The organism is Leucobacter musarum subsp. musarum, assembly GCF_001273845.1.
Classification (GTDB): Bacteria; Actinomycetota; Actinomycetes; order Actinomycetales; family Microbacteriaceae; genus Leucobacter; species Leucobacter musarum.
The window spans coordinates 1-42298 of record NZ_JHBW01000070.1 but is presented as its reverse complement, the minus strand read 5'-3'; the positions used below and the strand labels follow the sequence as shown (position 1 = coordinate 42298).

The 42298-nt window shown below is 68.0% G+C and carries 34 protein-coding genes and 1 tRNA gene; 25 read left to right on the top strand and 10 right to left on the bottom strand.

All coding sequences use genetic code 11. From position 1 onward, the window contains the following. Positions 1-32: 32 nt before the first annotated feature. Positions 33-1421: an aspartate aminotransferase family protein gene (locus CH42_RS07955; RefSeq protein ID WP_053352686.1), complete on the top strand. Its 1389-nt coding sequence runs from the start codon at positions 33-35 to the stop codon at positions 1419-1421. 80 nt (positions 1422-1501) lie between these two features. Here the strand turns inward: CH42_RS07955 and CH42_RS07950 are convergent, their stop codons facing one another. Beyond that, a complete protein-coding gene (locus CH42_RS07950; RefSeq protein WP_053352685.1) occupies positions 1502-2170 on the bottom strand; it encodes a dihydrofolate reductase family protein in 669 nt (222 codons plus the stop codon). A gap of 161 nt (positions 2171-2331) precedes the next feature. On the opposite strand from CH42_RS07950, the gene CH42_RS07945 reads away from it, so the two are divergent. From CH42_RS07945 to CH42_RS07910, 8 genes are all read left to right on the top strand, one after another. After that, complete coding sequence (locus tag CH42_RS07945) at positions 2332-2793, top strand: MarR family winged helix-turn-helix transcriptional regulator (RefSeq protein ID WP_053352684.1); 462 nt, start codon at positions 2332-2334, stop codon at positions 2791-2793. A 30-nt stretch (positions 2794-2823) separates the two neighbouring features. Further along, positions 2824-4176, top strand: coding sequence for an MFS transporter (locus CH42_RS07940; protein ID WP_082309360.1), 1353 nt, complete (start codon positions 2824-2826; stop codon positions 4174-4176). Positions 4177-4348: 172 nt separating this feature from the next. After that, positions 4349-5512 (top strand): nucleoside hydrolase, encoded by a 1164-nt coding sequence (locus CH42_RS07935; protein ID WP_053352683.1) that lies wholly within the window; start codon positions 4349-4351, stop codon positions 5510-5512. Further along, positions 5496-6374, top strand: a complete 879-nt coding sequence (locus tag CH42_RS07930; protein WP_053352682.1) for a hypothetical protein — start codon at positions 5496-5498, stop codon at positions 6372-6374. Before CH42_RS07935 ends, CH42_RS07930 begins: the two co-directional genes overlap by 17 nt. A 128-nt stretch (positions 6375-6502) precedes the next feature. Further along, positions 6503-7333, top strand: a complete 831-nt coding sequence (locus tag CH42_RS07925; RefSeq protein WP_053352681.1) for an energy-coupling factor transporter transmembrane component T family protein — start codon at positions 6503-6505, stop codon at positions 7331-7333. Beyond that, positions 7326-8858 (top strand): ATP-binding cassette domain-containing protein, encoded by a 1533-nt coding sequence (locus tag CH42_RS07920; protein ID WP_053352680.1) that lies wholly within the window; start codon positions 7326-7328, stop codon positions 8856-8858. Before CH42_RS07925 ends, CH42_RS07920 begins: the two co-directional genes overlap by 8 nt. A gap of 28 nt (positions 8859-8886) precedes the next feature. Continuing rightward, the gene (locus tag CH42_RS07915) at positions 8887-9645 is read left to right on the top strand and encodes an alpha/beta hydrolase (RefSeq protein WP_053352689.1); all 759 of its coding nucleotides are present in this window, start codon (positions 8887-8889) and stop codon (positions 9643-9645) included. 92 nt (positions 9646-9737) lie between these two features. Beyond that, the gene (locus tag CH42_RS07910) at positions 9738-10862 is read left to right on the top strand and encodes a magnesium and cobalt transport protein CorA (RefSeq protein ID WP_053352679.1); all 1125 of its coding nucleotides are present in this window, start codon (positions 9738-9740) and stop codon (positions 10860-10862) included. A 53-nt stretch (positions 10863-10915) separates the two neighbouring features. Here CH42_RS07910 and CH42_RS07905 read toward each other — a convergent pair whose 3' ends face one another. From CH42_RS07905 to CH42_RS07895, 3 genes are all read right to left on the bottom strand, one after another. Next, positions 10916-11617, bottom strand: coding sequence for a CE1759 family FMN reductase (locus tag CH42_RS07905; RefSeq protein ID WP_053352678.1), 702 nt, complete (start codon positions 11615-11617; stop codon positions 10916-10918). 48 nt (positions 11618-11665) lie between these two features. Continuing rightward, entirely contained in the window at positions 11666-12121 is a 456-nt protein-coding gene (locus tag CH42_RS07900) for a MarR family winged helix-turn-helix transcriptional regulator (RefSeq protein ID WP_053352677.1), read from the bottom strand. Between the two features lie 70 nt (positions 12122-12191). Continuing rightward, positions 12192-13379, bottom strand: a complete 1188-nt coding sequence (locus CH42_RS07895) for a CE1758 family FMN-dependent luciferase-like monooxygenase (RefSeq protein WP_053352676.1) — start codon at positions 13377-13379, stop codon at positions 12192-12194. A gap of 124 nt (positions 13380-13503) precedes the next feature. On the opposite strand from CH42_RS07895, the gene CH42_RS07890 reads away from it, so the two are divergent. After that, complete coding sequence (locus tag CH42_RS07890; RefSeq protein WP_239683991.1) at positions 13504-14334, top strand: lytic transglycosylase domain-containing protein; 831 nt, start codon at positions 13504-13506, stop codon at positions 14332-14334. Between the two features lie 144 nt (positions 14335-14478). On the opposite strand, the gene CH42_RS07885 is transcribed toward CH42_RS07890, so the two are convergent. Together CH42_RS07885 and CH42_RS07880 are read right to left on the bottom strand one after the other, a co-directional pair. Continuing rightward, positions 14479-15684 carry a pyridoxal phosphate-dependent aminotransferase gene (locus CH42_RS07885; RefSeq protein WP_053352675.1) on the bottom strand — a complete coding sequence of 402 codons (1206 nt, stop codon included), beginning with the start codon at positions 15682-15684 and terminating at the stop codon, positions 14479-14481. Between the two features lie 73 nt (positions 15685-15757). Further along, positions 15758-16531: an L-threonylcarbamoyladenylate synthase gene (locus CH42_RS07880; RefSeq protein WP_053352674.1), complete on the bottom strand. Its 774-nt coding sequence runs from the start codon at positions 16529-16531 to the stop codon at positions 15758-15760. 226 nt (positions 16532-16757) lie between these two features. Here CH42_RS07880 and CH42_RS07875 point away from each other — a divergent pair. The 3 genes from CH42_RS07875 (at position 16758) to nusG (ending at position 18006) form a co-directional block, all read left to right on the top strand. Beyond that, positions 16758-16833 (top strand) — tRNA-Trp (locus CH42_RS07875). 52 nt (positions 16834-16885) lie between these two features. Continuing rightward, positions 16886-17158 carry a preprotein translocase subunit SecE gene (gene secE / locus CH42_RS07870; protein WP_053352673.1) on the top strand — a complete coding sequence of 91 codons (273 nt, stop codon included), beginning with the start codon at positions 16886-16888 and terminating at the stop codon, positions 17156-17158. Positions 17159-17199: 41 nt separating this feature from the next. After that, the gene (nusG, locus tag CH42_RS07865; RefSeq protein ID WP_053352672.1) at positions 17200-18006 is read left to right on the top strand and encodes a transcription termination/antitermination protein NusG; all 807 of its coding nucleotides are present in this window, start codon (positions 17200-17202) and stop codon (positions 18004-18006) included. Between the two features lie 330 nt (positions 18007-18336). Here nusG and CH42_RS07860 read toward each other — a convergent pair whose 3' ends face one another. Next, entirely contained in the window at positions 18337-19161 is an 825-nt protein-coding gene (locus CH42_RS07860; RefSeq protein WP_053352671.1) for an endonuclease domain-containing protein, read from the bottom strand. Between the two features lie 401 nt (positions 19162-19562). On the opposite strand from CH42_RS07860, the gene rplK reads away from it, so the two are divergent. From rplK to CH42_RS07815, 9 genes are all read left to right on the top strand, one after another. Continuing rightward, positions 19563-19991: a 50S ribosomal protein L11 gene (gene rplK / locus CH42_RS07855; RefSeq protein ID WP_053352670.1), complete on the top strand. Its 429-nt coding sequence runs from the start codon at positions 19563-19565 to the stop codon at positions 19989-19991. Between the two features lie 11 nt (positions 19992-20002). Next, positions 20003-20692, top strand: coding sequence for a 50S ribosomal protein L1 (rplA, locus tag CH42_RS07850; protein WP_053352669.1), 690 nt, complete (start codon positions 20003-20005; stop codon positions 20690-20692). Positions 20693-20985: 293 nt separating this feature from the next. Then, positions 20986-22122 carry a serine/threonine-protein kinase gene (locus CH42_RS07845; protein ID WP_053352668.1) on the top strand — a complete coding sequence of 379 codons (1137 nt, stop codon included), beginning with the start codon at positions 20986-20988 and terminating at the stop codon, positions 22120-22122. Then, a complete protein-coding gene (locus CH42_RS07840; protein WP_053352667.1) occupies positions 22119-28250 on the top strand; it encodes an Ig-like domain-containing protein in 6132 nt (2043 codons plus the stop codon). Before CH42_RS07845 ends, CH42_RS07840 begins: the two co-directional genes overlap by 4 nt. A gap of 47 nt (positions 28251-28297) precedes the next feature. Then, positions 28298-29290 (top strand): AAA family ATPase, encoded by a 993-nt coding sequence (locus CH42_RS07835; RefSeq protein WP_053352666.1) that lies wholly within the window; start codon positions 28298-28300, stop codon positions 29288-29290. Beyond that, positions 29287-30654: a DUF58 domain-containing protein gene (locus CH42_RS07830; protein ID WP_053352665.1), complete on the top strand. Its 1368-nt coding sequence runs from the start codon at positions 29287-29289 to the stop codon at positions 30652-30654. The genes CH42_RS07835 and CH42_RS07830 overlap by 4 nt, the downstream gene beginning before the upstream one ends. Next, positions 30651-33161: a transglutaminase domain-containing protein gene (locus CH42_RS07825; protein WP_075205301.1), complete on the top strand. Its 2511-nt coding sequence runs from the start codon at positions 30651-30653 to the stop codon at positions 33159-33161. Before CH42_RS07830 ends, CH42_RS07825 begins: the two co-directional genes overlap by 4 nt. Continuing rightward, positions 33158-33979 carry a PP2C family protein-serine/threonine phosphatase gene (locus tag CH42_RS07820; RefSeq protein ID WP_239683990.1) on the top strand — a complete coding sequence of 274 codons (822 nt, stop codon included), beginning with the start codon at positions 33158-33160 and terminating at the stop codon, positions 33977-33979. Before CH42_RS07825 ends, CH42_RS07820 begins: the two co-directional genes overlap by 4 nt. Next, the gene (locus CH42_RS07815) at positions 33976-34713 is read left to right on the top strand and encodes a hypothetical protein (RefSeq protein WP_156322509.1); all 738 of its coding nucleotides are present in this window, start codon (positions 33976-33978) and stop codon (positions 34711-34713) included. The genes CH42_RS07820 and CH42_RS07815 overlap by 4 nt, the downstream gene beginning before the upstream one ends. Positions 34714-34845: 132 nt before the next feature. Here CH42_RS07815 and CH42_RS07810 read toward each other — a convergent pair whose 3' ends face one another. The 3 genes from CH42_RS07810 to eccD form a co-directional block, all read right to left on the bottom strand. After that, a complete protein-coding gene (locus CH42_RS07810; RefSeq protein ID WP_162231076.1) occupies positions 34846-36042 on the bottom strand; it encodes a S8 family serine peptidase in 1197 nt (398 codons plus the stop codon). 74 nt (positions 36043-36116) lie between these two features. Continuing rightward, on the bottom strand, positions 36117-37466 hold the full coding sequence (gene eccB, locus CH42_RS07805; RefSeq protein ID WP_053352662.1) for a type VII secretion protein EccB: 1350 nt from the start codon (positions 37464-37466) through the stop codon (positions 36117-36119). Between the two features lie 3 nt (positions 37467-37469). Then, positions 37470-38807 (bottom strand): type VII secretion integral membrane protein EccD, encoded by a 1338-nt coding sequence (gene eccD / locus CH42_RS07800; RefSeq protein ID WP_053352661.1) that lies wholly within the window; start codon positions 38805-38807, stop codon positions 37470-37472. 118 nt (positions 38808-38925) lie between these two features. Between eccD and CH42_RS07795 the strand changes: the two genes are divergently transcribed. The 3 genes from CH42_RS07795 to CH42_RS07785 all read left to right on the top strand — a co-directional run bounded on the left by CH42_RS07795 (position 38926) and on the right by CH42_RS07785 (position 42218). Further along, positions 38926-40257 (top strand): hypothetical protein, encoded by a 1332-nt coding sequence (locus tag CH42_RS07795; protein WP_053352660.1) that lies wholly within the window; start codon positions 38926-38928, stop codon positions 40255-40257. After that, on the top strand, positions 40254-41672 hold the full coding sequence (locus tag CH42_RS07790; RefSeq protein WP_162231075.1) for an FHA domain-containing protein: 1419 nt from the start codon (positions 40254-40256) through the stop codon (positions 41670-41672). The genes CH42_RS07795 and CH42_RS07790 overlap by 4 nt, the downstream gene beginning before the upstream one ends. A gap of 129 nt (positions 41673-41801) precedes the next feature. After that, positions 41802-42218, top strand: a complete 417-nt coding sequence (locus CH42_RS07785; RefSeq protein ID WP_053352658.1) for a hypothetical protein — start codon at positions 41802-41804, stop codon at positions 42216-42218. Positions 42219-42298 lie beyond the last annotated feature (80 nt).

The window sequence follows — 42298 nt, the reverse complement described above, 5'->3', positions numbered from 1 at the left end:
GCTTCCCGAGCAACCACTAAGGAGCGACGCACATGTCAGACTTCATCGATCTGCACGGCGCCGAGCAGAGCTTCGGCGACACCGACGCGCAGCGCGAGGTACGTGCCAATGACCGCCAGTACGTCTTCCACTCGTGGTCGGCGCAGGGGGCCATCAACCCGCTGCCCATCGCCAAGGGCGAGGGCGTGCGCTTCTGGGATTACGACGGCACCGAGTACCTCGACTTCTCGGCGCAGCTCGTCAACCTGAACCTGGGTCACCAGCACCCGGGTCTCGTCAAGGCGATTCAGGATCAGGCCGGGCGTCTCGCCACGATTCAGCCGGCGATGGCGAACGACGTGCGCGGCGAGCTCGCCAAGCGCATCGTCGAGCACTCCTTCGAGGGCGCGCGCTCGGTGTTCTTCACCAACGGTGGCGCTGACGCGGTCGAGTACGCGGTGCGCATGGCGCGCCACCACACCGGCCGTCAGAAGGTGCTCGCCCGGTACCGCTCGTACCACGGCTCCACGTCGACGGCGATCACCCTGACCGGCGAACCCCGTCGCTGGGCGAACGGCACGCTCGATGCCGGCGTCGTGCACTTCCACGGCCCGTACCCCTACCGTTCGGTCTTCTACTCAGAGACTCCCGAGCAAGAGACCGAGCGTGCGCTCGCGCATCTGCGTTCGACCATCGAGCTCGAGGGCCCGAACACCATTGCCGCGATCATTCTCGAGAGCGTCACCGGCACCAACGGCATCCTGATTCCGACGCCCGGCTACCTCGCCGGCGTGCGCGCGCTATGCGACGAGTTCGGCATCCTGATGATCGCGGACGAGGTCATGGCCGGCTTCGGTCGCACCGGGCACTGGTTCGCTTTCCAGGCGTTCGATGTGGCGCCCGACCTCGTCACCTTCGCGAAGGGCGTCAACTCGGGGTATGTGCCTCTCGGCGGCGTCGTGATCTCCGAGGCCGTGCACCAGACCTTCGATCAGAAGCCGTTCCCCGGTGGGCTCACCTACAGCGGGCACCCGCTCGGTGCTGCCGCCGGTGTGGCCACCTTCGACATCTTCGAAGAAGAGGGCATCCTCGAGCGCGTGCGCGATCTGGGCGAACGTGTCGTCGGCCCGCGTCTGCGCGAGATCGCCGAGAAGCACCCGTCGGTCGGCGAGGTGCGCGGCACGGGTCTCTTCTGGGCGATCGAGCTGGTGAAGGATCGCGACACCCGCGAGCCCCTGATCCCGTTCAACGCTGCAGGTGAGGCGGCTGCGCCGTTCAACGCCGTGGTCGCCGCCTGCAAGCAGGCCGGGCTGTGGCCGTTCGCCGCGGGCAACCGCCTGCAGGTCGCCCCGCCGCTGATCATCTCGGAAGAGGATCTGGTGAAGGGCCTCGACATCATCGACGAGGCGCTCAACGTCGCCGACGGGTACGTCGGCAAGTAACCACGCGGTGCACGTTCAGCGCCCGTCGGCCCCTCGAGGTCGGTGGGCGCTGTCGTGTATTGGGTGGGGTAAGTCGGTGCTTACGCCGGGTCGGCAGGATCCTCCATCACCCCGGTCTCCGGCGACCCCGGTGCGAGCGCGTACCGCAGCTGTACCGCGCCGGCGCTGCCGCTCTTCGGTGGCTCGATGAGGTGCAGGTTAGTGGGCACCGAGCCGCTCGGAAAGACCGTGCGGCCCTCGCCGAGAACGATCGGATAGACCCACAGGCACAGCTCGTCGAGAAGGCGCTCGGCGATGAGCGTCTGCACGAAGTCGATGCTGCCGACGACGTGGATCTCGCGGTGCCGCGCGCGCAGGTCGGCGAGTTCGCTGGCGAGGTCGTCGCCCACCCGGGTGGTCTCTTTCCAGGGCGCCGACACCTCGGGATTGCGCGAGGCCAGATACTTCGGCACAGCATTGAACGTGCGCCCGACAGGGTTGTCGGCGTGCACCGGCCAGTACGACGCGAAGATGTCGTAGGTGCGTCGGCCGAGCAGCAGCGCGTCCATGCGGTCGACGTAGCCGAGCACCTCAGCGCCGACCATGTCGTCTTCGATGGGAGCCTGCCAGCCGCCGAAGCGGAACCCGCCGCTCGGGTCTTCATCGGGGCCGCCCGGCGCCTGCGCGACGCCGTCGAGCGTCATGAACAGGTCGATGATGATGCGCCCGGCGGGCCTCGTGTTGGGTGATGCGGGATCGTTCGCGTGCATGCTGGCTCCTTCGCCGTGCGCGGCGCCGCCGCGCGTTCCCCGCAGGCGGTCGCCCGCTGCGCAGCATCCTCCTCGCCGGGGCGGGCGGTGTCAATGGGGTGTTGCGTGCGCCCATCAATGTACTTCGCAGTGCGATGCATTTGGTGGTAGGGTGAACGACTGTGAGCAACGAACAGAACGCAGATCGATCGGATGCCGATGCGCTGGCACTCGATCTCACGCGCATAACTGGCCGCTTCGCGCGTATCGCCGGTCGCGTGGCTGGCGGTGGATATTCGCTCGTCGCGTGGCGCGTACTCAGTGAGCTCGAATCGTCGAGCGGCCTGCGCATCAGCGCACTCGCTCACCAGCAGCGGGTGGGCCAGCCCGCGATGACGGGCCTCGTGCAGCGGCTCGAGGGGGAGGGGTGGATCGACCGCGCGCCCGATCCCGCAGACGGCCGAGCGACGCTCGTATCGATTACCCCGGCCGGCCGAGTCGCGCTCGACGCCTACCGCGCCGCAGCCGCCGACCGCGTGCGCCCGCATCTCGACGCGCTCTCCGACTTCGACCGCGCCACACTCGCTCGCGCAGCGGAGCTGATGGATCAGCTCGGAGATCGCATTGACGATCCCTCCGGGTGACGCCACCGCGATCCCGCACCGCACATAGATTTGCGCCGCACGCGCACCACACCTCAGGAGCTTCTCACGTCCACCACCACTCGCCCCCGCACCGAACCCGCGCAGGCCAAGCCATCGATTCTGCGCCAACCGACCGCCGTCTGGGCCATTGCGTTCGCGTGCGCGGTCTCGTTCATGGGCATTGGCCTCGTCGACCCGATCCTGCCCGCAATCAGTCATGAGCTCGGCGCGAGCCCCAGCCAGACCATGCTGCTCTTCACCAGCTACCTCTTCATCACCGGCGCCGCAATGTTCTTCACCAGTTGGGTGTCGAGTCGCATCGGCGTGAAGCGCACGCTGCTCGCCGGCCTCGTGCTCGTCGTGGTCTTCGCCGCGCTCGCCGGGGCATCGGGCACCGTTGACGCGATCATCGGGTTCCGCGCCGGGTGGGGGCTCGGCAACGCGCTCTTCATCTCGACCGCCCTCGCCGCCATCGTCGGTGCCGCATCTGGCGGAGCACGACAGGCGATCGTGCTCTACGAGGCCGCGCTCGGCATCGGGCTCGCCGTCGGGCCGCTGGTCGGTGGCGTGCTCGGCACCCTGTCGTGGCGCGGGCCGTTCTTCGGTACGGCGGCGCTGATGGCGATCGCCCTCATCGCGATCGTGGTGCTGCTGCGGCAGCCGAAGCGCACGGACGCCGATGACGCCGGTGCCGCAGGCGCTGCTCCGGCGGTCGAGAAGGTGTCGATCCTCGCCGGGTTCCGCGCCCTGCGCAACCCAGCCCTGCGCTCCCTCTCGATCGTGGCGCTCTTCTACAACTTCGGCTTCTTCGTGCTGCTCGCCTACAGCCCGTACCCGATGGAGGCCGCCGCGAAGGTGTTCGGCCTCGAGTTCGGTGCGCACGAACTGGGCCTCGTGTTCTTCGGCTGGGGGCTCGCGCTCGCCATCACCTCGGTGCTCGTCGCCCCGGTGCTGACTCGCCGGCTCGGCCTGCGCCCCGTGCTCTTCTCGATGCTCACCGCGCTCACCATCTGCCTGGCGCTGCTCGGCTTCTTCGTCGACTCGCTCACCGGGCTTGTCACCGTCGTGATCATCAGCGGCCTGCTGCTCGGCGTCATGAACACCGCGCTCACTGAGGCGGTAATGGAGGCGACGGATCTGCCGCGCAACGTCGCCTCGTCGACCTACTCGGGTGTGCGCTTCATGGGCGGCGCGATCGCTCCCGCTGTTGCGGGGCCGATCTCGGAGGCGCTCGGCGCAGGCATGCCGTACTGGGTCGGTGCCGCGTCGATCATCGTCTCCATGGTGGTGCTGGCGGTCGCCGGGCGTCACCTGGTCCACATCGGTCAGCCGCACGAGAGCGCCGTTGAAGAAGCGGGCGACATCTCGGTCGGCGACGCGTAGGTGGCCGTCTGCGTACATCACCCGATCTGCAGTCAGCGCACTCCGTTCAGGGGTTTTCGATCCTCTGAGTGCAGATTGGGTGCTGAACGCCGGGTGCGGGTGGCCGGAGCCGGGTGCTGAGCGCCGGGTGCCGGGCCGCGCCAGTGTCGGCGGTGTCCGTCACAATAGAGGCATGGCCGAGAACTCCATCCCGCTCTTCCTCGACTGCGACCCCGGCATCGACGATGCGATCGCGATCGCGTACCTGCTCTGCCAGCCCGACGTCGAGCTGATCGGGCTCGCGGCGAGCGGTGGCAACGTGTCCACCGCGCAGGTCGTCGAGAACACTCTCGGCTGGCTCGAACTCGCAGGCCGTAGCGATCTGCCGGTGCACCGCGGCGTCGAGCTGCCGTTGGGCGGGGTGCACGTGCTCGATGCCCTTGCTGCCGAGGCCGGCACGGGCGGTGGAACCCTGACAGATGGCGCGACCGGTGCGGCATCGTCGGTGGATCCCGAGTACGCCGAGGTCACTCACGGCGATACGGGTGCCGGGTACGCGGAGCTGCCCGCGCCGCGCGCTGCAGCCGACGACCGCTCTGCGGCTGAGGCTTGGGTCGCCGCCGCACATGCGCACCCGGGTGAGCTCATCGGTGTGGTGATCGGCCCGAGCACCAACCTGGCGCTGGCGCTCGAGATCGAGCCGGATCTGCCCCGCCTGCTCAAGCGACTCTTCGTGATGGGCGGCGCCTTCAACTACCGGGGCAACACCCGGCCCACCACCGAGTGGAACGTCACGTTCGACCCCGAGGCCGCCGCGCGCGTGTTCCGGGCGTTCGGAGACGCCCACGTCGTCGGTGAGGCTCCGTTCGCTCCGGTGATCGGGCCGATCGAGGCGACCGAGATGGTCGAGATGACTCCCGACCGCCTGCGGCGGATCTTGGAGGGCGCGGATGCCGGGGCCGGCCCCGAGTGGCACGCGACTCTGCACCAGCTCGGCGAAGCGCTGCGCTTCTACTTCGAGTTCCACGAGGCCGATGGGCACGGCTACCTCGCGCACATTCACGATCCGTTCGTCGTCGCCGTTGCCGTCACCTGGGCGCGCGAGCAGCGCGCCGCGCCGCCAGAGTCGCGCGAAACGGCCGAGCCTGGCAGACTTCCCTGGGCCGAGAGCGCGTTCGCACCCGTCGACGTCGAACTCACGGGCACGCTGACGCGTGGCGAAACCGTCGCCGACTGGCTAGGTCGATGGAACCGACCGGCGAACGCCGAAATTATCCGTCGCGTCGACGCCGCACGCTTTCTCGACCACCTCACGGAAACCCTGATGAAAGGACCACATCATGAACGCACGCGATAGCGTGTCTGGGCAGGGGCTCGTCAGCACGACGAGTCCCGGAGAAGCTCGCCATCACGCCCCGAAGTGGGCGTACCTGCTCACCGCAGCAGGGTCGCTCGTCATCATCGCGACCTACCTCACGGTGCTCTTCACCCAACCGCCCACACTCGGGCAAGACCTGGGCAATACCACCCTTTGGGTGATGCTCGGATACCTCGCCGGCGCAGTGCTCATCGCCGTCGGTACGCTGCCGCTCATTCCGCGCAGCATCTTCGCGCTCATGCCGATCGCGATCGCCCTGAACATCACGATCGGGCAGATCATCGGCACAATGACGCCCATCCCGCTCTACCTCGACTCCTTCGGCTCCGTGCTGGTCGGCGTGCTCGCCGGCCCCGCAGCCGGTGCGCTCACCGGGGTGCTGAGCAACCTGATTTGGGGCGTCACCATCAACCCCACCGTCATCGCGTTCACCGCGGGTGCCGCCTTCGTTGGAGCTGCCGCCGGCTGGGCTGTACGCCTCGGCGCGTTCCAGGCGATCTGGTCGGCCGTCATCGCGGGCGCGATCGTCGGTGTTCCCAGCGGTGCACTCGGTGCGCCGGTCGCCGCGTTCCTCTTCGGAGGCGGGCTCGGCGTCGGCACCGGCAGCATCGTCGCGACGCTGCAGGCCGCGGGTCTCGAGATGCTCAACGCCACCACCGTGCAGAGCCTCACCTCCGACACCGTCGACAAGGCGATCATCTTCCTGCTCGCCTTCCTGGTGCTGCGCACGCTGCCGAAGCGCATCGTGCGTCGATACCCGCTCGCGATGCGATCGCTGACGCGGCGACCCGCAGCCGTATCGCCCGCACCGGCAGCGGCTGAAGCGCCCGCCACAGTCTGAGCACTCGCGTGCACGGTCGCCCGGCTTCGCACCCCGCACCGGCGTCAACGCCCGCCACGTCGGAGGCTGACGCAGGTGCGGGGTGCCGGGCGACCCCGCACCCCGGCGCCGCGGAATCGACGCGCTCGGTGATCCCGCACCCTGGCGCTCCGCACTCAGGGCCCTCGCGCCCCGCCGCGCTCCTCCACCCCGCGACCGAACTGGTGCTGCTTGCCAGTGCCCTGCTCATCATCATGGGCGTCCCGTCACCGCTCGTTCCGACGGCGGTGCTCCTCGCGTCGATCGCGACCGCGGCGGTCTCCTCGCGCATCCGTTTCGTGCGTTGGCTCCTCACATTCGCCGTGCTCGCGGTACCCATGCTCATCATGGTCGGGGTGATTCAAGGGCTGTTTTACCCCGGCGACGACCTCGAGGTGCTGTGGCGGTGGGGTGCCGCTGCACTCACCGTCGAGGGCCTCTCGGTCGCGCTGCAGCTGTGGCTGCGGGTCGCCGCCATGATCGCTGTCTGCGCACTCTTCGCGTTCGGCTCCGACTCAGCGCGCACCTTCGACGGCATGATCGCGCTGCGCGCACCGCTCGGCATCGCCTACGTGTGCGCCACGGCCCTCAGCCTCGTCCCGCTGCTCCGCGCACAGGTGTCTCACGCGCTCGAAGCCCGCGCCGCCCGCGGGTGGAACACAACGCGCCTGAGTACCCGCCTGCGCCTGCTCCCCGGCATCCTCGCCGGCCTCGTCACCGCTGCGCTCGTGCAGCTCGACCAGCGCCACGACACGCTGGAGCAACGCGGGTTCGGCCGTGTGAAGCGGCCCGCCGCACTGCAAGATCACTCGGACGGAAAGACGCAGCGCGCGATTCGGTGGATCGCGCCTGCGATGAGCGTCGTGCTCGTCGTGCTCTCGGCGACCGGCGTCGTGCACCTCCCGGCCGCATCCGAACTCCTGGGGGTGCTCCGTGGGTAATCCGACTGCGCCCCGCCTTCCCGCGCGTGCGGGTGAGCCCTCGCTCGTGTTCGGTCACGCAGGGTTCCACTACGCCGACGAGCCCGCACCAGCCCTCAGCGACATCGACCTGGTGCTACACCCCGGCGAGATGCTCGCCGTACTCGGCCCGCAGGGCGCCGGCACGTCGACGATTTGCCGGCTGGCCGCCGGGCTGCTGGCCGACCGCGGTGCGGCGAGTGGCTCGGTCACGCTGAGCGGATCCGCCGCCATGCTTGGCGATGACCCTGAGGCCCAGCTCACCGGCATGACCAGCTTCGTCGACGACGAGGTGCGTATTCCCGCGCGACTGTCGGGCAGCACGCGCCCGGTTGACGTCGGCGCCGCGCTCGAAGCGTTTGGCATGGTGCGGCTCTCCGGCCGCCGCCTCGACGCGCTGTCGGGTGGAGAGCGCCAGCTTGTCGCGCTCGCGAGTCTGATGACACTCGACCCCGCGGTGCTCGTACTCGATCAGCCCGCCCTGTCGCTCGACCCGAGCGCGCGGATGCTGTTGCGGCAGGCGCTCGCCCGCTTCTGTGCGCGCGGCGGCGCCGTGCTGCTCGCGGGGCACCAATACGACGAGCTCGCAGCAGCGGCGGATCGCGTCGACTTTCTGCACGCGGGGCGTCTCGTGAGCGGTGCCGCGCCCGCTGAAGTCGACAATGCGATGCTGATTTCGCACGGGGTGTGGAACGCGCTGGGGGCGGATGATTCTGCACCGGAACGCATGTCGAAACCTGCCGAGGCAATCGTCTCGGAACCCGCCTCGGTGCGCACCGCGCTGCGGGTGCATGATCTCACGGTCGAGCGCGACGGGACCCAGGTGCTCGACGGGGTCGACCTCGACATCGCAGCAGGTCACGTGCTGGCGGTCGTTGGCGCGAACGGTGCGGGCAAATCGACGCTGCTGCGTGCGGTTGCCGGGCTGCTTGAGCGATCCGCGCGCGTGACCGGGCTGCTGAGCGTGGAGAGCGCCGTCGCTGGCGGCACCTCGGTCGCCGGCACCTCAGTCGCCCGCACCTCGGTCGCCGGCACCGTGCACGAACTCGGGGATGCGCCTGCATCACAGCGCGCTGGATTCGTGGGCTGGGTGGGGCAGGATCCGGGGGCGCAGCTCTCGGCGGCGACCGTGAGTGCGGAACTCGAGCGTTCGGTGCCGTTGCCCCGACACCGCCGACGCGATCGCGCCGGTCTGCGTGCTGAGCGTACTGAGCGATCCGCCGCGCTGCTTGAACGCGTGGGTCTTGCGTCGCAGGCGGCAGAACACCCCTACGATCTCACGCCCGATCAGCGTAAAGACCTCGTCATCGCCTCCGCGCTGCTGCTCGAACCGGGTGTGCTGCTGCTCGATGAGCCGACGCTCGGGCGCGACCTCGCAGGGATGCGCCGACTCGAACGCATCATCACCGACTTCACCGCAGCGGGCGGTGCGGTCGTGCTGACGACGCACGACCTGCGGTGGGCGACGCAGGTGGCGACCAATGTTCGGCGTCTGCCGCCCCGCTGATACGATGGCCATCCCGAAAGGCGGGATCATGCACTTCACTGCCACGCACACCATCGACGCGAGCGTTACCGAGCGCGCCTTCACGCTCGGCGAGTTCTCCGGGCTGCTCTGGACGCCGACGACCGCGACGCCTGCTGCACCAGCACCGCTCATTCTCATGGGGCAGCCGGGCGGACTCGGCATTCGCCGCATGTACCCGCGCCTCGCGGCTCGTGCGCGAGCGGCCGCCGAACACGGCTTTGCTTCGGCGGCGATCGAACTGCCGGGTGCCGGAGAGCGCAAGCCACTCCCCGACGCTGACCAGGCGCGCAACGACCTGCGCGCAGCACTCGCTGCGGGGAGTGCGCCGAGCGCCGACGTGATCGACCGGCTGATTCTGCCGCTCGTCGATCAGGCAGTTCCCGAGTGGCAGCGCACGCTCGGCGCGGTGCTTGAGCTGCCGGAGATCGGCGATCGCGTGGGCTTTTCGGGTGGCGTCATCGCGGTCGGGGTGCGGCTCGCTGCCATCGACCCACGCATCACCGCTGCGGGCCTGTTTGCCGGCAGCTACGTGCCTCGGCGCACGATGGAAGAGGCACGCGGGGTGACGATCCCGCTCCACGTGCTGCTGCAGTGGGACGACGCGGGCAACGATCGCGGCATGGCGCTCGAACTCTTCGACGCGTTCGGATCGACGGAGAAAACGCTCGCTGCCAACATGGGCGGGCACACGGGGGTCCCGGCGCATGCGGGCGACGATGCGATGCGATTCTTCGTGCGGCACTTGAGGGCTGAGCCGCACGGGTGACGGTTGCGCGTGCGAGCGCGACGCATCGGAGCCTGGCGACCAACAGCTAGGGTGGTGCGGTGCGCACGTGCGCGCGCGATCGGAGGCCGCCCATGTCGATGCAGGAACGCGGAGCGTCACGTCTCGCGAAGGGCGCGCACGCCGCGACGCGGGCACGCACCGCATCGGGGCGACGCTCGGAACCCGAGGCCGGCGCGCCCCAGATTCTCGTGCACTCGGTCGCCGACGGAGACGTCGGGCCGGTCACGGTCAGCGAGACGTTCGCACACGCGCTGCAGCAGGCGCCCAGAGGGTCGATCGCTCGGGCGATCCTCACCCACCCCGATGCCGATGCGATCGCCGAGATCGCGTCGCTCTGGCAGCTGCACCCGGTGCTCGTCGAAGATTTGCTGCACGCCGGCCAGCGCCCCAAGGTCGAGCGCTACGGCGACGTGCTGTTCATCGTGCTGAAAGCAGCGCACTATATCGATGAGCGGGAGGACGTCGAATTCTCTGAATTCCACCTACTGGTGCGCCACGATGCCCTCGTGATCATCTGCCAAGACGGGCGATCAATTGACGGATCGCCGATACCGAACCCCCTCGACCTCTCCGCAGGATCTTCCCTCATCACCCGCGAATACCTCGATGCAGATCGCCAACTGCTGCGACTCGGAGCCGAAGCCATGGCATACCGGCTGCTCGACGAGGTCGTCGACCAGTACTTCCCGGTGCTCGACGGATTGCAGATCGACCAGGAGCAGATCGAACGCCAAGTATTCAGCGGGGATGCCGCCGCGGCCGAGCGCATCTATCACCTGAGCCAGGAAGTCATTGATGTGCTGCACGCCTCCGCAGCGCTCACGCGCCTCACCCAGCGTCTGCGTCGCGGCGCCGACCAGTACGCGATCCCTGAAGAGCTCCAGTCGTATCTGCAAGACGTGTCGGATCACCTCACGCGCGTCAGCTCCGAGGCGACGGAGTTGCGCGACGCGCTCTCACAGATCCTCACAGTCAATTCCACGCTCGTCGCACAGCGGCAGAACGACGACATGAAGAAGATCTCGGGGTGGGCGGCGATTCTCTTTGCGCCGACGCTCATCGCCGCGGTCTACGGCATGAACTTCGATCAGATGCCCGAACTGCATTGGGCCTTCGGGTACCCGCTCGCCGTCGGCGGCATGGTGGGGTTCGCGGCGCTGCTCTACGGGGTGTTCCGCTGGAAGAAGTGGATGTAGAGCTGCCGCTGTGGCGGCACCGGGCGCGGTCGCCCAACGCGATGCGCTGGTCGTCAGCGCCCGCCAGTCGCCAGGCGCATAAGGTCGCTGTCGAGGTCGATGCCGAGCTCCGTGCCGCCCGCGCTGCCGTACGAGTGCTGGTACGCGCCCCAAGACTCACCGCGCACCGACTCGCGGAACCCGCCGGCGACTAGCGCCACGAGCTCAGCGGCGGCGCGCTCGATGCGTGAGCCGAACTCGCGACTGTTCCAGTCGTCGGGCGCCGCGAAGAGCCCGGTCGGCACCGTGATGGTGCGCAGATACGAGAACAGGCCGCGCAGCTGATCATCGACGACGAGTGCATGGCGCGCACTCCCGGCGGTGGCCCCAAGCACCACGGGAGTGCCGATGAGCATGTCGTTGTCGAGCACCTGGAAGAACGCGGTGAAGAGTCCGCTCGCCCCGGCCTTGTAGACCGGGGTGGAGGCGACGATCGCGTCGGCGTCGCGCATGATGTCGCTCGCCGCCTGCAGCGCGGGGGAGACGTGCTGCGTCACGAGTGCGGTCGTCACGTCTTCGGCGAGTGCGCGCAGGTCGACGAAGCGAATGCGCAGTTCGATGCCGCGCTGGGCGGCGATTTCGGCGGCCTTGTCGGCGACGCGGTTGGCGAGCATCGTCGTGGTCGACGGGTCGCTGGTGCCGGCGCTCACGACGGCGAGGGTGTGGGGCTGTGTGGCGGCCGACTCGGTGACGGTGCCGTCGAAGGGGGTGGTCATGGGGTGCTCCTCGAGCGTGTTGCGGTGAAGATTGCGGGGGAGGGCGGATCAGGCCGCGTCACCGTGACCGGTCAGTTTGCCGGCGAGGCGACGCAGATCCTGCATCTCATCTGGGGTGAGTGCGGCGCCGAGCTGGCGGGCGACGCTCTTCGCGTGGGCCCGACCGACCTGCTGCTGCAGGGTCGCTCCCGCCTCGGTGAGGCTGAGCAGCACGGCGCGGCCGTCTTGCGGATCGGGCTCGCGGGCGATGAAGCCCCGGGTCGCGAGCCGATCCACCATGCGCGACAGGGCGGGCTGGCTGAGCAGCACCCCGCTCTGCACGTCGCACATGCGCATCGGCTCGCGCCGCTTGGCCAGCGTGTACAGCACGTCGTACTCGCGCATGCTGACCTCCGACCACATCTGCTCGGCGGCGAAGACCTGCATGAGTGCCGAGTGCGCCGACATCACGGATTCCCACGCCTCGTTGGCGAGGCGTACGTCGATGCGAGCTGGCTGTTCCATCTCGGGTGCTCCTTCGTGCGTGGTCATGCGGGTCGCCGCGTCGGTGCGGCGGGGTGTTGCGGGCGGCGGATCAGCTGATGCCGAATGCCGCGCCCTGCTTGGCCGGGGAATCCTGGTAGGGCGATCCTCCGGTTACATTGTCGCCCCGATTGGCGTTCGGCCGCGGCTGACGCGGCGCCTGGTCGCCGTATTTTGCGGTGACAAGGCTTGCGTGCGACGGCGATTCGGGCACCTCGGGATCGCGATCCTTCGCCATCTCGGCGCGCAGCACGGGCAGCACCTCCGACCCGAAGAGGTCGAGCTGCTCGAGCACGGTCTTCGTCGGCAGGCCGGCGTGGTCGATGAGGAACATCTGGCGCTGGTAGTCGCCGAACACCTCGCGGAAACCGAGGGTCTTGTCGATGACCTCCTGTGGGCTGCCGACGGTCAGCGGCGTCTGGCTCGTGAAATCTTCCATGCGCGGGCCGTGACCGTACACCGGCGCCTCGTTGAAGTAGGGGCGGAACTGCGCGACCGCATCTTGCGAGTTCTTTGCCATGAATGCCTGGCCGCCGAGGCCGATGATCGCCTGCTTCTGCCTGCCGTGACCGTAGTGCTCGAAGCGCTCACGGTAGAAGCGCACGAGACGCAGGAAGTGCTCGGAGGGTGCGAAGAGGTGGTTCGCGAAGAAGCCGTCGCCGTAGAAGGCGGCCTGCTCGGCGATCTCGGGGGTGCGGATCGAGCCGTGCCACACGAACGGGGGCACGTCATCGAGGGGGCGCGGCGTGCTCGTGAAGCCCTGCAGCGGAGTGCGGAAGTTGCCGTCGTAGTCGACGACGTCTTCGCGCCACAGGCGGTGCAGCAGGTTGTAGTTGTCGAGTGCGAGCGGCAGCGCCGAGCGGATGTCTTTGCCGAACCAGGGGTACACGGGCGCCGTGTTGCCGCGGCCGAGCATGAGGTCCATGCGCCCGCCGGCGAGGTGCTGCAGCATCGCGTACTCTTCGGCGATGCGCACCGGGTCGTTCGTGGTGATGAGCGTGGTGCTCGTCGAGAGCTTCAGCGTCTTCGTCATCGCCGCAATGTAGGCGAGGAAGGTGGTGGGGCTCGAGGAGAAGAAGGGGGCGTTGTGGTGCTCGCCGACGGCGAAGACGTCGAAGCCGACCTCTTCGGCGTGCACCGCGATCTGCGCGAGGCCCTGAATGCGCTCGGCCTCGCTCGGCGTCTCGCCGGATACCGGGTCGCGGGTGACGTCGCTGACCGAGAAGATCCCGAATTCCATGATGTGACTCCTGTGTATCGTCGGGTGCCGTGCGGGTGACGGAACCTCGTGTGCGTCATTTGTATGCGCTTGCATGTAAATGTAACACGGGTCACGCGGTTTCATTCCCGATACCGTGAAATCAATGTCTGAATTCCCTCGAAACGCGGGCGATCGCGCCGGATCGCCCGGCCGTCGCACGCCCTGGTACGCCGTGGGCGGTGCCTCGCTCGCGGGGGCCCTCGCCGTCGGGGCTGCGGCGATCCTGTTCGCAACGGGGGCGTTCGCCGGAGCCGATATGTCTGCGACCGCGCCCGATGCCGGCGGAAACGGCGACGCGTCGCAGTCCGTGGAGTCTTCCGGTACGGGAGATTCCATTGCGCCGTCAGCGTCGGCGTCGGCGACCGGCCTTCCGGTCGCCGACTCCGCCTGGGTGACCCGCATGTCTGCCGCGAGCGGGGTGCCCGAACGCGCCCTCCGTGCCTACGCGATGGCCGAGCTGACGCTCGCGCAGGAGCAGCCCGGGTGCCGACTCGGCTGGAACATGCTCGCCGGCATCGGCAAGGTCGAGTCAGACCACGGCCGCATCAACGGCTCGCGCATGCTCGCCGACGGCACCACCACGCCGCGCATCATCGGGGTGCCCCTTGACGGCACCAAATTTTTGGCGACCCCCGACACCGACGGCGGTGCGGTCGACGGCGACCCCGAGTGGGATCGCGCGGTGGGGCCCATGCAGTTCATTCCGAGCACCTGGGCGATGTTTGGTCGCGACGGCAACGGCGACGGCCGCCTCGACATCGATCAGATCGACGACGCGGCGCTGTCGGCCGCAACACTGCTGTGCGACCCCGGTCTCGACCTCACGGTCGGTGAGAACTGGATCGCTGCGCTCGACGGCTACAACCCGAGCGCCTCGTACAACAACGATGTGGCGGACGCAGCGGAGTTCTACGCACAGCTCGGGTCGGGCTGAGGGAGCGCGGCTTGGGGTGGCCCGGCCGGTGTTCCCCCGGTGTCGACCCGGTCTCGGCCCGGTCTCGACCCCAACGCTTGAGGGCGGTGCCAGATCGGGTGATCCGGCACCGCCCTCAATCGTTGGTGCGGCGAGCGAGCGTGCTTACGCCTCGCTCAGCAGCGTCTGGATGCGGCGCACGCCCTCGAGGATCGCGTCGTCGCCGAGCGCGTAGCTGAAGCGCAGGTAGCCGCTGGGGCCGAAAGCTTCGCCGGGTACCGCTGCGACCTCGGCCTCAGACAGAATGAGGTCTGCGAGCTCGAGCGACGTCGTCGGGGTGACTCCGCGATAGGTCTTGCCGAGCGCGGCGGTGACGTCGACGTAGGCGTAGAAGGCACCCTCGGGCGTCGGGCAGTTGAAGCCGGGCACCGCGTTGAGCTCCGCGACGATCAGCTTGCGGCGGCGATCGAAAGCGAGGCGCATGTCTTCGATCGGCTGCTGCGGGCCGGTGAGCGCCGCGATGGCCGCTCGCTGCGCGATGTTGTTGACGTTCGAGGTCAGGTGCGACTGCAGGTTCGAAGCGCCCTTGACGATGTCGGCGGGAGCGATGAGCCAGCCCAGACGCCACCCCGTCATGGCGTAGGTCTTCGCCACGCCGTTGACCAGGATCGTGCGGTCTTGCAGTGCCGGCACGGCCTCGACGATCGAGACCGCGCGCACGCCGTCGTAGGTGAGGTTCTGGTAGATCTCATCCGCAATGATCCACAGGCCGTTCGCGTCGGCCCATTCGCCGATCGCCCGGGTCTCTTCCGGGGAGTAGACCGCGCCGGTCGGGTTCGACGGTGACACAAAGAGCAGCACCTTGGTGTGCTCGGTGCGTGCGGCCTCGAGCTGCTCGACGGTGACCTTGTAGTGCTGGTCGGCGCCCGCGAACACCTCGACGGGCACGCCGTCGGCGAGCTGGATCGCCTCGGGGTACGTGGTCCAGTACGGCGCGGGCAGCAGCACCTCGTCGCCCGGATCGAGCAGTGCCTGGAACGCCTGGTAGACCGCCTGCTTGCCGCCGTTGGTGACGACCACCTGCGACGGCTCGATGGCCCAGCCCGAATCGCGCGCCGTCTTCTCGGCGATCGCCTGCTTCAGCTCGGGCAGACCGGCGGCCGCGGTGTAGCGGAAGTTCTTCGGGTCATCGAGTGCTGCGCGGGCGGCATCCACGATGTGGTCGGGCGTCGCGAAATCAGGCTCGCCTGCGGCGTAGCTGATCACAGGGCGACCCTCGGCTTGGAGGGCCTTCGCCTTGGCGTCGACCTTGAGCGTCGCGGACTCGGCGATGGCGGAAATCTTCTTCGACAAACGGGAGATGTGGCTCACGGTTCGATCCTACTCGGGGGTGCCGACATTGGGGGCATGCGTGGCGGGGCGATCGGTGGAGGGCTCAGCGGGCTCAGTAGTACTCGCCGTGGCGGAAGTCCCAGCTGGGGAAGACGTCGGAAAGATTCATCATGATGCGGTCGATGTCGAGCCCCTTCCGAATCATGACGGGTGCCGGTGTCACCGAGCGCTCGCCGTGCTGCTCGGGAACCAGCGCACCCTCGGCATCGACGAAGGAGACCATGACGCCCTGCTCGTACCGTGTTTCGAGCGTGGCGCCGGGCTGGATCGAGCGCACGTAGTCGTCGGCCTCGATGATGAGATCGGCCTCGGTGGCAATGGCGTCGCCGATCCCGGCGACCACCCCGCGATTGCCCTTGCCTGAAGGGTTCGCCGAACTCGCGAACGTGAGTCCATTGCCGTCGGCCCACCGAGCCGCGACGATCCGCTCGCCGGGAATCCCGAAGCGAATGACGAAGCAGCTCGTCCGTCGGCCGTCCATCACGCGGTCTGCGGTGCCGTCATCGGGAAGGACCGAGCGGCCCTCCTCGCGCCAGGGCAGAATGCAGCCCATCAAAATGTCCTGGTCCCAGTGGCGCTGATAGAACTCCTCGATCTCGGGGGTCATCTCGGCGAGTGCGCGCAGCTGATCCATCGAGCCGCACAGCACGACGCCGGGCTTGTTCAGTGCGCGCTGCTTGACGGCGAACTTGCGATCGAGGCTCGCTCGATCAGAGGTGAGGATGATGTAGCCGACCTTGGTCGGGCAGACGACGATGTTGCCTCCCGCGCCCAGCAGGTCGATGGCTTCGGGCTGCACATCACCATTCCATTGCACTCGCGTCACTGCTGCGTTCTCCTTCTGCTGGGGCGCTGCTGCACCGGTTTCCGATTCAATGTTGGATCACCTTATCTTCATCCGATGATACGCACCGGTGTGCGCGACGCGCCCGGGGAGGGGGTGCCGGGTTCGACACTGGAGGAGGGATCGCGTAGAGTAATCCGTGGTAGTTGACTTCTGCCAAAATTTCCTGTGCCTGCGAGGTGTGGGTGAGGCCGGAAGTTTCTCCCATAGGGCAGTGGCGCAATTGGTAGCGCAGCGGTCTCCAAAACCGCAGGTTGCAGGTTCGAGTCCTGTCTGCCCTGCCACATCCGTCCGGCGCGAGAGCGCCGGACGGTGGCAATGGAAAGGACGAATGCGATGAGCAGCACAGAAGTCGAGGAGAGCGGCGGCCTCGTCGAGCGCGCCAAGGCTGATCGCGCCGCGAAGCGCAATTGGTTCAGCCGAATCGCTCTCTTCATCCAGCAGGTCATCGCCGAGCTGAAGAAGGTCGTCACCCCGACCCGCAAGGAGCTCGTCAACTTCACCATCGTCGTGATCGTCTTCGTGATCGTGATGATGGCGCTGGTGTGGGCACTCGACCAGGTCTTCGGGTTCGTCACGGTCTTCATATTCGGAACGACGCTCGGCTGATCAGCCGTACGCCGAACCGTCCGTAGAACAAGGAAAGCAGCATGACGAGCGAGAACAACAACCCCGAGGCAGACCTCGACGCGGCACTCGACGCACTGGTGCAGTCGACCGACCCCGTCGCTGACGCCGCGGTTGAGGATGCGCTCGATATCGACAACGCCGAAGAGGCTGAAGCCGCCGCATCGGCGATCGTCGATGAGGAGTCGGAAGACGGCGCCGACGGCGAATCCTCCGAAGATCCCTACAAGGCCTTCAAGAAAGACCTGCGCCGCCGTCCCGGCAAGTGGTTCGTCATCCACACCTACGCCGGCTACGAGCGCAAGGTGAAGTCGAACCTCTGGAACCGTCGCGAGACGATGGGTGCGGTCGACGACATCTTCGAGATCCAGGTCCCCATGGAAGAGGTCATGGAGGTCAAGAACGGCCAGCGCAAGATGGTGACGCGCGTGCGCATCCCCGGTTACGTGCTCGTTCGCATGCACCTCAATGAGACCACCTGGTCTGTCGTGCGTCACACGCCCGGCGTGACCGGCTTTGTGGGCAACGCGCACAACCCGGTTCCGCTGCGCATCAACGAGGCGTTCGAGATGCTCAAGAGCACGGTCGAGCTCGAGCCTGCAGAAACCGCCAAGGGCAAGGCCGCCGCGAATGCCGCCGCTCAGGGCAACGTCGAGATCGACTTCGAGGTCGGCGAGACCATCACGATCAAGTCGGGCTCGTTCGAGGGTCTGCCGGGCACGATCAGCGAGATCAACCCCGCAGCCGGCAAGCTCACGGTGCTCGTGTCGCTCTTCGAGCGCGAGACCCCGGTCGAACTCAGCTTCGACCAGGTCACCAAGATGGTCTGAGTTTTTCTTTCGCGCGAACGCCCTGCTCTTCGGAGTGGGGCGTTCGTCGTTTCTGGGGTGCGTTGTGGCGGTGCGCTTTGCGGAGGTGTGCTGTGCAGAGGTGCGCTTTGCAGACGTCACGCTTTGCGGCGGCAGCGCGGCCGCGGTGGTGCCGAGCCAGGCCCGTGAGACGGCGGATGCGCGGCCTCCCGCACCGATTCGACGAAACGCATACAGCAGGCCCGGTAAAGTGTATGCATTTCGTCGAATCGGTGTCTCTGGAAAAGGGCCGCGCACCGTCGGTCCGCCAAAACCACTGTTCTCGCTGCGGTAAGAGACTTCGCGCTCACCTCACCGGACTCCCAGGTGCAGTCCGCGTGCGATGGCGTCGAGGATCACCGTTTGCGTCTCCGGCCAGTGGTGCACGATCTCTGCGTAGGTGAACCGGAGCACGGTGAAGCCGCGGTGCCCGAGTGCCGCGTCGTGCTGCGTATCAGCCGATCGTTGTTTGCCAACATGATGCCGACCATCGATTTGCACGACCAGCCGATCACCGATCAAGAAATCGACACGATGCCCGAATAGCCATACCTGCGCGCGAACGGGAATGCGAAGCCACGAGAGACGGGCCCTGAGGAACGACTCAAGACCAGAATCTGAAAACGGGGTCGCGGCTTCCAACAGTTTGCGCGCGCGGGCAGTCCAAGGAAGCGCAGATAACTTGTGCAGGTCGGTATGTCCTAGCTGCAAGGCCGAATCCCAGACGGCAAGTGCCTCATCGCGCGGCAGGCAGTGCGCAACGCATTCGAGTGTGTTGTCGAGACTGTCTTCGAGGCGACCCGGTTCACGCGGGGTGAGCGGGCGTCTGCGGTGAATGGTGGCGTCCGGCAGGTTGACCCGCCGCCCGCGCGGAGCGGCGACATGCGGCTGGTTCGCTTGCAAAACCCAGAGCCCAATGCGTTGCGCTCGAGTCACGCAGGTGAGAACGACACCGTGCTGTGCGGCGAAGATGAGCGTCGGGTCAGCATCCTGCAACGCGATCCATCCACGCCGCGGCCGGCGAAGTGCCAACCTGCGTGCCGCGCGGTTGAGGTCGTACTGGGAGTATCCGAGTTCGAGGAGCCGAGACGTGCGGCATACGCCGCCGGACTCACGGATTACACGTTCGATCGCCATGAATCCACTCTCGTAGTTGCCGGCCTGAGGTGAATCGTGGATTCGCTGATCTGTGGATGCGGTGACTCGACGCGGGTCGATCCCGCATTGTGAGCGAACCTCGATGTGTCGTGTGCTTGTGCTTCCGACACCGATTCAACGAAACGCATACAGCGGGGGCTGTGAAGTGTATGCCTTTCGTTGAATCGGTACCTGAGGTCAACACGGCAGGCATGGTGATGGCCGCGAGCACCGCACACCACGAGTGGTCGCGCAGCGCGCGAATCCGGGGTAGACTTGCATGGTTTGCGTCCGCGAACGCCTCTGGCGTGTGCGGGGGGTAAACGAGTACCGCATCCGGATCGGCCGGAATCGCGGGAGAGCGCGCGCATCAGCGCGAGTTCGACGGAAAGGAAACAATCATGGCAAAGGCCAAGAAGGTTACCGGTCTGATCAAGCTTCAGATCGCAGCCGGCGCCGCCAACCCCGCACCCCCCGTGGGTCCTGCGCTGGGTCAGCACGGCGTCAACATCATGGAATTCTGCAAGGCGTACAACGCTGCGACGGAATCCCAGCGCGGCAACATCATTCCGGTTGAGATCACGGTGTACGAGGATCGCTCGTTCACGTTCGTGCTCAAGACCCCGCCGGCAGCTGAGCTGCTGAAGAAGGCGGCTGGCGTGCAGAAGGGCTCCGGCACTCCGCACACCGTCAAGGTCGCCAAGGTCACCGCTGAGCAGGTTCGCCAGATCGCCGAGCAGAAGCAGGCTGATCTCAACGCGAACGACATCGACGCTGCAGCGAAGATCATCGCGGGCACCGCTCGCTCCATGGGCATCACGGTCGAGTAAGGGCAACGGATATGGCACAGAAGTCGAAGGCGTACCGCGCCGCTGCCGAGAAGATTCAGGCAGACAAGTTCTACACTCCCGCTGAGGCAGTCGCCCTGGCGAAGGAGACCGGTTCCACCAAGACTGACGCAACCGTTGAGGTCGCTGTCAAGCTCGGTGTGGATCCCCGCAAGGCTGACCAGATGGTCCGCGGCACCGTGAGCCTGCCTCACGGCACCGGTAAGACCGCTCGCGTCATCGTGTTCGCGACGGGTGCTGCCGCTGAGGCCGCCATCGCAGCCGGTGCCGACGAGGTCGGTGGCGATGAGCTGATCGAGAAGGTGGCCGCTGGCTACACCGATTTCGATTCGGCTGTTTCGACCCCCGAGCTCATGGGCAAGGTCGGTCGTCTGGGTAAGGTGCTCGGCCCCCGTGGTCTGATGCCGAACCCCAAGACCGGCACCGTGACCCCGGATGCAGCGAAGGCTGTTTCCGAGATCAAGGGCGGCAAGATCGAGTTCCGCGTCGACAAGCACGCCAACGTGCACTTCATTGTTGGCAAGGCTTCGTTCTCGGCTGATCAGCTCACCGACAACATCAACTCGGTGCTCGACGAGATCTCGCGTCTGAAGCCGTCGTCGGCAAAGGGCAAGTACGTGCAGAAGGGCGCCGTTTCGACGACCTTCGGCCCGGGCATCCCGCTCGACGTCTCGGGTCTGTAAACAGCTCGAACATCAACAACCCCCGATCGCACCTGCGGTCGGGGGTTGTTGCGTATATGGGTGCGGGATCATCGAGCCTGCACGTCCCGGCGTGCATCGATGCCGCAACTTGCGCACTGATCGTTGCACTTCGCGCAAGGCCCTGTGGATAACGTCCGCCCCGCTGCCATGCCTCGATTAGGATAATCACGTGACACACCCTTCTCGATTCGCAACCTTCGGCGTGCCCGTGCGCTGGGAGATGTCGAGCGAAACGGTGATGCGAACGATGCCGAAGTCTGCGAGGGGGAACGATGCCTAACCGTGCTCCCGTTGGTGCGCCGGCGATCCCGGGCTTCAGTTATGTGCGACCGCTCGGTTCGGGTGGGTTCGCTCAAGTGTTTCTGTACGAACAAGATATGCCGCGGCGTCTGGTCGCGGTGAAGGTGCTCAACGGCGCGGCGAAGGGGCCGGCAGCGGTTGAGGAGCTCCGCGAGGTTTTCGAGAGCGAAGCCGATGTGATGGCTCGCCTCAGCAGCCATCCGTCGGTCGTCTCGATCTACCAGGCGAGTATCTCGCTTGAGGGGCATCCGTATCTGGCGATGGAATTCTGCCCGGCATCGATGGGCGCACTCACGAAGGGTCAGCCTGCCCGGCTGCAAGACGTGCTCGACGCCGGTGTGCGTATTGCCGGCGCACTCGAGACGGCGCACCGCGCGGGGGTGCTGCATCGCGATATCAAGCCGTCGAACGTGCTGCTCACGACATTGGGCAAGCCGGCGCTCTCTGATTTCGGCATTGCTCAAGTGCTCGGGCGACGCGAGCTCGACGGAGAGATGGCGATGTCGATTCCCTGGTCGGCGCCTGAGGTGGTCGGGCTGCAGAGCACGGGGAGCGTCGCGACCGAAGTCTGGTCGCTGGGGGCGACGCTGTACTCGTTCGCAGCAGGCCGGTCACCGTTTGAGCTCGCCGATCGCGCGCAGAACTCGCGCGCAAAGCTGACGGAGCGAATCTCGAAGGCGATCTATCAGGCGATCCCGGGTGCGCAGGGGTACGAGCACTTTGACGAGGTCGTATCGACGGCCCTGCGGAAGCAGCCTCACGAGCGCTACCAATCGATGGCGCAGTTCGGCGAGGCATTGCAAGGGTTGCAGCGCGCGTACGGGTTCGATGTCACTCCACTTGAGATCGTCGCCGAGGCCTGGCTGCCGCGTGCCGAGTCGGTTCCCGCGGGTACCCGAGGCCCGGTGGTCAGCACCGTTGGGCGCGTGACCCGGGCCGAAGCTCGCGCTGAGATGCTGGCGCAACGCCGGGGCACCGACACCGACGGGCTCATCCTTGATCGCCCGGCGTCGCCGTGGCGCGCCGGACTCATCGGCGCAGCGATCACGCTCGCGGTGATTGCCGGTGCGGCGAGCCTCATTTGGGCCTTTAGCGGGGCAGGCGGGTGAGCGCGAATACCGGGTCGGAGCGCATCGGCATTCGACGGCTGCAGTGGTGGATCGCCGGTGCGGTGTCGTGCGCGCTGATCGCCACGGTCGCGGTGATTGCGAACGGATACGACGCACGCGAGACTCCACGGCAAGAACCCGGGGTCTGGGTCGCTCGCGAGGCCGGGCAATACGCGCGAGTCAACACCGACACCGGTGAGCTTGACCTCGTGCGCAAGGTCTCCGACCCGAGCGGCGTGCTGCAGGCGGGTGATCGCGCGGCGGTGCTGTCGAACGGCAATGGTCGGGCGTGGCCGCTCGATGCAGCTGACCCGATCGATCTCGGCGACCGATCTGATGCCGCGGCGGGTGACGGCGAGGCCTCCGATCCTGCCGCCGCTGACACGGTCGCGCAGACCGACAGCGCTGACGCTCAGAGCGACGATGCAACGGCGACCGATGACGATGCCGCAGCAGCGGTGCGCCTGCCCGATGGCACCCGCGACGTCGTGAGCGCCGGCCGATTCGTTGCCGTGCGCACCGAATCGGGCGCGGTGTATGCCGGTGAACTCGCCGCCGATGCAGCGGCGACAGAGTTGACCGCCGGCGGAGACGATGATGCGGCGATTGCCGATCTCGAATCGCGCCTGGGCTCGCTGCAGCGCGTCGATCCACTCGCGGGTGAGGCGGCCGACGCGGAAAGCGCTGAGAACGCAGCGACGGACGGCGCTGCAGCGGGCGGCGGATCCGGCGCGAACGATGGCGGATCGGGATACCGTGCGACGGCGATCGCGCTGACCACCGCTGGTCGTCTGGCGATCTTCTCGAGCGCGGAAGACGCCGTTCGCGAGTACGACGCGGCGCGACACGAGTTCGTGGGTGGCGCAGCTGAGGCTCCGGCAGCGGCCGGCGAAGCCGCGACCCCGCAGCTCGCACTCGTCGCAGGCGACTGGGTGTTGCTCGACGCCGAGAACGGTGATCTGTGGCGTGAAGATGGTACGACGGCATCGCTCGAACTCGACGGTTCGGCCACACTCCAGGCGAGCGGTGGGGACGGATCACGCGACGGGCGTCGGGTGCTCATTGCTGACACCAGCGGTCTGCTGACGGTCGATGCCGATGGCACGGTGCAGCGCGAGGTCGAGACGACGGGAACCCCCGCGCAACCCGCATATATCGGCAATGTCGCCTATGCGGCCTGGCTGGGTCAGAACTCCGGGGCCATGTGGACCTCGACCGAGGGTGAGAAGCCGCTTGCGATCGATGACGCGGCGCGCGAATCGGGCGATCTGCTGCCGGTGATCCGTTCGAATGGCACTCGAGGCGTGCTCAATGAGATGCGCACGGGCATGCTGTGGACGCTGCCGAGCGGCGACCTGATTCCGCTGTCGCAGTGGACGATCTCGGACCCGCCGAAAGAAGATCGCGGCACCGTCGTCGTCGAGGACGTGACTGAGCAGGTCGCGCCGACGGCGGTTGACGACGCGTTTGGTGTGCGAGCGGGCGAAGCTGCTCCGCTGCCCGTGATGCTGAACGACTACGACGCGAATAAACGCGATGTGCTGACGATCGTGCCGGAGTCGTTGAGCGACAGCGGCATCCCCGAATCATTCGGCATCTTGCAGCTCATGCCTGACGGCCAGTCGCTGACGGTGCAGCCAGCGTCGGGCGCGACCGGATCGGCGACCTTTACGTATCGCATCACCGACGGTGCGCTCGTCTCCGAGCCGGCCACCGTGACGCTGACCGTGGTCGGCGATGAGACCAACACGGCGCCGGCCTGGTGCCCGGTCGAGGGCTGCCAGCGCGAGTGGCGGGTGCCGTCGATCGCCCCCGGCGGCACGCTCGTGTACCCGATTCTTGAGGGCTGGGTCGACCCTGAGGGCGATGTCATGACCCTTGCCGGTGTCGAGCCGGCACGCTCAGAAGACCCGGTGCGCGCCATCGTCACTGCCGACGGGCGCCTCGCGGTGCGCCACACGGACCCGAACGCCGGGACATCAGACATTGCGCTGCGCGTCTCGGTGCGCGATGGCCGCGGCGAAACGGCCGAGCGCGAACTGACGCTCGTCGTCGACCCTGGCGCAACTCCCGAGTTCACCGCGACCGCGACGACGGTGCAAGCCGGACGCACGGCGACGGTGTACCCGCTCGAGCGGGTCGCCGGGGGCTCCGGATCATATGCGCTGCTCGATGCCACCGAACCGAGCGGCACCGTAGGCGTGACGCCGAAAACGGCGAGCGGGGCAGTGGAGATCGAGGCCGACCAGCCGGGCACCGCAACGGCGACGGTCACCGTGCGCGATACGGTCACCGGCGGAGAAATCACGGGTCAGTTGCGCGTGACCGCGACCCCCTCGGGCCCGCCGCTCGCGTTGCCTGCCCTGCGCGCGTTCGTGCGGCCGTTGACCGACACGACGGTGGAGATTCTCGACGCGATTCCTGGAGCAGCCTCTCGCTCGCTGTCGGTCGCTGACGCGCAGGTCGCCGACGGGGAGCTGCAGGCGGACGTCATCGACCATGCTCAGGTGCGGGTCGCGGGCAGCACCGCCGACGGCGCGGCCGGGCGTATCGGGTCTGCCGACGTCACTGTTGCGGAAGGCGATGCGCGCGCGACCGGCAAGCTCACCGTCTTCCAGGTGCCCGAGACCGGGTCGACCGGGGCGATCGCCGTCGCCGATACCGCTACGGTGCGGGCCGGCTCGGTCGTCGATATCCGTGTGCTCGACAACGACGTGGCGGCACCCGGCGAACGCCTCATGCTCGACCCCGACATCGTGGGTTCGGGTACGAAGGGCGAGCTCGCTTTCGCCTCGGGCAATGTCTTGCGCTACCTGGCACCGCAGCAAGCGGGCACGTACCGATTGAGCTACACCGCGTTTGGAGCCAGTGACCCCGCCGCCGGCGACGTAGGTTCGGTCATCGTCACCGTACTGCCCGAGGGGGCCAACCGCGATCCCCAGCCGACCGCAGTGACCGCCCGTGTCAGCCCCGGTGTCTCTGCACAGGTGCGCGTGCCGCTCTCCGGAGTCGACCCCGATGGCGACCGGGTGCGGCTCGTCAGCGTCGAGGGCAACCCGGACGCCGGCATCTCGGCGACGATCAACGCCGCGGGCAACGGCTTCCAGGTGGCGGCGACGGCCGCTGCCGCTGCCGGCACGGTGCAGCTCGAATACACGGTTCGCGATCCCGCAGGCGGCACCGGCACCGGAACGCTGAACGTCATCGTTGTGCCGGCATCCGAATCCAGTGCGATCATCGCATCGACCGATTACGTGCGACTCACGCCGAAGAGCGAACCCGCCACGGTGCAGCCGCTCGACAACGACATTGACCCAGCCGGCGGGGCGCTCTCGATCGAATCGATCGTTCCGAACGTCGTCGGGGGAGCGAACAGCAGCGAAGCCAAGAAGCTCGCGGCCAGACTCGATGTGTCGAAGTTGAAGCAGGGGCGCATCACGGTGAAGCCGGGTGAGGATCTCGGCACCGTGTCATACCGGTACACCATTCGTTCGGCGGCGACGAAGAGTACGGCCGACGGGCTCATCGTCGTGCAGACGTCGGAGCGCGTCGGCGCCCAGGCGCCGACCGTGACCGATACGGTGCTAAACGTGCGCGATCGCGCCGAGCTCGCCGGCGATGGCGTCGATGTCGTCACAGACAAAGTGCGCTGGACGACCGGTGACGTCTCGTCGCTCAAGCTCTCGTTGTGGTCGGGATCGGGCGATGACTACCGGGTGTCTGGCTCCAAGATCACGGGCGCCTACCAGCCGAACGGCGACACGGTGGTGTTCAAGCTCACGGGCACTGACATCTCGGGTGAACAGGTGACGTCGTACGGGCTGCTCGTCGTGCCGCCCCTTGACGAGCTGCGCCTGACGCTCAAGCCCAATGCGCCGCCCATCACGGTGGATGAAGATGCGCAGGAGGAGATCGCGGTCACCGATCTCGTCGATGTGGGTTCCGGGGACAGCGTCGAGCTGCGCCGAGACTCGTTCACCACGGGCCGCGCGCAAGCTGTCTGCGAAGCCGTATCTGGTGAGACGCTGCGTTACAGCGCGGGTAAGGAAGCCCCGTGGAACGATGCGTGTTTGATGCAGGCACGGCTGGTCGGGCAGAAGGCGTGGACCACGCTGCCCGTGAGCGTCGTCATCGTTCCCAAGCAGCCGTCTGCGCAGGCCGCTGCGCTGACGCGCACGATCGATCCGGGCACGACCTCCGAGATTGAGCTCGCCGACATGGTGACGTGGCAGGGCGGTCGTGAAGGCGATCTGTCGAAGCTCTCGTTCGACGTGTCGGGGGCGACGTCGCTCTTCGAAGTCACGAAAGACGGCGCTGCGCTGAGCGTTGCAGCGCGTGCTGACGCAGTGCCCGGAAGCCAGGAGTCGGTCTCTGTCTCAATCACGGGCGCGGGCGATTCACGTGCCCCGCTGACGCTGCGAGTCGGGCAAGCGCCACGCGACCTGCCGCAGGGAGCGACCGTCGCACTGCAGTGCACGGTCGGAAGCCAGTGCCAGACGCAGCTCGTCGGTGTCGCAGGGGAGCACGACCCGTTCGCCGGAAAGAGCGGCGGCGGTCTGAAACTTCTCGACGTCAGTGGCGCCGGATGCTCGTACGGATCGTTCACGCGCGTCGGTGACAGCGGGGTGTCAGTGAGCTGGCCAGGCGGACCCGAGGTTGGCGGCACCTGCCGGGTCGGCTTCACCGTAATCGATGCTCAGGGGCGCACGGGAGCCGGAACCATCGAGTTCGACGCGCAAGGCATCCCGAGCACGCCAAACATTCAGCAGACCGGGTACACCGCCGACAGCGCGAGCTTCACGGTGACGCTCGGCGGTCGCGCCGCGCACCCCGATGTGTCGGGCGTGACGCTGTCGGGCGGTGGCTCATCGAGCTGTGCCGCGGTCGGTACCTCGACCTTCCAGTGCGTTGCCAGCGGCCTCGCCAATGGAGAGAAGCACCAGTTCACCGCGCAAGCGGTCAACGCCGTGGGTACTTCGGCATCGTCGACCGCCGTGACCGCCTGGGCGTATGCCGCCCCGACGGCGCCGACCGTGACGGTGGAGTCGAAGAAAGCGCCGAACAACACCAACCCGAGTCTGGGCGGTGTCAGTTTGCGTATCTCCGGTTCACCGGACACCAAGCAGTTCACGGTGACATATCGGGATCAGCAGGAAACGATCGACGGATCAAGTCTTGAGAAGGACTACGACAACCTCCCAGTCGGTCAAATCTCGTTCACCGTCACCCCGGTGACGAAGTTCGATGTTCCAGAAATCGGTGGCGGCAGCAACACCGGAGCCTCGGCCCAGGCCGACGGGAACGTGATCGGAGCCCCCACCCTCACGAGCGCGACGCTTACGAGCCTGAATGACAACTCAGCCATCGTCAGCTACGAGGGAACGCAAGACGGTGTGACGAAACTCTTCTCCATCAGCAAACCATACGGTTCTCCTGGTGAATGCAACGTCGGCAACTCAACCTTTAGCGAACTCAAGAAGTACCGCATCTACACGGCTCGAGTTTGTCTCAGTAACGACTTCGGCCGCCAAGAGCTCAATACGAACCCGCAGGTAATCGGCCAAGAGCTCCAGCCCCCAACGGTGTCGTACACCATCACCAAAGACGCGCAGGCTGACGGGACCTCTGCGAAGTGGACGTTGCTTGTGGATTCAAACAATCAAGCGGTGCTCGATGTTCAGAAGAATTCGGACACTACTCTGCGATTCAGTAATACGGCCAGCGACCAGTTCCAACTCGAGCCAGGTATGCGCGTGAGTCAATGCGTCGGTCAAGGCCAGGACCAGCAATGCTCCCAAGAAGCGCAGGTCGGCTGGAATAACGCGCAGAACCCTGTCACTGTTCAGCTCGCGGCAGGCGTCTGCATCGATCCCGCAAACTCGCCATCTGACGATGAACTTCGGTCACTTTTCCAATACCTCGGTGCTGACCCGCAGCAGAGTAAGCCAGTCGCGAGTGCTGCCGTGAATGGTCAGGTACCTGTATCGATTACGTGGCCTGGTTTCAACAACCCGATCAAACTCAACGCTGCAAGCATCAACGTCCCGGTCTGCGCGACTCCGCCCGACCCCGGCGGCGGCGCAGACCCCGGAACGGGCGGCACCGATCCGGGTACCGGAACCCCGTAGCCCGCACGCAGCACACCGACGATGACCACCACCGCACAAGGAGCCGCATGACCTCCCAGCCGCAGACCGCACCGCACGCCATCAGCCCCGATCAGGCGCAGTGGGTGGCTCAGCTGTTCTCCACGACGGCAGACGCCGTGGAACAGGCGATCCACGGCAAGCGTCGCGTCGTCGAACTGGTGATCGCGTGCGCTCTCGCCGGTGGTCACGTGCTGCTCGAAGACGTGCCCGGCACCGGCAAGACGGCACTCGCCCGCGCGCTCGGCCAGGTCATTCAGGGGTCGTCGTCGCGCGTGCAGTTCACCCCCGACCTGCTGCCAGGCGACATTACCGGCATCACCGTGTTCGATCAGCGCGTCGGCGCGTTCGAGTTCCACCCGGGCCCGATCTTCGCGAACGTCGTGCTCGCCGACGAGATCAACCGCGCCAGCCCGAAGACCCAGTCGGCGCTCCTCGAAGTCATGGAGGAGGGGCGCGTGACGGTCGACGGCACCTCGCACGAGGTCGGCAGCCCGTTCATGGTCATTGCAACGCAGAACCCCGTCGAGCAGGCCGGCACCTACCGGCTCCCCGAAGCCCAGCTTGACCGCTTCATGGTGAAGACTTCCATCGGCTACCCCGACCAGGCCGCGATGACGCGCATCTTGCAGGGCGACCGCTCGGCGCACGCGCCACTGTCGCCCGTCGTCAGCACCGGCATGGTGACGCAGGCGCAAGAGCTGATCAGTCGCGTGCACGTCAGCCCCCTGGTCGCCGACTACGCAGTGCGCCTCGTCGAGGCGACTCGTCGCGCAAGCGAAGTTCGGCTCGGCGCCAGCGTGCGTGGAGCCCTCGCGCTCGTGCGCCTCGCATCGGCATGGGCCGCCGCGAGCGGCCGACACTATGTAACTCCCGACGACATTCGCGACCTCGCGATGCCCGTGCTCACCCACCGTCTCGTGCTCGAGCCCGAAGCCGAGTTCGATGGAGTCACCGCGGCCCAGATCCTCGGCCAGATCCTGCTCGACATCTCGGCACCGCAGGAGAACGGCACCGCGTGAGTCTCGATACCTCGCGCGCCCCGGTATCGAATACCGGGACGGGAACGCGTGGCAGCACCACCACGCGGTTCGGCGAAACCGTACAGGGCACGGGGCGCGTCAGCACGCGCCGCCGTCGTGCTGCGCGACGCTGGTGGCGCCGCAACCGACGTCGCCTGCGTCGTCAGTGGCGCCGCGTCCGCGAAACCATCACGCCGACCGGCTACTTCGTCATCGCCGTCGCCATCGTATCGGCAATCCTCGGCGCCACACTCGGATGGGTCGAAGCCTGGTTCGTCGCCATCGGATTCGCGGTGCTGCTACTCATCGGCCTGCCGTTCCTCATCGGATCGCGCACCTACCTCATTCGCATCGCCGTCGACCGGCTCCGAGTGATGGCGGGCGGCGAAGTCGCGCTGCACGTCGAGGTCGAGAACTCAAGTGCGCGCCCCGCACTCCCCGCGACCGCCGAACTCCCGGTGGGCGAAGCACTCCGCGAGATCCCGATCCCGTTCATCGGCCCCCGCGGCACCGCGGTGGTGCCAGTCGGCATTCCAGCCGTTTCCCGAGGGGTCATTGAGGTCGGTCCGCTCACGCTCGCGCGTCGCGACCCGCTCGGCCTCGTGCGCCGCGAAATCACCTGGCGCGACCGGCACCTGGTACACGTGCACCCGGTGACGGCGACGCTGCCTCCCGGGTCCGCAGGCCTGGTGCGCGATCTCGAAGGCGCTGCGAGTCGACGCCTCACCGACTCCGATCTGTCGTTCCACGCGGTGCGCGAATACGTGCGCGGCGATGCGATGCGTCACGTCCACTGGAAATCGACGGCGAAGACCGGCACGCTCATGGTGCGTCAGTACGAGGAGTCGCAGACGGCGCGCGCCGCGATCCTCTTCGACGCCGTGCGTTCGGAATATGCGAGCGATGACGAGTTCGAACTCGGCGTGAGCATTGCGGCCTCGCTCGGGCTGCAGGCCGTGCGTGAGGGCCGTGAACGATTCATTGCTTCGCAGTGGGCTCCGGGTCGCGTGCGGCCGAGTATCGATGGTCTCGAGGAGTTGCCCGCAGAGACTCCCGCGCAGTTGCTCGACGCCTGGGCAGAACTCGAAGCCGCTGAAGACGCGCTGCCGATCGAGCGCCTCACCCGCAACCTCGCCGAGTCGCGGCGCCCCCTGTCGATCGTGGCCGTGGTCACGGGTTCGGTGCCGGATCCGGCCCGGCTGCGCCGTGCCGCCGCCGCGTTCACCGAAGACGTGCGGGTCATCGTGGTGCGCGCCGAGATGCTCGCCGACCCGGCCGCTCGCCTCGTCGATTCGTGCACGATGTTCACTGTCGGTGCGATCGGCGACCTGCCGCAGTTGATGGTGCGCGGGGGGCTCGTATGAGTGTTCCGCAGTCGGAAGCCGAACGCTCCGCAGCTCGTCGCCGCGCGCGACGGCAACGCAATCGAGTCAACCCGTCTCTGCTCGTCGGAGCAGCATTGCTCAGCGCGATCGCGGTGGCCGCGGGCGCGTTCTCGGCGATGCCGATCTACCGCACGCCCTGGCTGTGGCTGGTCGCCGGTGTCGCCTGGGCGCTCGCGCTCGGCATCGTGTGGCTCGGCCAACGCATGCGCTGGGGCGTCGCAACTGTCGCACTGCTCGTGATCGTCTTTATCATCGCGGTCGTGCCGCTCGGCGTGCCGAGCGCGCTCGGAAACGGCCCGTTGGGTCTCGTCGACGGACTCGTCGACGGGCTCGCGACCGTCTCGCTCGGGTGGAAGCAGCTGCTCACGCTCACGCTGCCGGTCGGCACCTATCAGGCCATCATGGTGCCCTGGCTGCTGGTCGCCATGCTCGCAACGGCGCTCATCGCTGCACTCGCGCTTCGCGGAGGCCGACTCGCCCCCTGGGCAGCGGTGCCGGCGCTGCTCCCCGTCGCGTTCGGCGTGATCTTCGGTGCGTCCGCGGTCAGCGCCCCGATCGCCATCGGCCCACTGAGCATCGCCGCGCCTCGTGAACTCGCGCTCTGGGGAATCGTCTGCGTCGCGGGAGCGTCGTGGGTGGCCTGGTCGTCGGGCATCGGCCGCCGAGCCGCGTTGCGCCTCGGCCGTCGGGCACAGGCAGCCGAGGGGGCCGCCGGCGTGCGCCGCAACGCCGCAGTGCGCGGTCTGAGCGCGGTGCTCACCGCGGTGGTTGCGCTCGGAATCGGAGCTGCCGCTGCACCGCTCGTCTCGAGCGACCGGCAAGTGCCCCGTGATCGTGTCGACCCGCAGCTCGTCGTGCGCGAGCAGACGAGCCCCCTCGCCGGATATCGGGCAGCGAAGCGCGACGATGCCTTCGACCAGGCGATGTTCTCCGTGCAATCTGATGGTGAGGCCCCGCACCGTCTCCGCATGGCCGTGCTCGATGGCTACGACGGTGTCGACTTCTTCGTCGCAGACGGTGCCGACGGGCGTTTCACGCGCTTTCCGAGCGGTGAAGCGGTGCAGGATCCAGTCGAGGTCACCATCGAAATCGCCGACGGGTACACCGGCATCTGGCTGCCGATCGCCCCGCCGCTTGCGGCACCGCCGACGTTCGACGGCTCTCGGGCCGCTGCCCTCGGAGACGCGTTCTACGTGAACCGTTCGAGCTGGGCGGCGATCGCGGTGCCCAGCGGTCGAGGTGTGCGTACGGGGGATGCGTATTCCGCACCTATGAGTCGTGTCTCAGACGCGGAGCTCAACGCCGATCCCGTGCAGGATTCGCCGCTCGTCGACCTCGACACGATGCCGCAGCTGGCGCTCTGGCTGAACAGGCAGGATCTGCCGTCGACGAGCGCCGGGCTGCTTGAGGCGATCCAGCGCCTGCGTGATCGGGGATACCTGAGTCACTCGCTCACCGACGGTGAAGGCGAGCGCGCCTGGCTTGAGCGCGCTGCAGACGAGTACGGCACGAAGTTTATCGCCAGCGCAGGCGGCCACTCCGTTGCGCGCATCGAGGCGCTCTTCACCCAGCTCAACGAGCAGGAGCGTGCGGCGGGCAGCGGAGCCGACGACCGAGCACTCGTATCGGGCATCGGAGACGACGAGCAGTTCGCGGCCGCGGCTGCGCTCATCGCCCGCGCGATGGGATTCGACTCGCGCGTGGTGCTCGGGGTGCGACTCGGCGACGAGCAGGCGGGCGTTCCCGGCGTTCCGGCCTGCAGCGAGACCTGCACCGGCGAAAACCTCGCCGCCTGGGTCGAGGTGCGCGGCAACACCGGCGATTGGGCGCCCATCGACGCGAGCCCGCAGCTGCAGGTGCCTCCGAGCACGCTCGAACGCGGTGAGCAGCTGCCCGAATTCCCGACCGTGCCCGAGGAACGAGACGCCAGCCAGGCCGACCCACCGACGGGCACGAGCGGAGACTCGGGCGATCCATCGGAGACGCCCGAGCGCGATTCGTTCGCAGCGCTGTGGCCGATTCTGAAAGCGATCGGCCTCTCGATACTCGCGCTCGTGCTGCTCGCCCTGCCGGTGCTGTTCCTGCCGGTCGCCAAGCGCATCCGCGCGCAGCGACGCCGGCGCGCGGGCACGGCCGAAGAGCGGGCGCTCGGCGCCTGGGACGAACTGATCGACGGGTACGCCGATACCGGGCGCACAGCCCCCGCCAACCTGGGGCGCCGCGACACCCTCGAAGCGCTGCAGGTGCCATCGGCCCAATGGATCTCGTGGACAGTCGATCGTGCGGTGTACGCCCGCGAAGGCATCAGCGACCTCGACGCCGATCAGCTCTGGGCACTCGTCGACGACGAACTGGCCGCGCGCCGCGCGAGCCTCGGATTCTGGCGCAGACTTAGCGCGCGCTATTCGCTGCGCTCGCTGCTGCCCAAGACACGCATACGACAGCGACTGCGTCTTCCTCGACGCTTCGCCGCAGGAGGACGATGATGCACACCGATACCCGACCCGAAGTCTCAGCGGCGGTGCGCACCGACGTCGGCATGCTGCGATCGATCAACGAAGACGCGGCGCTCGCCGAGTTTCCGAGCTTCATCGTTGCCGACGGAATGGGCGGCCACGAAGCCGGTGACGAGGCCAGCCGGTCTGCGATCGAAGCCTTCGCCGAACACATCCACGCCGGCGACCCGTCCACGGTGCGCGAGGTCGGTGTGGCGCTCGAAGCCGCCCGCGAAGCTGTAGCCCGGGTGGCGGCGGATCGCGCGCGCGGGGCAGGCTGCACTTTCACGGGCGCCGTGCTCGTCGAACACGAGGGCCGTATCTGCTGGCTAGTGCTCAACATCGGTGACTCCCGCGTCTACCTGCACCGCGGAGCCGAGCTGCACCAGGTGACCATCGATCACTCGCTGCGCGACGAGATGATCGCGGGCGGTGCAAACGATCCGGCAACGCTCCCCGGCCGCAACGTCATCACGCGCGCGCTCGGCTCGGCTGACACGACCGCCGACAGCTGGCTGCTTCCGGTCGAAGACGGAGCACGCCTGCTTATCTGTTCCGACGGCCTCACCACGGAGGTCGACGATCAGCAATTGCGTGCAGCGCTCACCATGGGCGGGCCAGCTGAGACGGTCGCCGAAGAGCTCGTGCGACGCGCCAACGCTGCGGGCGGGCGCGACAACATCACCGTGATCGTCGTCGATGTGGTCGCGGGCGGATCGGCCTGGCACGTCGGCTCGACGGGCACCGAGAGCGCTACCGCCGACCATGACCTCACGCTCACCGCGACCCTGCCGAGGCGAGCTCGATGACGGGGGAGCGCGACGCGTCTGAGCCTGACTCCGAGCCAACGCCGTCACCCGAAGAACCAGACCGCACTGTGATCGTGCCGAGCACCGATGACACGGAGGCCACGGTGGTGACGCCCCGGCGCCCAGCCGGCCCGCGCCGTCCATCTGCGCCGCTCGACGAGACGATCGTGACGCCGAAACCGAGTGAGGCCTCCACCCCGCTCGACCGTACCGTGGTGACGCCTCGCCCCAACACCCCAGAGACGCCGGTGCCACTCGATCACACCGTCGTCACGCCTCGCCCACTCGACCCCACTGCCGCGGTGCTTCCTGAACGACCGCGTGGCGCATCGTTCAACCCGGCACCGCCGGTCGCTGATCCGGCGCCGGCCGAATTGCCGCCCGAAATCGCCGCGCGCATGTTCAAGTCTCCGCTCGACGCGAAGTACCGCATCCCCGATGCCCCGACCGAAGCACCGTCGCATGCGTTGCCTCGCCGTGGTGTGTCGCCGGCGCTCCCCGTCATCACCTCGAGCCGCGCCGGCAGGCGCAACGTCGCGACGTCCGCGACCGACGCGCGCATCGGTGCGCCGCCGGAATCGCGCGCTGCACCCCCGGAAGCCCAACGCCACGGCCTGCGATCCACCGAACGGGCGAACCGCCGCTTCGGTACGGGAACCGTGATCGGCTTCGGCGCGAGCCTCGTCGTCGCAGTCGGCGGCTTGTGGATCGTCGCGATACTCGCGTTCGGCTGAGTCGGGGGCCGGCTGAGTGAGCGGCCGAGCGAGTCGACCACCGGCTGAGTCGGGCCCGCTGACTCGCGTTCGGCTGAATCAGCGACCGGTTGAGCGATGAGCCGGCGAGACCGCAGAGAGCCTGCCCGAGCTTCAGTCGCCCGCAGTCTCCGATTGCCGGCGTCGTCGCAGCAGCGCACCGAGCCCGAACAGCGCGACGAGGCCGCCGGCGACCACGGCAATCGCTGTGACGAACGCTTCGTTGCCCGCCTCCGCCGGATGCGTGGTGACGCGCGTGGGCGACGACGAGAACGCGGCATCGCTCGTGTCGGCAAATGGGCTCACCGGTCCGCGCGTGGTCGCGCTGGGACGCAGGTCGAGCGCGGCAGCAGGGCGAATCACGCCCCACCCGACCTGGTCGTCTCGCGCATCCGGGTTCGATCGGGCAGCGGTCGCTTCGAGCCGGTACTTCCACCCCGCGGGCCCCTCATCGGGGTAGCGCTCGGCGAGCAGTGCGGCGGCGCCCGCGACGTAGGCGGTGGAGTAGCTCGATTGCGGTGCTTCGCCGTAGATGCAGTCGCCGCCGCCGGTCGCGAGCGTGAGCACGTTCTGGCCGGGCGCCGCGACGTCGACGTGATCGCCGTGAATGGAGTCGCTCGTCGGCAACCCGGCCGCGTTCACCGCGGTCACCGCGATCGCTTCCGGGTATGCCCCCGGGTAGCGCGGTGAATCTTCGGTGTTCGGCGTAGTGCCTCGGTTTCCGGCGCTGCCAACGACGAGCGACCCGCGATCCGACGCATATGTCGTCGCTTCGCGCACCGCGGATTCGTCGACATCGTCGCTGAGCGACACCGAGATGATTTGGGCACCGAGGTCGGTGGCAGCGCGGATGGCCTGGGCGACGCGCTCAGGTGTCGCGTCGAACCCCTGATCTTGACTGGCCTGATCGTCATCGCGGAACACGCGCAGCGAGATCAGCTTCGCCCCGGGCGCGATGCCGACGACCCCGGAGGCGTCGGACGGGCGGGCGGCGATGATGCCGGCGAGCGCGGTGCCGTGGCCCTGCGGATCACCGAGCCCGTCAGAGCGCTCACCATCCGCGATGAGCGAAGCGCTGCCGGGGGCGAATGCATCGGCGAGTTGGGGTCTGGTCACGTCGATGCCCGAATCGATGACCGCGACGGTGACACCGGCACCCGTTGGTGCGTCGATGAGCGTGCTGGGAGACCACCCAATCTCGGTGAACGCCGGGGGAGGGCCGGCGATCCGATTGAGCACCCCGACCGGGCACCCATCGCCCTCGGCGGCCTGCGAGGTCTCCGCGAACGCCGCGGGTGCCGCAACGGACATGGGCACTGCCGACAAGGCACCAGCTGCGCAGGTCGCCGCGAGCACGAGTGATGCCGTGCGCCCGAACCGCCGCGTCATGAGGCCTCGGGGCTCGCAGATGCTGCTTCTGCGGTGAGCGCGGGGCCGGCAGCGAGCAGTTGAACCCACGTGGCCGGCACGACGGCGACATCGGTGTCGGCGTAGCCGAGTCGGGTGACGCCCGTCGCCACATCGCCGGGCACGGCGTAGGCGGTGCCGCTCGCATCGATGAGGGTGAGGGGGCCGGCTGATCCTCCACGCACCAACGCCCCGCCGTCGGCGGCGACACTCACTCGCACGGTGCCGCTGCCGGCTGCGTCGGATTCTGTGGTCTCGTCGGGCGCCGACGTCACCGCACTCCCCGGAGCCGCGAGCACCGTCTGCTGGTCGCTCGGAGCACCGGTGAGCGTTGCGCACGGCCCAGCCGCCGACGCAGCGGATGTGAGTGGACGCTGCGGCCAATCAGCGGGGCCCGCCGGGTCTGCGGTCGCGAGTGCAGCGATCTGCGCGGGGCTGACTTCGACCTCGTCGCCGAGGGCGCCAGACCCGCCGCCGAGCAGATAGAGGCGATATGCCAGGTCACTGAGTCTCGCGAGGGATCCGTCGCCCGTAAGCAGGTATCGCTCGTCGTCTCCGCCGCCGGTCGGTCGAATGACGGACCCGGCAGGCAGATCGACCCCGCGAACGGTGCCGCCATCGACCGCGCCGATCGGTCGCAGGTCAGCGCCCTGGGTGAACAGCGCGAGCCATTCGCTCCCGACCTCTGCGGGCGCAGCACCGTCGAGGCCGATCGCGCGGAGCACGGCGGTGCGATCGCTCTCGGCGACGGCGTAGCTCGTGCCGCCCGAGACGACGTAGGTGCCGCCCTCGCTCGTGACCACGATGCCCGAGTCGGTGGGGGCGGCATCGGGCCGATCCCCGCCGAGCTGCACCCGAGTCGAATCCGGGGTCGCGCAGGCGGCCCAGCCGCTGCCGTCGAGGTGCTCCGCCTCGGGCAGCGTGTCTGGTGCGCCGAGGATGCCGAGGGTTCCGCCGATCGGAATCCCTTCGAGTGCGCCCTGCTTGACCGTCACCACCTTGAACTCTCCGGCAGGGATGGCCATGCGGGCGCTCACCGTGTTGATCACCGGGTGCAGGGTGCCGTCGACGCTGATGTACCGGGCACCGGTATCGCTGGCGACGATGAGGCGGTTGTTCTCCCACCCGCCCGGCAGTTTGGGCTGGATCAGTCCGATGAACACTCCGGCGAGCACCACCATTGCAGTGAGGGCGATGCCGGCGAACACCGCGCGCAGGGGCTTCGCGGGCTCGAGTTCTTTGCCTCCGGGGGCGCCGCCGACGAACGCGGAGAGCAATCGCGCCTTGCTAAAATTCTGCGCTTCGAGCAGATCCTTCTTGCTCGCCACGGCCTACGCGAGCCCCGCTGTGATGGCCCCGAGCGGCAGCAGCAGCGCCAGCAGAATGACCTCGATCGTGTCTCCGAGTGTCGCCACACGCATGCGCGCGCGGGCGCTGAGCAGGGTCAGACCCGACACCAGGCCGGTGGCGATCAGGAGTGCGGCGAGCAGCAGCGGCGCATGGTCGCGATGCGTCAGGATCGCGACGAGCCCGGCGACCGCGAGAATTGCGGTGCCGCTCGCGAGCAGAACGATCACCGAGGCGCGTCGGGCTGATTGCCGTGACTGGAACATGAGCACGGCTCCGCAGATCAGCGCGAGCGCCGTGCCGATCCAGCTCGTGGCGGCGACCACGGGAGTCGCCACGAGCACGGCGAGAGCGAACGCGATGCGCAGGGCAACCAGCAGCCGGTGGCCGGAATCAATGCGTGCGGCGACGCGCTCGGGGTCGACGGGTGGAGGCGGATCGAACATCTCGGCCTCGGTCATCGGCGAGATGACCCGGATGCGGGTGCTGCTGAGCGTGAGCCAGGGGAGCGCGCCGGCGAGCAGGCCCGCACACGCGATCATGACCGCGTAGGGCCCTGCGGGGTCGACTCCGGTGACGCCGACCACCGCGGCCGGCAGCGCGATCGCCGTGCCGAGCGCGACCGGGAGCAGCAGGAGCTCAGCTGGTCGGGTGGCGACGAGCAGGGCTGCGCCGCCGGCGACGATCAACCCGAGCCCCGCGGCCGCGAGGGCGAAGCCCCAGAGGGGGTGCTGATGCGCAATGAGGTAGCCGGTGAGTCCGCCGAACGTTGCGGCTGCGAGGCCGAACCCGAGACCTGCCTCGTGCTGGGCGATGCGGCAGAGCGTCGCCGTCAGGGCGAGCAGCACTAGTGTGCCGACCCCCGCGATGACGGCGGGAAGGTACGACGACGCCGGCTGCAGTGCGAGCAGGATCGCGCTCAGTGCGACGAGCGTGAGGCTCACGGCAGTGGCCGTGCGCGCGGCATCTTCTGGGCGCCACGCGGTGTGGTGCGCCGACGTCGCATCGATGACGGCCTCGACCACATCGTCGTAGCGTCGGGGAACGGCGATGAGCTGGCCGCGCGTCAGCGTCAGAATCTCACCCTGGTCGATGCCTTGGGCCACGGCCCCGCGCGTCGGGTCGAGCTCGGCGCCATCTGCGCGCGTCAACCGGTAGCCGCCGTGCAGCAGCGTGGCATCGAGCACACCGAGCCCGCGCGCGATGCCCGGAAGCACTTCGAGCAGCGGCAGGCGACCCGGAATGACCAGGTCGACACGACGCTCGCCGTGCACCACCGACACGCGTACGACGACGCTCGCGTCGGTCGTTTCTGCACTCACGCACTGCCTCCCCGTGCGATCAACGGATGTTCCCCAGGTACCAGCAGCATCCTAGTGCGGATCGCGCCGCCGCGTCCGCCCCCGCCTGGGGTGCGAGCGCGACGCTACACTGTGTGGCGTGAGTCAGCCTGCGCCGCGCCTGCGCCGGATCGCGCTCGAAGCGGCGGGGAACCGGCACGACCTTGTCGTGCCTCAGAACGAGGCACTCGCCGGCGCGCTCGCCGCAGTGGGTGTGCATCTCTCTGCGACAGACCGTGTGCTCGGACCCGACGGCGCAGCCGTCGATGCGGCGACGTCCGCTGCCGAGCTGCGCGAGGGCGGGCTGTACGCCGTGGCAGGCCCGTTGCACGTGTCGACGACTGACCGCGCCGAAGCGGATGCGCTCCGACGCGCGAGCGCGGCGCCCTGGGCGCTCCTCGGATTCGGTGCGACGGCCGCGGTGCTGGCAGCCGTCGTGCCCGAGTGGCGCTGGGTGACCGTCGCTGTGCTCGCGCTCGCCGCGGTGGCGTCCGCTGTGGCTGCGGCAAGCCGGCGCCGCGCACGAGGAAGTCTCGTCGCTGCGGCCGTCGGGCTCGGCGGTGCCGCCGCCGCATCGGCCGTGCTGCCGGCGGTCGGGGCGTCACCGGGCCTGGCGGTCGCTGTGGCCGCGGCGGCGATTTCGGTGCTGGCGGCGCTGCTGGGGTTCATAGCGGTGTCGCCGCGCTTGCAGGCTGCTGCGACCCCGCTCGTCGTGATCAGTGCGACGGTCGCGGTGCTGGCGCTCGTGAGCCCGGCGCTGGGCTGGTCGCCGGCGCAACTGTTGATCATGTGCGCCGCACTGGCGACGGTCGGTGTGCGCGCCGCGCCGAGTCTGCTCGTCGGCGTCGACCCCGGCCACCACATCGACTACGACCGATTCATGTCGCTGCGATGGACGGTGCGGGGGCGCGTGCCCGAGTTCATCGAGAGTGTCGATCGGGATCGCGTCACCGGAGTCGTGGCGCTCGCCGAGGCGCGGCTCGACGCCACCGTGCTGATGCTCTCGGTGGTCGCCGCCCTCGGTATTCCTGCCGCCATCGTGCCACTGACGAGCGGTGATCTCGTGCAGATCATCGCCGGCTCGGCGTTCGTCGCCTGGACGGTGCTGGGGCTGCTGCTCACCTCGCGACGCACGGCGGCGCGGAGCCTGCGCACTCCGCCTCGGGTCGCGGTGATCGCCGGACTCGTCATACTTGTACTGCTCAGTGCGCCGCACCTCACGCTCTCGGTCAGCCTGCTGATCGCCGGCGGCGCGCTGCTGGCGGGGTTGGTCGCGGCCGCCGCGATCCTGCCCCTCGCCCGCGGGGACCGGTCACTCGGATGGTCGCGCACGGGCGATATCGTGGACAGCATCGCCGTCGCCCTCGTGCTGCCCGCAGGAGTGCTCGCGGCCGGAACGCTGAATCTACTGCAGGGGGTGCTTGCCGCATGAGCGAAGACGCACGCGGGCGTGCGCGCCGAGCGCGCGGTGCCGGATCGCCACCCACCCCAGTCGCACCGCAGTACGCACGAGGCGTGCCGAAGCCGCCGCACCAGGCGCAACCGGCTCCCCAGTCGACGCAGCCGCCGCTCGGCAGTGCGCCGGCGGTGCGTATGCGACCGGGAGCCCCGGTACCCCAGGGAGCTGCCGCTCCGGTAGGTCAGCGTGCGCGGCAGCGACCGCAGCCCACGGGTCAACCAGTGCGGCCACCGAAGCCGACGCGCCCACCGGCTCGCACCGCCGCCGATGCTCGCCTCGCCGGCGCCCTCGCGCGCTCGCGCGCCTGGGCGCGGCCCTCCGGAGTGGGTGCGCGTCTCGCGGCCTACTCGATCGACACCTTCGTGTGTCTGGCCATCGCGGCCGGCGTCGGGATCGCGACGCGCAGCGTGCTCATCGGGGTCATCGTCGTCATCGAACTCGCAGTGATTCTGCTCGTCATCGAAGCGCGTACCGGTGCGACCATCGGCAACCTGCTCCTGCGTCAGCGCACCGCGCGTGACGATGCGCCATTCTCCCCAGGCGTTGGTCGCGGCTTCGTTCGCGGACTCGTGCAGGGTGCGGGCAGCCTGATCGCGCTCATCGGGGGATGGGGTGTGGTCGCCACCAGTGCTGCTGATCCCGCGCGCATGGGGCGCAGCTGGGCGGATCGCGCCGGTCGCACGCTCGTCGTGAAAGTGCCCACACCCGCCGAGCGCCAGGCCTGGTCGAACAGTGCGGCAGCATGGGCGCAGCAGGCGCCGGTCGAAGCGGTGTCCGCGAACACAGGTGCGGCTGCGCCGGTGCCGGGTGCGCTGTCGACCACGCCCGCACCGCCACACATCGCGAGTGCATCGGTCGCGCCTGCAGGAGCTGTTCGGGGAGTTGGGGGAGTGCCGCAGGTCGTGCACCAGCCCACCACGGCGCCGCGCGTGGCCGCAGCACCAGTCGCCGCCTCGGCAGCGCAGGCGGCCGCACCCGCACTGCCTCCCGGCGTCGTCTCCGTCGACGCTCCGATCGCCGCCGCACCTCCGCCGCGCGAGATCGGAGCGCTGCTGCTCCTCACATTCGACACCGGGCAGCGTGCCCAGCTGCGCATCCCCGCCGAGGCGAACCTGGGGCGTCGACCCGACGCAGCGTCGGCGGAAGATCAGCTTGTGGCCGTCGATGACCCCGCGGGTTCCGTCTCGAAGACCCATCTGCGACTCGAATACCGGGGCGACAGCGTGTGGGTCACCGATCTCGGTTCGACGAACGGGTCGCAGATGATCGACGACACCGGGGCATCGAGCCCGCTGGCCTCTGGTGCCCGCACGCGACTCGACGACGGTGCGAGCGTGCGCATCGGGGAGCGAAGCTTTACCGTGGCGACGATCACCGGGGAGTTGTAACCACTCGAGGGCTCGGAAATAGATCGCGAGCAGGCTCGATCAGTGCGCTCAGAACGGTGGTAATGCGTGTCTCACCCCTCCTCAGTGGCGAAGAGCGCGCGGCGCAGGCCCCGGACGCGATCTGTCGTGATGGGTGCCCTGATCGTCGTCGTGCTCTCGGTTGCGGCGGTGAGTCTGGGCGTCTGGAGTATTCGCAATGCAGCGGTCGATGGACCCGAGAAATTGCAGGTCGAGCTCACCGCGAGAGCGGAAGGCGCGTTCTCGGTGAACTTTACCGAGCCCTTCGAACAAGGTGACGTGAAGGCTTCAACGGCTCAGGTCAACGCGACGGATACCTTCGACTTTGAATTCACTGGTCAGAATAGTGAAATCCAATTTGAAGCGAGCATCGCGCAGAGCAATATTGGGCCGCAGCAGATCATCTGCCAGATCAAGATCAATGACCAGATCGTGCTCAAACGACAGGGCGATCAGCGCTACGTTGACTGCTCAGCGAACCTGCAAGACCTCTTTCGCGAACACATAAAGCCTGGTGAGAGTGAGTGAAGCGGACGATATTGAATGAGGCACACTGCGAATGTCTCATCGTTGTTCACCTGAAAAACTGGTTGGTGTAACTATTTGCC

Coding starts and splice junctions, on each gene's coding strand:
- CH42_RS07955 (WP_053352686.1), top strand. CDS start 33: ATGTCAGACTTCATCGATCTGCACGGCGCCGAGCAGAGCTTCGGCGAC.
- CH42_RS07950 (WP_053352685.1), bottom strand. CDS start 2,170: ATGCACGCGAACGATCCCGCATCACCCAACACGAGGCCCGCCGGGCGC.
- CH42_RS07935 (WP_053352683.1), top strand. CDS start 4,349: ATGGCCGAGAACTCCATCCCGCTCTTCCTCGACTGCGACCCCGGCATC.
- CH42_RS07930 (WP_053352682.1), top strand. CDS start 5,496: ATGAACGCACGCGATAGCGTGTCTGGGCAGGGGCTCGTCAGCACGACG.
- CH42_RS07915 (WP_053352689.1), top strand. CDS start 8,887: ATGCACTTCACTGCCACGCACACCATCGACGCGAGCGTTACCGAGCGC.
- CH42_RS07910 (WP_053352679.1), top strand. CDS start 9,738: ATGTCGATGCAGGAACGCGGAGCGTCACGTCTCGCGAAGGGCGCGCAC.
- CH42_RS07905 (WP_053352678.1), bottom strand. CDS start 11,617: ATGACCACCCCCTTCGACGGCACCGTCACCGAGTCGGCCGCCACACAG.
- CH42_RS07900 (WP_053352677.1), bottom strand. CDS start 12,121: ATGGAACAGCCAGCTCGCATCGACGTACGCCTCGCCAACGAGGCGTGG.
- CH42_RS07895 (WP_053352676.1), bottom strand. CDS start 13,379: ATGGAATTCGGGATCTTCTCGGTCAGCGACGTCACCCGCGACCCGGTA.
- CH42_RS07890 (WP_239683991.1), top strand. CDS start 13,504: ATGTCTGAATTCCCTCGAAACGCGGGCGATCGCGCCGGATCGCCCGGC.
- secE (WP_053352673.1), top strand. CDS start 16,886: ATGAGCAGCACAGAAGTCGAGGAGAGCGGCGGCCTCGTCGAGCGCGCC.
- nusG (WP_053352672.1), top strand. CDS start 17,200: ATGACGAGCGAGAACAACAACCCCGAGGCAGACCTCGACGCGGCACTC.
- CH42_RS07860 (WP_053352671.1), bottom strand. CDS start 19,161: ATGGCGATCGAACGTGTAATCCGTGAGTCCGGCGGCGTATGCCGCACG.
- rplK (WP_053352670.1), top strand. CDS start 19,563: ATGGCAAAGGCCAAGAAGGTTACCGGTCTGATCAAGCTTCAGATCGCA.
- rplA (WP_053352669.1), top strand. CDS start 20,003: ATGGCACAGAAGTCGAAGGCGTACCGCGCCGCTGCCGAGAAGATTCAG.
- CH42_RS07845 (WP_053352668.1), top strand. CDS start 20,986: ATGCCTAACCGTGCTCCCGTTGGTGCGCCGGCGATCCCGGGCTTCAGT.
- CH42_RS07835 (WP_053352666.1), top strand. CDS start 28,298: ATGACCTCCCAGCCGCAGACCGCACCGCACGCCATCAGCCCCGATCAG.
- CH42_RS07825 (WP_075205301.1), top strand. CDS start 30,651: ATGAGTGTTCCGCAGTCGGAAGCCGAACGCTCCGCAGCTCGTCGCCGC.
- CH42_RS07820 (WP_239683990.1), top strand. CDS start 33,158: ATGATGCACACCGATACCCGACCCGAAGTCTCAGCGGCGGTGCGCACC.
- CH42_RS07815 (WP_156322509.1), top strand. CDS start 33,976: ATGACGGGGGAGCGCGACGCGTCTGAGCCTGACTCCGAGCCAACGCCG.
- CH42_RS07810 (WP_162231076.1), bottom strand. CDS start 36,042: ATGTCCGTTGCGGCACCCGCGGCGTTCGCGGAGACCTCGCAGGCCGCC.
- CH42_RS07790 (WP_162231075.1), top strand. CDS start 40,254: ATGAGCGAAGACGCACGCGGGCGTGCGCGCCGAGCGCGCGGTGCCGGA.
- CH42_RS07785 (WP_053352658.1), top strand. CDS start 41,802: ATGGGTGCCCTGATCGTCGTCGTGCTCTCGGTTGCGGCGGTGAGTCTG.